Raw genomic sequence first — 57,671 nt, forward strand, 5'->3', positions numbered from 1 at the left:
TGAGCTTTTTTTCCATAGCTTGCCTATATTTTTGTTGTTGCAAACTAATTTTATAGCTCTTATGTGTTAAAGAGCAATCTTATCGCATACACTTCTTAGCATTTACGCAACAACGCCACAAATTATATAACGGTAAAAACAGACCCCTGTTTTTAAAAAATTTTAAATAAGAACATTTGTCATTAACTGGCATTTAACTTAATCTTTTTTCTGATTAATATTTTTTATCAACACCTTCATTTATTGTTTTCCGCTTATATTGTTCAATAATCTTTTTATATTCATTGACTAAGTGAGAAGTCCTACCCACCGAAAAAGCTGCTTCTTCTGTAGGCATACCTTTTCGTTTGCATAGCAATATTTGCTTGAAAGTGGATATATACCTTTGTATCGCCGGTAAAAAGGGCTTTGTTTCTCTACTCACTTGCTGAACAGTTTTTTGCTCGATAAAGAGCTTTTCAATGATCATTTGTTTTGTGAGTTAAAGTAGGGCCTATATCATGGATAGATCCTCTTCTTGGAAGAACCTCGCGGTTTTCTAATTCCTACTCCTTGATATATTTGCCTACACTTTGTGGCGATATTTTTAAAAAAATAGCTAATTATGCATGGGTTAAGCAGCCTTCTTGATCAAAAGCTTGCTTGCACATCCGCGCCACAGCTTCTTTTTTTATAGCCTTTAATTTTTTCCCTTTGGCTCTTTCCATAGCATCTTGCAAGCTTACCAAGCAAAAATAAAAAAGAGATCTGCCTACTTATGTAAAAGTGATCGTTTTAAGGAAAGAAGTAGCTGCTTTATTTAATAGGTTGTATTTAATTAACTTGTTGCTTTCTTTTAAATTTAATAACATGATTGTGTTTAGTTGTTTTTAATTTAAGCTCGTTATTGAGGGATATTCAGTGGAAATAAATAAGTTATCTCAGGCTTGCAGTTATATAGATAAGGTGGCTGATTACATACCCATCGTCAGTACAGTAACTAACCTATTTGATATTTTTCAAAAACAGGTCATTTTACGCTCTAAACAAAAAGAAAATATAAATAAAAGCTCCTATTATCGGCATCTTAGTCAGAAAAGCTTTAAACGGTGTATCATCTTGCTAATTCCTATTCTAGGAAATATAGTTGTAGGCATTTGGGACTTTACTCATCAAAAATGCTACCCTAGCTCCCCCCCAGCGGTGCATCCTGCATCTCCACAGCTTAGCTTCCCTTCCAGTAATACAGCCGCTATGCTTACCGCTGTCCAGCAAAACGTTTGGACCCCTGAGCCTGCTGAGCTTAAGCTAAAAAGCAGGAAAAGTAAGGAAGCTGTTGCCGTTCAGAAGGAGCCGCGACATTTGGGGGAGTGGCTATCAGAAATAGAATTAAATAAAGAAAAGAGATGTCTGCTTGCTGCCGTTAGACGAGATGGCTTGAAACTTCAGTATGCAAGTGAAGTTCAAAAAAAAGATAAAAAAGTGGTGCTTGCTGCCGTTCAGCAAAATGGTAAGGCACTTGCATACGCCAACCAGGCATTAAAAGAAGATGAAGATGTTGTGCTTGCTGCTGTTCAGCAAAATGGCACGTCCTTTGAGTATGCGCATGAGAAACTTAAAAATGAGAGAAGTTTTGTGCTTGCTGCTGTTAAGCAAGATGGCCGGGCACTTCAGTACGTAAGCCAGAAGTTAAAAGAAGATAAAGAAGTGGTGCTTGCTGCTGTTGAGCAAAATGGCTCGGCACTTCAGTACGTAAGCCAGAAGTTAAAAGAAGATAAAGAAGTGGTGCTTGCTGCTGTTGAGCAAAATGGCTGGCTACTTCGGGAGGCAAGCCAGGAGTTAAAAAAAGATAAAGAAGTGGTGCTTGCTGCCGTTAAGCGAGATGGCTGGGCACTTCAGTACGCCAGCCAGGAATTAAAAAAAGATAAGGAAGTGGTGCTTGCTGCCGTTAAGCAACATGGCTTGGCACTTGAGTACGCCAGCCAGGCATTAAAAGAAGATAAAGAAGTAGTGCTTGCTGCCGTTAAGCAACATGGCTTTGCATCTTATTATGCCAGCCAAAAATTAAAAGAAAATAGAGAAGTGGTGCTTGCTGCCGTCCAGCAAAATGGCTCGACCTTTGAGTATGCGCCTGAAGAGCTTAAAAATGAGAGAAGTTTTGTACTTATTGCCGTTCAACAAAAAGGTTGGGCACTTAAGTTCGCAAGCCAGAAGTTAAAAGAAGATAAAGAAGTGGTGTTTGCGGCTATTGAGCAAGATGGCTCGGTACTTGAGTACGCAAGCCAGGATTTAAAAAAAGATAATGAAGTAGTCCTTGCTGCCGTTAAGCAACATGGCATGGCACTTAAGTTTGCAAGCCAGAAGTTAAAAGAAGATAAAGAAGTGGTGCTTGCTGCTATTAAGCAAAATGGCTTGGCACTTGAGTACGCCAGCCAGGAATTAAAAGAAGATAAAGAAGTGGTGCTTGCTGCTATTAAGCAAAATGGCTGCGCACTTCAGTACGCCAGCCAGGGTTTAAAGAAAGATAAAGAGGTGGTACTTGCTGCTGTTAAGCAAAATGGCCTGGCACTTCGGCATGCAGGCAAGAAATTAAAAAAAGATAGAGAAATTGTGCTTGCTGCTGTGCAGCAAGAGGGCCGATCACTTGGGTATGTAAGCAAAGAAGATAAAGAAGTGGTGCTTGCTGCCCTCAAGCAAGATGGCTGGGTACTTAAGTACGCAAGCCAGGTATTGAAAAGAGATAAAGAATTTGTACTTGCTGCTGTTAAGCAAAATGGCTGGGCACTTGAGTACGCCAGCCAGGCATTAAAAGAAGATAAAGAAGTAGTGCTTGTTGCCGTTGAGCAAAATGGCTGGGCACTTGAGTACGCCAGCCAGGAGCTAAAGGAAGATAAAGAAATTGTGCTTGCTGCCATTAAGCAAGATGGCAGGGTATTGCAGTGGATGCTGGAATCACTTAAGAATGATAAAGAGATTGTGCTTGCTGCAGTTAAGCAAGATGGCTTGGCACTTAAGTTTGCAAGCCAGGAGTTAAAAGAAGATAAAGAAGTGGTGCTCGCTGCCGTTAAGCAAAATGGCTGTGCACTTCAGTACACCAGCCTGGCATTAAAGAATGATAAAGAAGTGGTACTTGCTGCCGTTAAGCAAAATGGCTTAGCCTTTTATTACGCAAGCCAGATGCTAAACAAAGATAAAGAAGTGGTGCTTGCTGCCGTTAAGCAAAATGATAGGGCACTTCAGTTCGCCAGCCAGGAGTTAAAAGAAGATGAAGAAGTAGTGCTTGCTGCCGTTAAGCAAAGAGACGCAGAACTTCAGTATGATAGAGAAGAGTTAAGGATTTGAAAAGGAAGAGCTAAAGATCACGATAGAGCTAGGTTAAAAAAGTTACTATAAGCTTAAAGCACGTATGGCCAACTTCACGTTTAAACTCAATCAAGAATAGATCTAAGTCGCTTTCTATAGAGTGCAAAGGTAACTGTTTATACGCTTTAAAAAAACTTACCCTCCATACCCAACCTTCTGAAAGATCCGCCTATGCTTAACAAAAGGGGCTTTATAAAGTACGTGAGTGCATAAAGAGTAGATGAAAAGCATATTGTTTTTACTTCGAGCAGAAAAAATGACTTTATTATCCTGAGCACCTATCAATTACTGTCGACTAATGAGATTACTTTCCATAAGGCGCGTTGTTTAAAATTTTATCCGCATTGCCGCTTCTACCATGCCTAGGATTGATAAGATTTATCCATAGCAGCAGATTGAGGTTTTTCTATCAAATTCTGAGTACATTCAATAGATTCTGTAACAAAGGGGGGCCTTGTTGCAATAGGGAAAGATGCTTAAAAACACGATGGAGCCTAAAAATTCTCCTCAAAATTGAGAAGAATATTTAGCAATCTGGGGGAGGCAGTTCCTTTCCAAAAACTCTTATCGACTTAGAAAAATAGATATGGCTTATTTAAATCTCGTTAAGCGTGCTTTAAGAATAGAGCTTAAGCCTTTTGCGTCTATACTTATTTAAGAGATTCTCTCTCCTAAGGTATGGAAGTTATAGGTCAATGTTATGTTTGGTAAGGAGTTCTTTTAACTTGGGAACCAAATTGCGTTTACGTTGGTGTTCCTCAAGAAGCTGCCGGATATTTTTAGTCCATTGAGCGATAGATTGTGCTTGTATAGCAGCAAGATAAGCTTTATCCAACCACTCTGCTGCTCGGCCATAATAAGATGCCCCTTGCTGAATGGCCTCTGTGGCAAGTTTTTGACAGTTTTTTAAAGCCCATTCAGGCCGCTGAGTTAAAGCTTCTTCAATAAGAAACTCCGGAATAGTCCTAAATTTTTCTGCAATCTTAATAGCTTCATCAATCATTTTCTCATATAAAAGAATTTTAATTGACTCCTCATAATGGTAGGGCCTGTCAATTTGAACAAATTTTAAAATGCCTGGTTTGATGATATCCCATTGGCTTTGCGCCCCCTTTTGTAAAGCTTTATAGTCTTCCAAAGAAGAGGCCATAGTAAGCAAATCTACTCCAGCTCTTATACCTATCTGGATTTGACCTGCTTCAAAAGCTAGATCTCTTGTCCATCTTAATAAATTTCTTGCTAGCCAACCTTCTTCATGGGGTCTTTTATAGCAAAGAGCTGTTTTTAAAGCCAATTGGAGCTCTTTACATCCATAAAATTGCTGAGAAAGCTCTAAAAGTAGATTAGGGTCTCGAATATGGCTACTAATGAAATTTTCTGCTTCAACATATCTTTTAAGCTCAATGAGTAATTTCGCATATTCTTCGTCCATGCGCGCTAGATGAGCTAAAAGTAGACAGGTATCAAGCTTTTTTCGTCGTTTTAAAACACGAAAAGCAACGCTGGCAATTTTTTTGCTGACCTCTTCATCTAGCTCAGTAGCAAAAACTGCTTGATTAGTAAGAGCTGCTTTCAGTAAGGGATAGTCCCAGCCAGCCTTCATCAATTCAAGAGCAGCATCAAAAGCGCCATCCGATTCTTCGTTCCAATCATAAAAAATTTCAATCCAGACTGCTTTTTCTTGCGAAGAAAAATGACTGATAAGAATGGCTTCTATCCAAAGCGACGCTAAAGCATCTAAAAGTTCTTCGTAAAGGTCATCTCCGCCAAAGTCGGTAAAGGTTTCTTTTCTTTCTATTAACGGCTTAGTGATCGCCTTTAGAATAGCAAAAGCATTAACCCCATCTTCAGCTTTTAAGAAAGGAATAACTTGTTCCATTAGTTCTTCAATTCTTAAAGCTATCTGGCTTAAACCCTCTCCTTCATCGTCCCAAAAATCATAATCCTGATAAAGGATATCTTCCATTTCACTAACAATGACTTGAGTATCCAGAAGAGATGTTGGTTCCCCGGTTGCTACAGGGCGGATAAGAAAGATTCGAATATCCTTCACCAGATAAGGATGTTGCTCGATCAGCCTTAATAATAATGATCTAAGCGTGCTCAGATCTAAGGTTCTTAGTATCTCTTCTAAAGGAGGTTCCAAGAATTCAATACCTTGACGAGCCATTTTAAGTAAGACTGCTACAAGGTGCTTGCAAGGATAAAAATCACACGGGCAGGAGCAGTAGCCTTTTTGCCAATCTTGATTTTTTAGAGAAACTTTTACTTGGTAAGGCTCGGGTGAGCTACCTTGAACTGTAGCATATAAAGTATCCGTGGCTATGGTTAAAAAAGTAACTTTTTCAATGTAATTTTCACCCTTAAGGAAAGTGTTTGGAAAACACCATTCTTTAATCATAGCTTCATTAAAATAAAAAGGATTTTTTCTCATAATTTTTGGCTCTGTTATCAAAATCCTCAATCAAATTAAATACATATTTTGCTGTTTTAAAGCCTTTTATTCCAAGTATTTATCGGCCCAAGCAAAAATAAAGCATGAGTATTTTCTTTAGGTTCTCGCTGCGTTAAGTCCAATTTTAAAAAAATTTGAACAATCCTCTAGGCGTTCATCAATAATCTTTCGTTTTTTCTTGTCGCCCATCATATTTTGAGGCAGAAAAGGAATATTTTCTGGCCGCTGATTAGGAAGCTCATTGGGGTGCTGAGCCTTCCAGTGATACAATTCTTTACGTTCATACATTGACTTTCCCAAGCCATGCGCAAGTAGCTGGAGGTTGCGCATGATAAGAATAGTAACCAGCTGAGGTTGGAGGCAGACTCTGAGGAAAAGGCATAGGAAAGGGTAGAGGAGATGGTGCACGGTAAGGATGGTGACTATTTGGAACAGGGGGTAGGCTTGGAGCCGCTGGCAAGGTAGGGGAGTAGGGCGATTTGGCGGTGGTGGTGCTGAGGGGGATATGCGCTGTCGTTTAGCAGATTGATCCTGCTGTAGTGGAAGCACGCGAGAAGCAGAAGAAGTAGATTGCCCTTCTTCTCTCTGAGATTGCTGCTCCTCTATTTGAGATGTTTCACCTTTACGCTTTTTAGCTAAGCTTAATAAGCGGCTGTATTAGGCAGATTGATTCAAATTCACCTGTTGGATGCGCTCTAATTGAGAAGCAGAAGGAGGCAAAGAGGTGGATTGTCCTTCCTCTCTCTGAGGTTGCTGTTCTTCTGTTTGAGAAATTTCAGTTGTACGTGTTTTAAAGGAAGAAACAACTGGCATATTTTCAAGAGGTGGGGAGGGGGGAGTTGATCCTGCGCCTCGCATAAATTTTTTCCTAGATGACATTATTGGTGACATTAATAGAGTGTATGATAAATATGAACATATCACTAAATAAAAAAATGTAAAATAAAAAGGAGGGTTGAAATGATTAGTAACATTTTTGATAATTATTTGACCAAAGTAGATAAATTTACCCGAAAATCATTTAATCAGCTAATTGAAAACAATTTAGCAAAAATCTCAATTATATTATCGCAGTAGTAGAAGATGCAAAAAATCAGGTATCTTTATATGATGGCTGCACATTTGCAAAAATACAATTAGAATTAGGAGCCGAAGCGAAATACAATCCTGAAACCGCCGAAAAAATGGCTAAGATCTATTATTGTTGCGTTAACCAATATGGTGGCACTAATCAAATACAGCTATATTATCCTAATTATGTAGGCCGCCAAGAAGATCTAAAAGAAATAGCTTGTAAGGCTTATATTTTTGCTAATGATTCTTCTCTAAATCCTTCCAAAAGAGCTGAATATCAATTTGACTTAGGTCATTGCTTTTATCAGGGAAAGGGAACGGAACAAAATTTTGCTCAAGCTTTTAATTGCTATCAAAAAGCGGGGTTAGAAGGAAACTATCCTCCAGCGTTATTCATGGTGGGGCATTGTCTCGAAAGAGGCGAGGGTGTTCCCAAAGATGAAGAAACCGCGCTTCAATGGTATTTAAAAGCCGCAAGCTATTCAGACGATGTAGACATCGTACGCCATGTTGCTCAAAAGTTTGAAGAAAAAGGACGGATAGAAATAGCCCATCTTTTATATCAAAAAGCTGCTCAAAATCACGATCCTGTAGCCATTGATTATTTGATAAAATTTTATGAGCAAAAAGGAGTGGAACAGTACCAAGAAGCGATTAATAAATTGAAATCTCAGCTGGCTAAGGTCGTTCAACAACTTAACCCTGATTCTCTTCTTAAAAAACCCTATTCTTTGCCTCCTATTTCTTATTCTGGGGAAGGAACCATCCGCGGTTGATAAATTTTGGCATCGATTTGGCGAATTGCCAAGTTGATGGAATTTTAACCAGTTTTTAGCTCATCTAAAAGCATCGCTTATTCGATAAAAATACCTGTTTTTTGAGAGTTGGAGAGAGTCGATTAATCTTTAGCATGCTTTATTTTCGAGTGCTGGGATAGCGTGCATCTAGAATGAAGAGCAACTTTCCGAACTATATTTTGCACTCCCGTTTTATCGTTTGGAGAAGGGGTTAATATTTCCTTAGTTCACCTTTTGACAAAAAATTCTATGGAAAGCTGTTATAGCTGGATTGAGGGATCACTACTGTGTCTGGGAAATCATTTTTTTGTTTATCTTTTCTGTGCAGGGCAAAGAAGCTATCAAATATATACGCAATCGTTATTTTGGATGGTTTAAATGTATCGCTTGCCATTCGAAAATGATGTTTCGCATTTCATCTCAATTCTAAAAAGCAGTGTCTCCAAAATTATCATTTTGAAGGAAGTTTAAAGAGCCAAATGAATTGTAGAATCCTTTTTGGATTCTATAATTCATAGTAAAATTAGGCACTCCAAGAGAAGATACTTGCTTCTTGGCCTGGCATTTTCATTAATGTCTAAGCGAGCTGATCGGATTGTTGTACAGCCTCTTGCTGCATTTGGATGACAGAATCTAACGCTATTCCTTAATCGCTAATTTGGCAGCTGTGCCATCCGTCATGGTTAGCGACCCAGGGTCGGCAGTTTTAGTGACCCACCCTAGCTACCAAAATTTTTTTCTTTATTTCTCTTAAACTGCATACACGATGATATACTTTTTTATTCTTGACAGCTAGGCAACTTTTCTTGATAACTCAAAAGTTACATTTTCTTGTACTGCATTTAAATGTTCACAAGAAGGCCTTAAAACAAAGATTGCATCTAGCGTCTTTTCGAAATTACGGAAGAGTTCTTTTGAATTTTCATTTTCAATAATTTCTCTTCCAACTTGGCACAAAGCATCCACTCTAGACTTTTCTACTGGGCTCCCCAAGGTTGCTAAAGGGAGTTTGTTCTTAATGAAATTTGTTTGAGACAAATGAAAAAGAAAGCAGTGGTAAACAGCAGGCTTAGAATCAAAGGTCGTTCTGATCCCTCAACGCCGCGCTGTTGGCCAAACTGCAAAACCCACAATGACTACTCCAATCTTCAATAAAAAACCTCTAATAATCATCTCAAAATATATCCTTGCACCACATCTTTCATCTTCCATGAAAGATTTGCAGCCATAAGATAGCGATACTCATTTTCTTCCTCATATATGAGGACTATTGCCCATCGTTTTCTATGATGAGAAGGAACATATAACCTTGCTCCCTCGGCTTGGACTCCATTTTTTTTTATCACCGCGAATGAGGATTTCCTGCTTCCAGCCTTGGTAGGCTTTAAAGAATTCTTGGCACGAGAGAGACTTTTTACTTCGCATGACTTTTTGATTCTTTCTTAAGTTGAGTAATGATTTGCACTCCAGGCCAAATAGCTTCTACTCCATCTACAAACAAGCTATTGCCGTAAAAAGTATTAGTGAGTACGCAAGCGACTTTAAAAGCAGGAAATTCACAGGCAAAATTTTTAAGTAATTGCAAAGCTAGTGTATACTTTTTTGGATATTCTATTGACCTTTTAGGCTCTTTGGGACGGGCTTTTTTAGAAATTCCCCACCTTTTTAGCTTCCTCACTTCCTGTCACCATCTTGTGAGTACGGGATCGGGAGAATAAAAGGCAAAGGAGACGGGAATGCAAAATTTTTTAGTCACTAGCTGAAGAAATACTATATTTTGATCACAAAAATAACCACTTGTTTTTTTATCCCGGATTTTATGCAAATGATGCAATTTCTCAGCATTTTTTGATCGCCTGTGATCTTTATCATCGATAATAAGAACCCCTTCTGTGATGCTATGTTTACGCAGGACCGCACGAACACTACAGATTAGCAGCCTGTTCTAAGCAATCTTAGCCCATCTAAACATGGCCGATAAAGCCATCTTTTTATAGCTTTTAAGTCCAGCCCTTTCAAATTTTGCCCAACAGATTGAATTTGTAATTAATATGCCCATCAAGAAAAAGCCAGCGAACACCATTGAATTTTGAATAAGCTATTGGGGAATTTTCTTGTTTGAGAGCCACTTCACGTTGATTTAGATATTCTTTAATAAAAGGAAAGGGGAAGGAGGGGATATAGACAAAAAATTATTTTTAACGAGTTGATAAGCTACAACATTATTTTATTAAAAATTAGTCAACAAGAAATAAGTACATCATAAAGTATAGAGGCTTATGAAGTTTAAATTTAAAGGTGTAGGATAAGCAATTTAGAGGTAAGAGTATAAATTATTGAAAGGCTTATAACGTTAAGTTAATCATTTGAATCCATTTCAGTCGCATAAGTCTTTTTAAACTCTTCTTTAATAAGCTTTAATTCTCGATCTAGCTTTTCATGGATAGCTTCTAAGATCCACTGTTTTTTTGAATAGCTGGAGTATACTTTTTTGAAGATTTGAATACGTTTTTCAATCTCATTGGAGATAGTGTCATCTAAAAAAACTTGAATTCTTCTTTGTTTGGATAAATCACCCACGTTTTCCAATTTAAGCTTTTCAGCGATAGCTTCATAAACCCATTTTCCCTTAGAGCATTTTTTATTGATCGCTTTCAGCGAAAAAAGATGCTTTTCAAGTTTATCATGCAAATTGGAACCTATCGTAAAAGTGTAACTTTTCTCTTTAATAGATAGCAATTTATTTAGTTGTTCGTCGATATCAGCATTACTCATAGTATCCTTTTTTACGAATTTAACAACATCGCTTCATTAGTATTAGGAAAAGTTTTGTTAAATGGGGTCTTTACTACTTAAAAAGCACCAAGGCTTAAAGGCAGCTTTGTACTTCCTTTGCTTTAAGTGAGCAGCCAAAAAACTACTTCTATTCCTTCTTAATAGGCTTTTCATTCTCAGCTTTAAGATAATCTCTTAGGATTTATCATATTACGTTTAAGGATAAGGATATAGCAAATTTAAAGGAAGAAGATTTTTAAAAATTTCTTATACATTTTCGGTGCGAAGAGAGTTATTTAGTTTATATAAATTAAAAAATCTTATTGAGTAAGAAATATGCATTATAATATAAAACTTGCTCAAGGATTTAGGTTTTGTAGCTAAGACTTTATATAATGGAAGAGGGACCCTCTTTTTTGTCCTTCTTTAAAAGTAATAATGTAGCTATATGAGTGAGGAATCTAAATAGCTGACAAAAGGCCCGCAGAAAAGAAGCTGTATGCCTTTAAGTTTAAATCAGTTTTTTCCTTTTCTTTGCATAAGTAAGAATCTAGCTAAAAAGCTTCAGTCTTCGTTGCTGATTTAAGCATGCATCTTCTCAGATAAAAAAGGCTTTGTAATTCTTAGGAGAAACCCTCTCAGAGTCCTTAAGAGAAAGATAGAAGGGGAACCACTTAAGCGGGAAGAGTTACTATCTTTTAAGAAGTATTTAAAATATTTTTAATTAGTTGGCTGTTTTAAAAAATAGAGTATGTACCAATTGTCTATAGAATATATGACTGACAGCAAGGCTAAGAAAAGGAGTAAAATTTAACTGCCCGGCTTTACTAGCGCTCATTTATCATCAAGCGGTCTACTTAAGGGATTAGAGTTAGGCTCGATAATCTTTGTAGGATAAACATACTTTTAAAGGAAGTTTTTAAGAGGGGTTTCAAAACAATATAGAAAAGAATATTAAACTCATTTTCCTAGATGAAAGTGGTAGCAAAAGGTAAAAGTATATTTATTGTAGGGTAGACAAAGAGGTCACTACAAGGTTATTAAGAAAAAATGTTTAAGGCTTAAAGCTTTTTTAAGTACCTTAAGCCTTTGTAAAGGGCTTAAGGTACTTTAAAAATGCTTTCTTGTAAGAGATGGGCTATATTATTTACCTAATTTTTATCCTTAGTTTATCTGGATAGAGGTTGTTTTTTGTAAGGTATCCTGTAGGCCTTTAAGGAGGTTGTCATGCATACCTTTGACACTAAGTAAATCTTCCCCTAAACCACTAAGGCTATCTAAAAGGTCATCTAAAACCTTCTGCAGCTGTTTAATCATGGCTTGTAACTCTTCAATGATAGCATCATATTTACCTCTAACCGACGCAATAATAGCTTGAGAAACATTCATTCCTCCTTGAATTCCACTTTTAACTGCCGTTAGTGTAGATTGAGTGATACTTACTCCTGCCATAATACGATTAAAAGTATTGGGATTCTTTAAAGCTTTGGTCAGGAGCTTTTCAATTAGCTCCATAGCTTTAGAACCTTTGACGGACTTAAGAATTTTGCTTAATACATTTCCTAATACGCGGAAAGTTGTATCGGCAATTCGTTTGGCAGCGCTTCCTATTACATTTACAACCTCGGATAATTCTTCTACGGCTTTTTTCACTATCTTTCCAGTAACACTAATAGCCTTAGATAAAATCTTTACGCTGTTCACTAAATCCACAACCTTTTGTATGACGGTCATTACCTGCTTTAGGATTTTCGCAGTCGAAGCAGCGGCTCTTGCTGTGGCTTGAGTAACCGCAGGGACAGCAGCAGCGGGATTAATACAGCTTAAGATCCCAATTGTTATGGTAATAGCCATTCCCACTGCCATTGCAATGTATTGAGCATGTTCTCTACTAATTCCGCACATCTGACAAAAATCAGGAATAATATCAGACTCTGTTAGCATGGTGGTAAACATAGTAGTCACTAGTTGCGGACCTAGCATGCCCACCGCCATTATAGCCATAGTGGCCATCACGAATAATTGAGTAACAGCTCTTAACCCCGCCTTTAACCCATCTAAAAATCCATTGCCACTAGGGATAATTTTATCTATTAATTTAGAGACTATGTCTACGATAGCTTCAATGAGTTTACCCGTTAAGTTGAGTGTGGCATCTAATAAAGCAAAGACAAGGCCTAATAGACCTCCTGTTGCTACAGCCATCAATACAGTTATAACCTTTATTATCGGTTCGATGATCTTCATAAGAACGCCTAGAAAGCCTGATTTTCCTTGCTGCTTTTGCATCTCTTTTTCTTTTTCTTGCTGCTCACGAACTTGCTGCAATTGCATACCTAATTTTGCAGTTGCTTGCTGCTTAGCCTGTTGGGAGCGAGAAGTTTGTATCTCATAAATTGTATTTTGAGCTTCAACAATCGCTTTACTAATCGTCATAAGTAAATCGATGGTTTTCTGCTTGCCCGGACCATTAGGCATTAGCAATTGTAACTGCGCCATCGAAGTATTTAGCATTTCGCGTGCTTGTACAAGAGAGGTTGTTGCTAGGTTAGAGGAGATATCTTTAAAAACATTCTTCATTTGCTCAGCCGAGGGCTGCCAATTTACCGGTAATTGATTTTGAACTTTAGTTTCACTGATGGTTTTATTTATGATCTGTTGAGCAATAGCTTTAAGAGCGTTAGAAATACTAGGATCTTTGATGTTTTCTATAGCTTTTTTAAGAGCCGCAAGGTCAGCAGCGCTCAAGTTGTTTTGACCAGCATATTCATCCAGGTTAAGCTTAAGGTTAACTTGAAAGCTTCCCTTTAGAGCTCCATTATACATCGCACTATTAAGAGGGGGTGTCCATCCTGAGGGGGTGCTAAATTTTTGGCTAGTTTTTTTAAGAGCTGCGTTTTGCAATTGCTTAAGTTTTGTCTGGTTCACTCCTTTGAGTGCAGGGGAAGGGTTATAATGTTGATAAATAAGGGCAGCTTTTTCTTCCGAGGTAAGGGAAGGGTCACGATTTACAGCATCTTCAAAAGCAGCATTGTAAGTATCTGAAAGAGAAAGGTTGTAAGAGGAGTTGTCTACAGCTGGCTTTAATTTAGATACATCCACTCCTGCTTTCAAAGCTTCTTGCTGCGCTTGCCCTGTAAGCGTTTGTAGAATTTGATTAAGGTCGGCGCCAGAACTTAGCTTGGTACCCTCGGTGGTAGCTGTAGAATTATAAAAAGCAAAGGTAAGTTTTGCTACATCGCTCGAAGATAGATTGTTAGCTTTTGCATAAGATGTTAAGGCGGCATTAAAGTTATTGGCATATAAGTTGCGTTGCCCCTCATCCGTTAAGGGTTGCGTATTGCTATTTTGATTATTAGCATTCGTTTGGGCTTGGGTTTGTAGATGAGTAAGGAGGGCTTGAGGTTGAAAGAGTCCTTTAGCTAATAGAGTGGAATCTGTTTGTGCTGCTTCAGAAGGAGCAGGAAGTTGAGGACTCCCAGGAGCAGTAAAAGAGTTAGGCTTGGCAGTTTGCGTGGATTTGTTAGCCGTATCCGTTGAGCGTGGATCTTCCCCTAAAGTAGGGGGAATGGTATTGACTTCCCCAGGTTCCCCCACTTGAAAATTGCTGAAATTAGGATTGTAATTGATATTAAGTGGCATGTAGTCCTCCTCAAAAACTTGGTAGAATAAACATAGGAAAATGGAAGTTTCTTATATTATTACAAATGTTTTTTTTTAATTATTGATAGTTGAATTAACGTTAAAAAGTTTTCTTTAATTAGATGTATAAAATTTTTTAAGCTTTTTAGTCCCTTGTAGGCTAGCTTGCTCCCGATAAATTCGTTTAAATTTAAACCCTTAGGATTTTTTGCTTCCCTGCTTTTAAGCGATCAGCGTCACTGACTAGCAAAAAGACCCGTAAAAGGCCTTTTTGCTTGTTTATGCTTATCTGGCTTAGCCTGTAGATTGAACTCCAACAGAGCTTCCCAGCTTCCTTTCATCCTCAGAAAATTTACGTAGTTGTTGCATAAGATCGGCAATTAATTTTGAATTTTCGCTTTTAGCGTTATTCATTAAGTCCACTGTTTTAAAGGCATTTTGGATGTAAGCATCCATCATCGCTTTTAAAGCCTCTGCTTGAGCTTTTTCTACTACTAGTTCTGATTTCCATAAGTTCATCAGTCCCTCGGTAGACTTATTTAGCATGGTGGAAGTCATGTTGAAGATCATCATTTTGTTAGACACGCTATTGGCATGGGTCATGAAATAGCTAGTATTAAATTTTTCCAGTTCATAATTTGCTGTCTCAGATTCATGGTTGGCCCTATTTAAATCTCTTTTAGCAGACAAAGACTCCTCAGAGCTTCTTAAGCTCTCAGCTTCCGCTTCCTTCAACTTTGCTGCTCTTTGATCTACTTTTAGTTGACCGCCATAAGCTATGTCTCTTTGAGCTTCAGCGTCTTTCAACTTTTGCTCAGAGGCTGTAATTCCTTCTCTAGAGCCACCTTGCTTAGCATCTTTTAGATTTTTTCTAGCATCGGCTACATTTTTATCCGCATCTCTCATTTGTTTGACTTTCATTTCGCTGGCTGTGTGTTGGCCTGACACCTCATCGTAGTACTGTTTAGCACTTGCTTTATGGCCTTTAAGGCGTGTAGCTTCGTCTTTATAAGTTTTTTTTTGTAATTCCATTTCCTTATCAGTATTACGATTGACCCTAAATTGCATGGCGGCTTGTCCTAATGAAACCCCTGCTTCCATAAAGCAGGCGATTGCACTAGCCATATACATCTTAGACTCTTTTTCAGCTGCTTGTAGAATTTGCTGGGCTTGGCCTTTGGCCAGCTCATTAATCATACTCATTTGAGATAAAGTAATTTTTTCTTGAGCCATGGTCATTTGACGTAAGACATTAGAGATTTCGGTGAAATTCATAAAAAAGGCCACCAGGGGATTGGGCCGTAAAAAGGGATTGCCTGTGCCTGAGGATTCTGATACTCCAGCAGCCTGGGCATTAGGAGGAGGAATATGAGCGAGTAGATTGCGTGTGTGTTTAGCAGATACAGCCTCTTTTCCCGTGGAGGTGCTATCTGTGTAATAGGCCTGGTTGGGCTGAGCTACTGCTTTGGCAGCTGGATTCGCTCCCGCAGCGGGAACGGCTCCAGAATCAGAAGGGGGTAGATAAACTCCGCCTCCCTGGCTTTGTCCTGTGATATTTCCAGATGTCATAATTTCCTCCTTCTCTATTGTTGAAGAGAATTGTTGTTAAATTTTTTATATTAACTGTGAGACGGTAGTATGGCTAAATTCTTTAGAACCGCTCTTAAATGCCGCGTAAATAGTTTCAGCAAAATAAATAATTTCTTCGATCTCTTTGTTGAGCTGACTAGGGGTGGCATCAATGCTTTCAAGGACCCCTGTATAAGCCTGATATAAATGCTCAAAATCCTCTTCCTTCAAGCTAACCGTAGCCTGCTGAATATATAAACCTATAATAGACTCAGGCTCGCCAGCCAAAGAGGGTAAAAAAGTTTGAAGATTTTCTAAACCTTCCACTAACTCAGCCTTTAAATGTAGAAAAAGCTCTTCTAAAAGTTTCTTATTTCCTCTAGACACTGTTAATAAAGAGAGAATGAATAGAAGAGGAAGTATTAATGCTGCCAGGGCTTGCTGTTGCTTGGCAGTTGCTCCACATGCACTTACAAAGCTTCCCACAATTTTTTGGCAAATACCTGTTTTCAAGGTAAGGATTAGAGCTAACTCAATTCCAAAAGATTGCTTTCTTTGTTGTTCCTTTTCATCTTTTTCTTTAAGAGGCGAGGTGTAGGTAAAGCTAAAATGAGTTAAAGCCCAGCTTAAAGCTATGGTGGTGAGCACAAGGCCGCGGGAAATCATTAGCAGTAGTTGCTTATTTCCTTGATCTTCTGAGAGCAGATGGATTCTTATGAAAAAATCTACCAATCGTTGCGTGGATAAGGTTAAAGCTTTTCCTATAATTCCTGCCGAGCTTTCCTCTTTTTCGATCCCTTGCAAAGCAATTTTAAAGCTCAATAAAAGTGCGGGGGCAGCTTCCTTAACCGTTTGGGCCATAGTCACCGCACTTAAAGAGCTAATCAGCGGACCCAAAATAGTTAAAAATTCTCCATGGTTTTTTCTATTATAACTCTCTTTAACGGCCTCTAAAGCATGGGCTAGATTTTTTCTAGCTTTTTGTATTTCACTATTCTTTTCTTTCATAGGTGGTCTTCAGCAGCCTTTTTATTATGAAGGTGGGCAAGAGTGGAGTAAGCCATGCCTAATTGGTTGGCTGCTCCCATTAGCTCATCAAAAAATGGATCATTAGGCCCTAAGCTTGCTAAGCTATTTTTTATCGCTTCAAAAGTTGGAAAGCTGTCTTTAAGGATGCCTTGTAAGGCTTTTTCGGCTAGCTCTAAATTCATCTGCCGGCGAAGATCTAACGGGGAGCCAGCGGCTGCGATAGGATTTTGAGAATCTAAAGCATTTACAGAATTTTTAATTCCATGGAATACTTTTGCTGCTCCTTCTAATAACTTTCCTAGTGCAATTAAGGAGGGGTTGCGTTCTTCTATAGGGGCCTGTAAGCTTTGCTCGTAAGCTGCTCGTACATTGGGGGGTAGCCTCTCCGTGATTTCTGCTAGCATTTGTTTCCAGCTGTCATCAGCTCGTGGAGGTGTTACTTCTACACGCATATGTTCTAAAGGATGTAAAGTAGGCTTACTTGAGGAGGTGTCATATTTCCATAAGGCTTGCTTGTCAATTTCAGTAAATGAAATAGAATCTAAATTATTTGCAATGCCCATCGAAAGGCGTAAAGCATAGCTAGCGGCATTCTGCTCATTAAGGAGAGAAAATTCTGGAATGCCGCCGGGGGCACCTGTCCCACTTCCTGAGATGCTCATCGCCTACCTCTCGGAGTTTTTTGCATGAATAATAGATTCATTTTCTGCTTTAACTTTTTCTATAATGGCAGGATCAATCTCTAATTGGGAAAGAAGATAGTCGTAAGTCATCAACCATTTTTCTTTATCAAGCATATATTCTTGCTTATCTGCTGCTCTTTTTATAGCCTGCTCTATAGCCATCAGAGCACTAGCATAGTCTTTAGCCTCAATCAAGCAATCACACATCTTTTCAAAAGGCAATGGATCTTCAGAATTTAGCACCCCTAATTCCATAAGCATGGCCACAGCGGCAAGCCAATTTTTTTGCTGAATATAGCAATGAGTCAAGGCGATGGTATATTTTTGATCAATAGGTACCATAACTTTTAGCCAACGATAAAGCTGGCTGGCTTCTTCAATTTCATTTTTTTGGTAAAGGGTATAAGCAAATTTATAGACGTAATCCATAAAATTGGCATCAAAGCCTAAGGCTTGAGCAGGTAACATGCCATTTTCAAAAATATCGATCAGCGCTTGCTCTTGTAGCTTTACCTCTTCTTCACTTAATTTTCCTTTATGAGCATGCACTGTCTTTTTAATAGCTTTTCTGAATTCTTCCTGTTTAAAGTCTTGCGTGTCTTCTGCCATGGATAAGTTCTCCTTCATTAGATTTTATGGCGTGAGATGTTTTTTTTGAGGTCTTTCTTGCAGTTTTATGGGTTCAAATGATCGTGGGGCTCCTTTAAGATAAGGTAAATTACCGTGTCGATTATGCTGTGTAAATGCTTGGTGAGTAAAAGGAACCCTTATTTTTCTGCTTTAATAGTATCTTTAATTTCCTCTTGTAAATGCTTTATAGTCAGCAAGGCACGATCTTTTAGCATTTGAAATTCAGGTTTATTGCCAGCTTTTTTAATCGCCATTTCCAAGGCAATGATCGTGGAATAAGGATCTTTCATGGCTACAAAGCAATCTGACATGTGATAGTAAGGGATAGGGTTTTCAGGATCTAGCACACAGCAAATGGTGTAGGTATCCACGGCGTTTTTATACTCTTTCATCATGTGAAAACAGGAAGCAAGTCCAAGAATATATTTGGCTTCATTAGCATTTAACATGATAAGTAGGCGAAAAACTTGCACGGCATCTTTATAGCGGCCTGTTTGATAAAAATTGTAACCTTGCGCATAAAGTCCTTCCACTTGCTGATCACTAAGATTCAATAGATCTTTTGGCATATGTCCATTTTTAAAAAACTCGTCAGCTAATTGAGTCACATTCTTTTCTTGGCTTGCATCATTCTTCAGTTGTTCCCCTAAGCTTTCTACAGCCTTTTTTATTTGTTCTTCGTCACTTTTCATGAAGTTTCCCTTTTTTATATTGAAAATTCTGGATTATTTAAAAATTGCAGATAAAATTGTGCTTAATTGTTGCAAAATGCTGTCGGCCACACTGCCCTGCTGGCTTGCCGCATCATTACTTTGATTAACATTAGCTTGTAAGGATTTGGCTTGATCAGAAAGGGTTTGTTGGCTGGCCTGTAATTTACTAATGTAGTTTTGGTTGACGTTATTAAGCGCGTTACGGGTGGCTTGGGCTGCATCTTTGTTCCAGCTATTGGTACCTCCTAGAACCGTGCCATCCCCTTGAGTAAAGGTACGCATTTGCCTCAGCTTATCACTATAAGCAGCTTGCCACTGCGATAAGAAGCTCAAAGCTTGGGACTGGGCGGCCGCTACATTTTGTATGGTCCCGAGCATGCTGATAAGAGCTAGTAAAACTTCATTTAAGATAAAGGTGCTATTGGAATCCCTAGTTAACGCATTGGGGCTAAATTGAGGATTGTAGTAAAGGTTTTGGGTATAAGTGTACCAATCCCCCAAGTCTTGGCTTGCTTCGAAAGAGCCAGAAGGTTGGCTGCTAGTAGCGGTTTTAGCTAGCTCGCTGGTATAAAAAGCAGAAAGGCGTTGCACAAAAACTCTCTGCGCGACAGTCCAGTTAGCAGAGTTTTGGGATAAAGTTCCTACCGGACCATTAAAAGATTCATAGATAGCTTGATAGGATTGTACATAAGTAACGCCGGTGCTATTTTGGCTATTCAATAAATTTAACACACTAGATTTGTTAGAGGTTTGAATTACTGTCGTGGTGCTTAAATAGTTGAGGAAAGCTTTAGTAAAATTTCCATAATTATTGCTAAGGGTAGCTGTATAGGTAGTGCCGTTAAGAGTGAGAGTTTCAGCGCTACTGCTACTAGATAAGATAGAGAAATTAAAATTTTTAATGAAATCAGAGAAGGCTGCTTTAAATTGTCCAGGCAGATTGGAAACATTGATAATGCTACTAAGATCTGTATTTCCTATATCCGGATTGGCACCCACTGAGGCGGTATAAATATTATATAATCCATTCAAAGGGCTAGCTGCATTGGAAGGATCATAAGCTGCAGAAGGGATAGAGCTGGTGCTAGGATAGCCTAAGACTTTAGTATAAAATTGGTTGATAAAACTTGTAATGTCGGTCGTATCTATGGAATTAAAATTAGTGGGAGTTAAATGGCTATTAATGGTCGCTGCACTCGTGGTAGAAGTATTATATAATTTTTGAGTCGGCATCACAGCTATTTGGCCACTCACATAGGAAAGATTTGTATCTAGCACATATGAGCCAGCAATACTGCTAAGATCTTCTAAGAAATTTTGTGAATTAGTACTTGAGGTCATAGGGCTCCTCCTGAAAATGCCGAAGTTATTTATTAAGACCTTAAAGTCATATGTAGAAATAAAAGAGGTTATCTTTAAGATCCACTAAAGGCTTCGCGTTTATATTGTAAATTTTTTTATTTATCTTTTACTGTTAATAAGTTTATCTAGCGATATTCTGGGCCATTTTTTGGATAATTTGTGAAATCGCTTGTAGAGCTGCAGAAGCGGATTTATAATATTCTTCAAAGATATAAAGATAATTTCTTACCGTCTCTTTTTGAGTATCGTTTAAGTTTTCACTAGCTGTAATAGCAAAGGTAATATTTTGTTGAAACTTTCCTGCTGCATTGGCATCGCTACTATTGAAAGCACTATAATTATCCAACATCCATTTCCTAAAGCCTGCTGAAGCTAGCCCTGGTGGAGTGGTAGAGAGAACAGGTTGGCCACTTACACTGAATGTGGCATTTAAATCCGTTAAAACTTGTTTAAGCCTTGAATATAAGCTAGTGACATTGCTCCTATCGCTTGCAGAAGTAATCGCTGAAAGTGTTTTTAGCTGTTCGGTTAATTGAGTACGGATGTTTACTAGTCTCTTATAGGCCGAGACAAATCCTGAAGATCCAGGAGCAATAGAAGGAAGAATAACGGGGGTAATAGGCTTGTTATAGAAGGCACTTGCCGCTTGTTGATAACCAGGGCTCCAAGCAGAAGGCCCATCTTTACCTCTACCATCCCCATAGTTAAAGTTAAAAGCACTAGATTTGGTAGTAACCTGGTTATGCAAGTTTTGAAGTTCGGCCAAATTATCTAAGATTTGTTGGGTCATGTTTAAAGCACTTTTTAGCTGAGCCATATTTTTGGAAATGATCTGGTTACCTGTCTGAACGTAGTCAATTTCAATAATGCTTTGTAAGCCGCGTGCTCCTCCATAGCCCTCTAACTGTGCTGCCTGGACAGCATTAGCGACTGCGGAGACTTGAATAGCTAGGTCTAACCATTGTTTTAGCTGGTTAGCATTTAGCTGAGGAATATTGCTGCCAGCAGCATTGGTATTCACGCCAATAGCTGCTAGAGAGCGTAAAATGGCATCATAATCTTGGGCCATACTCATCGTCATGAGATGTTGATTATAAGAAGACTTACCTGCTGAGGGAGGGACTTTAGAGGATAAGCCATGGGCAGCCAAAAAGCCAGCGCTTACGATTGAGCTAGGGTAGATGATCTGCCCTGAGCTTGTTACAATGACTCCATATTTGGCCAGATTAGTCAGTTGATTAAGAGCTGCATTGACTTCTGAAACGTTTAGGGCAGAAATAAGTGATGCCGGGTAGGGATTGGCTGAGGTCGTAGAGCCTTGAAGTTGCAACACTCTTACAAATGCCAGAATAGCATTATAGTAAGCGGAGGCTACTTTAGCATTAGTATATTCTAGCCGTGTAGGAATAGCACTAGGTATTCCACTTATATTTACATATGGTGTTGTAAAGGTCATAACCTACCCCTTCTTATAGCCAATGAAGGACTTAATGTTTAATATTAGACATTCTTACTTAGTTTTTTAATAAGCTTTTGAGATTAAGTAAGTTAAATTTTCTCTTCTCAACTGCTCTTTTCTTTATAAAATATAAATCTTTATTTTAAAAATTATTTTTAATATTTTTATACGGCCACTTCTAAAGCTGGATTGGTTCCTCCCATTTTGATGGTACCCGTATTGACAGCAGGAGCAAGCATTAAATCGTTGGCATAGACTAGCTTATTGGCAGGGTCCATCAATCGCTGGGTGAAGGTATATAGATCTAAAGAAGGCTTAATGTAGTCTTTAAAACTTTCTACGGTTGCTGCAAAAAGAGCCTCATTTTCTGTCTTTTTTATGCTGTCTAAATGGTCAGCAATGCTTCTGACTAAGGAATAAGGTTGTGCGGCATCATGAATATCTTTAGCATTAGCATTTGCCGGTCCCACCAGGAGATCGGCGAGTTGCTGAGCTTGCTCTTGAGCTTTCTTTAAGCCTAATACGGGTAGATATACAGCAGTAATACTGCTTAAAAGCTCTTGGTGTAGGTTAGCTTGGGAAAGAGGATTGTGCTCAAGGGTGGCAGAGAAAGAAATGCCAGTAGCTACTCGGCGAGCTTCGTCTTTAGCCAACCCTTGTAGTCCCAGCTGATATTGCAAGTGGTCTCTTAAAGTAGCTTGAGAGATTTGTTCGGTGTTTGCTAATAAAGCAGAGGCAACTTTGTTGGCAATTTCAGAAGGTGTAGAGATTCCAGCAAGCGTTAAATTGCTGGCTAAATTACTAATGAACCGATTGGTATCTAAATCATTAGGAGTAAAGAAAGGATCGCTTGTAGCAGTAGGAGCAACACCTGCTATTGAACTGGCTATTTGTAAGGCGTCATTCGAAGAAAAACCTTGAGATTCCAAAGATTTTTTTAAGCCATCTCTAAAATCAACCTGAGAGGTAAAAAGCGGATCATAAAAGGCGGTAGAAGCAGCAGAAAGTGCATCAGCGGCCTGCTGACCTGTAATTCCGTTTTTAGTTAAGTTTTGGGCTAGGTTATTAAAAAATTGATTAGAAGCTGCTACAGAAGAAGTTTGCTGAAAAGAGGCTAAAACAGCATTTTGAAGCATTTGTTGAAGAGCACCTACGCCACTTGAGGGTAAACCTGCTTGTAATCCTAGAGCATTAGCAATTTGAGTAGATAACTGCTGGGCGGCATAGGCCTGGACAAAAGGATTAGAAGCAAAATCATTGATGCCTACTCCTTGTCCAGTTAAGCTAGCAATGGTGGATGAGCTGAGACCAGCCAAGCCTAATAATTGGGCGCCTAAACCAGATTGTCCTAAGGAAGAGGATAGTAAACTTAAAGCTACTCCTGCCGATGAGAGATTGATGAGCGCGCTTAAAGTGTTTAAAGCCTGGCTAGCGGCAGGGTTATCATTAAGGTCTTGTAAAGCAGAGGATAGGCTATTTTGAGCGATAAGATGCGTAACATTGCTAATAAAGCCTAAGGCTAAAGCTTTGCTTATATTGACACCATCAATAGTACGGCCAGCTGCATCATTTTTTAGTAGATCAATCATCTGCTGGCCACTCACCAGGGAAGCACTGGCCAATATATTGGCAGTGGCTACTAAGGATACATCAATCGTTCCTGGTTTTAGCACAGCACTAAATTTTTGATAATAAGCATTTTGATTTCCTTGGTTATGAAGCCTTGCGACGATGGAAGGCTCTAGAGAGGCTGCAATAGAAGCTAAGCCTGCAGAGTTGCTGTTGCCTGCTGCTGAATTGTTATTTGTCATCATTTGAGAAGCAAAGGAAGCAGGAAGAGCCATTAAAGATGTTTTAACGGGTAAGTAATAATCAAGAAATTCTCGCATATCTAGATTTAACTTTAAGCCCTTGTTGATTTGCCCTACGATAGCAAAGGTGAGCTGAAAAAGAGGTAAATAGATCGATTCAATTAAATCGGTAGGAGTGGCAGTGGGATAAGGAGTAAGCAACGGGATGGGCGAGGCATTAATGACGGCAGGGACATCTACGGGAGCTGGGGGTGCTGAAGAGGCTACAGGTAAAAGAGGAGCATAGGTAGAGAGTAATTCTTGTGGGGGAAGAGGCTCTAACCCATATCTTGCTCTTTTTTCGTTAATCTCGGCTAGCTTTTGATTGTTTGCGGTTGCTTGATTGTTATAAGCGTTGACAGCGTCATTGTAAGCATTAATTGTCTGATTACGGGAAGTGACATAGTTATTATAAGTATTAACAGCCTGATTATATGCCGCTTGTGCAGCATTGTAAGTAGCAGTGTTTTGGGCATATTCTTCAGCAGAAATATTACCGGCTAGAAAAGCTTGCGTTTGAGCTTGATAAAGGGTGTAGGCATTATTAAAGTTAATAGCTGCGTTATGGATACTCGTGGTGCTGCTATTATCTTGGGAAACGCCACTATTGTAGTCAGAAATTGGTATGTTTACTGAATTAATCCCATCATTAGCTGCTTGATTGAATTTTTGAGTTTCAGCTTGTAGAGCTAGAAGTTCGTTAAGGATTTGCAAGAGATTATTCGCATTATCGATAGAATTTTTGTAAAAATTGGATCGAAGCAGATTAATGAGGGCACTTTCGTCGTATGAGCTTTGCTTATTCATGCGCGTGGCAAGAGAAATTACTTGCAGATAAGAGAGAAGGGAGGGTTTGGGAATTTGAGGATTATTGGGATTAAAAATAACCAATCCTGGGTCAGCTAAAGCTCTACTAGCTAAGGTATCACCGGAAACTTGCGTAGAGGATGGGGAGGAAACCGAGGGGGAAGCATTGGAATTGGCTTTCAGCCCAGCGTCAGCGGCTGAGATGTTTTCAGTCGAAGGGTCTTGCTGGCTATTATTTGATACAGGGCTAACCATATTAACATCTCCTGTCTTTAAGGCTTGGGTATTAGAAACGAAAAATTCTTAAGCATTATTTTCTTTGTAGGGAATGTAAATGCAATGTGTATGCCTAATAGATTTTTTAGAAAGAAATTTTCTAAACCTTATAGTTTAATTATATTAAAAAATAAATTTACCATCAATTGTTTTTAAAAAAAATATTTATATTTTCTTTTTTTATGAGTAAATTAAGGTTTAAGAGGCTTACTTCATAAGTTTTAAGCTCGGCATTAATAAAAAAGATCACTTTATAATTTTTATTAAGCTTATGTGGCCGATCCACTGGCTTGCTATTCAGCGTAGCTTTTTTTCACTTTTTGAGTCCCTTTATGCCAAATAGGGCAGCACAAACCATCCTTTAAAAAGGAGGGTGTAAAAGGTAAAGTCTTCGCAGAAATCAGGCCAATAAATTTACATTTAAGCTACAAAAGTTTTTTAGAAAAGCTGTTTTTTATTGGAAAGTCTATTTAAGCTGTCCCTGCTGATGCAGATACTTAATGAAAAACATTTTAGAAATTTGTCTGTCATCAATTTTTTTTTATTCTTTATCTTTGAAGCCTAGCAGGATGATCAAATGGCTGGGTTAGCAAAGCTTATTTTTTTGATATAAGCCAATAGAGAAGAGGGAGGAGCGAGCTAATGATTATTAAAATCTTTCCAAAAAGAGTGGTGATGGAAAATTTGGCTAGCTTGAGGAAATAGCCTTCTTTCAATAAATTTACGCCAGGACCTAGAAATCTGGTCTAGGTTAATTTCCAAAGCTCCATAATGGGCATTGGGCATGGTGTTATGGATGTTTAAAGCGTCTATAAGCAATTTAAGCCAATATCTAGTATGCGAGAAATCATCTTCCAAATACAAGGCCGAATAGCGTATGACTTCAGGAGCCGTACGGTGGGTAATCATCCATCCTATGATGCGTTGTTTATAACGTAACGCTAAGCTATTTTCATATTCTATTAAGTTTTTTTCTCTTCCTAAAGGAAAAATGTAGTCGGGAATGCTCATCTGTTCCTGACGATGCATAAGATCTTGTCGTTCTTTATGAGTGATCTTCTTAAAAAGAAGTTCTTCAAAGCCAGCTTCTAAGGTAATATTTTTGTTCTGCCACCAGTGGAGATTAAAATCAGAGCGTTTAAAAAGACATTCGACAATTAAAGGCCTAGGGCCTTGCCACTTTTGCTCTAAAAACACCTTTTCCCATATAGAAGCCATAGGGCTTTCTTGAATGTAAGAAAAGGTTACTAAGGTGATAGAGAGCGAAGCTAGAAGTCGGGACATTTCCTCTAGAAGAAGCCGTGCCAGACGAGGATTAACATGGTGCTTGTCCAAATTTAAAGCATGGATGTGAGCAGTATGCAACTGCAGGTGTGCTGTCGCTAAGATAATCCCTACCGGTTGCTCTTGCTCAACCAAGCCAATCCCATAGACAGGCGATTGGATTTCATAAGGATCTTGGCCCTTTAAGCAGCTATGCAGGGAGGAAGGTAGAAGTTGAGCGTAGCTTTCGCGAAGGCTTGCCTCTTGCAAGGGAAAGGTAAGAGGCGTAGCTTTCATGATAAATCCTGTAGGACAAGCCAACCAACGCGGCGGCTTTTAAAAAATTGAAAAGACTTTAATCCTCCTCCTTGCCAAGGAGTTGCGCCTGAGTAAAAGATTTGCCTTCTAACCCATTAGTTGCCTAAGGAGTGTTTTAACAGTTATTATGCATTTTCAAACACTCTTCAAGCAATCTTTTCAGTGTTTCTCTTAATCAGAGGCGCCTTTAAATCGGTAATGGTTTCTTTATCGATGATAATTTCTTCGATGCTGCTGTCAGAGGGAACTTCATACATTAGCTCTTTCATGCTACTTTCCAAAATCATCCGTAAAGCCCTTGCGCCTGTGCCAGCTTCCATTGCTTTATGAGCAATAGCATGGAGAGCTTCGTCTGTAAAGGTAAGCTTTACTCCCTCAAGTTCAAACATAGCCGCAAATTGCTTGGCAACAGCGTTTTTAGGCTTAATTAAAATATCTTTTAGATCTTCTAGTTTAAGTTCATTACAGTTGGCGATACTATTGAAGCGACCAATAAACTCAGGAATCATCCCAAATTGAACAAAATCTTCAGGCTCAGCTTTCGATAAGAGCATGCTCTTTTGGTTAGGATCGATACTTTCTTTAGATTCATTAGTAAATCCGATCGTGCTTCTTCCCAAACGCTTAGCTACCATTTTTTCAAGGTTTACGAAAGCTCCTCCTACAATAAATAGAATATTTTCTGTGTTAACTTTTATATATTCTTGGTTAGGATGCTTACGTCCTCCTTTGGGAGGTACATTAGCTATTGTGCCTTCAACTATTTTTAGAAGAGCTTGTTGCACGCCTTCACCAGAAACATCGCGGGTGATAGAAACATTCGCGGTGGTGCGGTTAATCTTATCAATTTCATCCACATAGATAATTCCCTGCTCAGCTTTAGCTACATCATAGTCAGCCGCTTGTAATAGACGCAGGATGATATTTTCAACATCCTCTCCCACATAACCAGCCTCGGTAAGTGTCGTAGCATCAGCAATAGTAAAAGGGACATCGAGTATAGTTGCTAGTGTTTTAGCTATTAACGTTTTTCCTGAACCGGTAGGACCAAAAAGAAGAACGTTAGATTTGCTAAAATCAATTTTATTTTCCGCATCTTCTTTATTTTTATTTAGCGCTTGTAAACGCTTGTAATGATTATAGACTGCCACAGAAATTGTTCGCTTGGCACTTTCCTGGCCAATAATATATTCATCCAACCGCTCTTTAATTTCTTTAGGTTTTAATAGCTTTAGCTCATGATTGGGTGTCTTTTTTTTATCTAAAATTCCTGCACAAAGGCGAACACATTTATCACAAATATAGACGTTGGGTCCTGAAATAAGCTTTTCCACAGCTTCTTCTGAACGGCCACAGAAAGAGCAGGAAACTACTTCTTTAAGAGGCGTAGGTTTTTTTGACATCTTGACCTTTAAATAAATTATTTTTTAGGTGTAACAACTTCATCAATTAAGCCATACTCTTTTGCTTCAAGAGGACTCATATAAAAATCTCTTTCCGAATCTTGAGCAATTCTTTCTACTTTTTGTCCTGTAGCTTCAGCCATAATTTCATGAATGCGCTTTTTTAAATAAAGAATCTCTTTAGCTTGCAAGGCAATATCAGCAGAAGATCCGCCGACACCTCCAATTGGCTGGTGAATCATAATTCGGCTATTAGGTAAGGCGTAGCGGTGGCCTTTTGTGCCTGCGGCTAGTAAAAGAGCTCCCATGGAAGATGCTTGGCCTATACAGTAAGTATTGATGCGGCAGCCCATCCATTGTAGGACATCGTAGATAGCTAAACCAGCAGTAATGTAACCCCCCATAGAGTTGATGTAAAGATTGACATCTTTTTTAGGATCTTCCATCTTTAAAAATAGAAGTTGAGCTACAACTACATTGGCTACATGATCAGTGATATCGGTTCCAATAAAAACGATGCGGTCTTTAAGTAAGCGGGAAAAAATATCCATCGATCGCTCGCCGCGCCCAGTATCTTCAATCACATAAGGGGTCAATGAGCTTTTTGGTCTTTCTTCATTCATAACAATCCTTCTTTCTTGTAGCTTCTTCAAACTTATAAGATGAAATATTCAGCAAGTCAAGTATTAATCTATATGCTGGGCTTGTTGGACAAGAAGGTCCTTAGTTTTTTGAGTGATTAAAAAACTATGCAGTCTTGCTCGCATATCTTCTGGTTTCATCGATTCGTTAATAAGAGAAGTCTCTTGGCTGAGCATTTGTTTCATAAACTCTTGCATGATTTCTTCTTGGGAAACCTCTATTTGATGATCGTCGGCTACCTCGCGTAGAAGATAGAATAGGCGATAAGTATTTTCAATGTTTTGAGTGATCTGCTGTCTGGCTTCTTCAGATTTTTTTTCAAGCTCCTCGGGGCTTAAGTTTGCTGCCCGAATATTTTTAAGCGCTTGCATGATTTGCAATTCTTTATCTTCTTTTGTCAACGAATAGGGAATATCAAACGGATATTTTTCTGCTAGCTGTTTTTCAATTTGGCGTCGTTGCTCCATCTGGGCATACTCATCTGCACGCTTCTCTAAGTTTTTTTCAATACGGGCCTTTAATTCTTCTACGGTAGGAGCTCCGACTTTGGCAGCTAGCTCATCATTGAGCTCAGGAAGAAGGGCTTGTTGATGAGCTGTGATGGTAATTTTGCAGCGGGTAGGCTTGAAATTTGTAGGCTCAGAATGATCATGCGTAGGATCTTCACAAGTCTGTGCATGGGTAGAGTCTTGCTCACTCATGCCCTCTACGACGTCGTTAACATTTTTGCCAATAAGAAGATTGTATAACCATGCTCCTATCTTGCTCTTTTCTACCTGAAAGCGGGAGTCTTTACAGATTTCAAAGCCTTCATCCATATTTTCAATAGTTAAGTTAACGTAATCCCCTTCAATAATAGGATGATCTGCCTTATCTTCCCAAGTCGCATGCGAAAGTTGAATTTGCTGCAAAATTTCTTGGATCTGAGCAGGGCTAACAGGTTCCTTTTGGACTTTTTTAACGGTCAGTTCATCTGGCTTGACTTTTGGCACCCGTGGCTCTGCTTCATATTCGATGACTAAGTGGGCCCCTTTTTCAAGAGAAATTTCTTTAATTTGTGGGCGTTGGATGGCATCCCTACTAAAAGGGTAAGCGTGGGTAAGTTCAAGAGCTTCCTGGAAAGCAGTGTTGACAAGAAGATCGTTCCATTCTTGGTCGACAGGAGCTTTATAATTTTGCACGATGAAATTTTCAGGAGCCTTTCCTTTACGGAAGCCAGGCAAGGTCACTTCTTTATTAACATTTTTAATAGCTTTCTTGTAGGCCGCCTGAGTTGCTAGAGGAGAGACAGTAATCTCGAGTTTTATTTTACATCCTGGTGCACGTGAAAAAATAACATGAAGGTTATCATTTTTATATTCGTTTTGTTGAGCTGACACAAAAATACCTCATAATAAAAGATGGGGAGGAAAATAGAAAAAACTACTTATTTCAAAGGAGCAAAATTTTAAATTATCATAATCGGAAATTAAGAAGATATTGCTAAAGTAGCGGGTGATGAGATTTGAACTCACGACACTCACGTTGGCAACGTGATGCTCTACCCCTGAGCTACACCCGCAGTCTATTTCCTATGCATAAAAAGTTTGTCAATAGCGGGTGATGAGATTTGAACTCACGACACTCACGTTGGCAACGTGATGCTCTACCCCTGAGCTACACCCGCACGATTTTTAAGCGCAGAAGTGGAAGTATAAAAATATAAAGCTTTTCTAACAAGAAAAAAAGAGAGGTGACTAAAGGCTGTACGAAGAGGGCCTTTTTAAAATTTAAAGGCCCCTTAAGAAAAAAGTTTGGATGGAGACGCTTTAAGGATTATTTAGCTTCCACAAAAGTTGTATAATTTAAAAGATTAACAGGAGATTTTTCGTGTTGCATTCATACTGAATGTTTTTGGCTGCCAGAAAATAAGATTTCTTTGTTTTCATAAAAATAAAAAGAAAAAAAGTAGAGGTGCTCTATGAAGTTTAAGGCAAAAAGGCTAAGAAATAGAGCGATTCATGGTAAGCTTAGAGCCGATTATTTAGGGGGATTTTAAGCTTTAAGGAACATTAGATAAAAAAAGCTAAAGAATTTTTAAAAAGAGAGGTGGCAAAGGCAAAAAATGCTAGCCAAATCTACAAAATGGGCAACTAAATCTTTAAGGAGTAAAGAGGAAAAGACTTTAAATAGTTAAAAAATACCATGAGTGAGGATTTAAGCTATACAGGGATAAATATAAATTACAAGGAAGGTAAGGCAAAAGATAGGGAATGGGGGCCTTTTTTAGCTCTACTTTTTCTTAAAAATGTAGAGGGTAGGGCAAAAAAAAATATAATAATACTTGAATTTATTTACGAATTTTAGTTTGTTTTGACAACATGATCTTAACTTTATATACTGCGCCGATGTGGACAGTAGCTCTTACCCTTCATTAAATATAAATTTTTAAGAATATAACATGCTAAACTTTCGAAAGCTTAAGCAAGATTACTCGTCTGCTTTATTAAAAGATGGAAAAGCTCTCTATGAAAAGGGGACAGTTTCGTCGGCAAAAATCGTCACTTTAGACGCTCAGCGTGTCCGTTTGAGTTGTAAAGTACAAGGGGCCTTTGAAAAAACTTACAATTGTGAAATAGAAATCGATCGGCGTGAATCAACTACCATAGATTCAGATTGCGATTGCCCTCATCAATATGACTGTCAGCATTTATCTGCTGTTTTGTTTTATTTAGAAGCGCATCTAGATGAAACTATTGTAAAATACTCTAAAGAGACCGATCTAGGCAAAAATCCAGCTATTGATGAATCTGAAAAGGAGACCTTACGTGAAACCTTTAAAGAAGCGGAAAATAAAGAAACGGTTCGCCGCAACAAAAAGCAGCAAAAAGAGCTGCTTATAGAATATGTAGGTGCTTCGGATGTCTTAGGAAAATCTCCTTTTTTTCTTCCCGAAGAAGAGCTAATACAAGATAAAGCAGAATTGGCTATCATCTTTTCCAATATAGCCCCTACCTCCACGCAATCTTATGTGGAAGTGCAGCTAGCTTTAAGGTTGCCCTTTCGTTCTAAGCCTTTAAATATCGCCAATGCTCGAGAGTTTTTGGATTCTTTGTGTTATCAAGAGCCTTTTTACATTGGAAATAAACGTTATTATTTCACTCTGCAATCTTTTGATGAAGATAGTGCCCAAACTCTTAAAATGCTGATGGATTTTGCGCGTTTCCCTGAAATAAAAGAAGATCGCAATTTACGCCTTATATACATTGATTTAGAAGCTTTTGGAAACCTTCTTGCTCAGGCTTATGAGGGAGCTATTGCTCGTCCTAAAGCTTTAAATACCTCCTATGAAGCAGAGGCTGAACATCCCTTGCTGCCTTGCTTTTATTGTGGTACTATGGAAGAGCCTTTACGCTATTCAGGCCAGTTTGGGAAGCTGCGTTTTGAATTAGAATATATAAAAGCAGATAGCCCTAAAATCTTGGTTAATCCCACTTTAATGATTGATGATGATCAGCGAGTAACTTTACCTGAAGTGCGCCTCTTTGAATGTGCCAAGCCTGGCTTGTTGTATCAGAACAACTATTATAGATTTCAACCACGTATTCGACGCAAACATCTCCGTAATTTGCCAGCTATTCGTGATGTAACTATCCCTGAAGCTCTTTTTGGAACTTTTGTAGAAAATTCTTTACCTGAGCTTATGCGTTATGCAGATATTTATAATCGTGAGATTATCGATCGCTTTGTAACCCTGCCTTTTGTGGGTAAACTACGTGCTATTTGCGATATAAATTATTTAAATGGTGAGCTAGAAGCAGCTTTACAATTTATTTATGATGATATTGTTGTACCAGCGGCTCCCTCGCAAATTAATCCTAATCACATCTTACCCTTTGTCACCAAAGAAGGAATTTTAGCACGTAATTTGACTGAAGAGCAAAAAATCTTACGAGAACTCTTTCAAGATTTTATTTATGATCCCTCGACCGGTTTTTTTATTGCTAAAACAGATAAAAAAATTATTGAATTTATGACCGATACTATTCCTCATAATCAAGATCGTATTAAATTTAATTGCCCTGAAAATCTTTTAGATCAATTCATTTATGAAGAGACTCAATTCAAAATTCACCTTAAAGAAACCGAGCGTATTGATCAGTATGAAGTGCACATTAAGGTGAATGGGTATTTAAACGGCTTTACTTTAGATATGTTGTGGGAATGTTTATCGACAAAGCGTGCTTTTGTAGAGCTAGCACGAAAAAAGAGCACTAAAAAGAAAGATTCAGCTTCTAAATCGCATAAAATTCTCGTTTTAGAGCTTGATAAATTGGCGCCAATTATCCAATTACTAGATGATATAGGGGTTAAACAGCTAGCAGACCATGTACAGGTTTGCCCTTTGTGGAGCTTATCAAGTATCGATGTCAAGGCTTACCAAGGTTTACCGCTAGATATTACCATGAGTCCTAAGCTAAAACTCATTCAAGAGCAGATGTTAGGCATGGCTATTCCTTGCACAAGTGTTATTCCTAAAAATATTCAAGCCTCGCTTAGATCCTATCAAAATGAAGGGGTAAGCTGGCTTAATCGTTTACGTGACATGCATTTGAACGGTATCCTAGCTGACGATATGGGCCTAGGAAAAACTTTGCAATCGATTATTGCAATTACGCAGCATAAACTTGAGCATCCAAAAGCTATTTCTCTCGTTGTTTGCCCTACTTCTTTGGTTTATAATTGGAAAGAAGAGATTGGTAAGTTTAACCCTCAGCTTAAAGTATTAGCTGTAGATGGCACTCCTACGCAACGTAAAAAATTATTAACCTCTATTCGAGACTTCGATGTCATTATTACCTCTTATAGCCTTTTACAAAAGGATGTAGATTTCTATATTACTATTAAGTTCGGTTATTGCATTCTAGATGAGGCCCAGCATATTAAGAATCGTGGAACCCGCAATGCCAAATCAGTAAAAATGATACAGGCCGCTCATCGTCTAATCCTCACAGGTACACCTATAGAAAATTCATTAGATGAGCTATGGAGCTTGTTTGACTTTTTAATGCCTGGCTTGCTCAGCACTTATGAAAGGTTTGTGGAAAAATATATACGGCATCCTTCCCAGCCTGCCGGCTCCCAACTAGAAATTTTACGCCACAAAGTTTCTCCTTTCATTTTACGGCGCATGAAGCAAGACGTTCTTTCCGAGCTACCGCCTGTCTCTGAAATTGTCTATCATTGCCATCTTTCAGAGGCTCAGCGCGAGCTTTATCATTCTTATGCCGCCTCGGCAAGAGAAGAACTCTCTAAGCTAGTCAAGCGGGAGGGCTTTGAAAAAATTCAGATTCATGTGCTGGCTACCCTGACTCGTTTGAAACAGATTTGTTGCCATCCAGCAATCTTTGCTAAAGACAAAGCGGAAATGGGTGATTCTTCTAAATACGATATGTTGATGGAGTTGCTACAAACTCTTATAGAGGGAAAGCATAAAACTGTCATTTTCAGCCAATATACGCGCATGCTTAATATCATGCGTGAAGATTTACAAAGGCAAGGTATACCTTTTGAATATCTTGATGGAGCGAGTAAGAATCGTTTAAATATTGTAAAAAAATTTAACGAAGATCAAAATATCCCTGTTTTTCTAGTATCTTTAAAGGCCGGAGGTACTGGACTAAATCTTGTCGGAGCTGATACAGTCATTCATTATGATATGTGGTGGAATCCGGCCGTAGAAAATCAGGCAACAGATCGTGTGCATAGGATTGGACAAAAAAATGCCGTTTCAGCATATAAATTGGTGACACTCAATACCATCGAAGAAAAAATCATGGAGCTGCAGAATCGTAAAAAAGGTCTTGTGAAAAAAGTCGTAAGCTCCGATGACGAAGCTATCTCGAAATTGACTTGGGAAGAGGTGTTGGAGTTGTTGCAAACATAAAAGGTACAATAGAGGCCACATGAGTAAGAAAAATCAATTAGGAATCAAAGATAACTTCAGTAAAATGGCCCGTTCTGCTTTTGGGCAGCTTACTAAGTTCCGTGGCGTCTTCTCAAATGATATTGGTATCGATCTTGGAACAGCTAACACCTTAGTTTTTGTTAGAGGAAAAGGCATCGTTTTAGCAGAGCCTTCCGTTGTGGCGGTTGATTCTACTACTAATGAAGTTCTGGCTGTCGGCCAAAAAGCAAAAGCGATGTTAGGCAAGACTCCTCGTAAGATACATGCCGTCAGGCCGATGAAAGACGGGGTTATTGCGGACTTTGAAATTGCCGAAGGTATGCTTAAAGCTTTAATTAAACGTGTGACACCTTCACGTAGCTTATTTCGACCTAAAATTCTTATCGCTGTTCCTTCAGGTATCACAGGAGTAGAAAAGCGTGCAGTAGAGGACTCTGCCCTGCATGCTGGTGCTCAAGAGGTCATCCTTATAGAGGAGCCTATGGCTGCAGCCATTGGGGTCGATTTGCCTGTCCATGAAGCTTCTGCTAATATGATTATTGACATTGGAGGAGGGACGACAGAAATTGCTATTATCTCTTTAGGGGGCATTGTAGAATCCCGTTCTTTAAGGATTGCAGGTGATGAGTTTGACGAGTGCATTGTCAATTATATGCGCCGCACTTACAATTTGATGATCGGTCCTCGAACTGCGGAAGAAATTAAGATGACCATTGGGTCAGCTTATCCCTTGGGAGGCAACGAGCTAGAGATGGAGGTCCGCGGACGCGATCAAGTGGCAGGGCTGCCTGTAACCAAAAGAATTAATTCCGTAGAAATTAGAGAATGCTTAGCTGAACCTATTCAACAAATTATTGAGAGCGTTAAGCTGACATTAGAAAAGTGTCCTCCTGAATTAGCGGCCGATTTGGTGGAAAGAGGCATGGTTTTAGCGGGAGGGGGGGCTTTAATTAAAGGAATTGACAAAGCCTTGATTAAAGAGACTGGCTTACCAGTCATCATCGCTCAAAATCCTTTACTTGCCGTATGTTTGGGCACAGGAAAAGCCCTAGAATATTTGGATAAATTTAAAAGACGTAAACAACTGTAAATGATAGGTAAATAGGTAAGCATTAGCAGGCAAAGTTTAAAGCTAACCAAGCTAATCTCAAGATCTCAAGAGACCCAACATTTAAAAAAATCTTAGATGCTTTTAAGAGAATGCTAAAAATGAGATAAATGGTTATCAAGCAATCGTGTCGTGTTAGAATTCATATTTTTCATTTTCTCCTACCTTACTTATTAAGCTTGTTTAGATAAAAGATAAATCCATACTCATCCTTAGTGATACCTATTAAATTTGTTAGGCTTAGCTAGATGAGAATAAGGGTGCTTAAAGGGTGGGAATATGAAAATTCAAAATCCGCGTCTTAACGAATGGATTGAAGAGATGCGGCAATTAACGCAACCTGATCGCCTTATTTTATGCGACGGTTCTTTAGCTGAGTATGACCAGCTATGTGAGCAAATGTTAAAAGCTGGCTCTTTTCTTAAACTTAATCCTAGTAAGCGTCCCCATAGTTTTCTTTGCCGTTCCGATCCCCGCGATGTCGCGCGTGTAGAAGAAAGTACTTTTATTTGTTCAAAAAATAAGGAAGATGCTGGGCCTACCAATAATTGGCGCGATCCTCAGGACATGAAAAAAACTTTGAAAGCTCTTTTTAAAGGATGTATGCGAGGACGCTCCATGTATGTTATTCCTTATAGCATGGGTCCTTTAGAATCTGATATCTCCCATATAGGAGTAGAGCTTACAGACTCGCCCTATGTCGTCGTCAGTATGCACCTTATGACTCGTATGGGTCAAAAAGTGTTGGATGTGTTAGGGGAGAGTGGCTCTTTTATACCCTGTATCCATTCTGTAGGAAAGCCTTTGGTTAAGGGGGAGAAAGACACCCCTTGGCCTTGTAATCCTGATCATCGATATATTGTACATTTTCCTGAAGAGCGTACCATTTGGTCTTTCGGGAGTGGCTATGGAGGGAATGCTCTTTTAGGTAAAAAATGTTTTGCTTTACGTATTGCTTCAGTTATGGCAAGGGATGAAGGATGGCTAGCAGAACACATGCTTATCCTAGGGATTACTAACCCTCATGGAGAGAAAAAATATATAGCCGCAGCTTTTCCTAGTGCCTGTGGAAAAACAAATTTAGCCATGTTGACCTCTACCCTCCCCGGCTGGAAGGTGGAAGCCATTGGTGATGATATTGCCTGGATGAAATTTGACACCGATGGGCATTTATATGCTATTAATCCGGAAGCAGGCTTTTTTGGCGTGGCACCAGGCACCTCGATGAAATCTAATTCTCAGGCTATGCGGAGCATTGAACGCAATAGCATTTTTACCAACGTGGCCTTGACAGAGGAAGGCGATGTGTGGTGGGAAGGAATGACAGAACAGATACCTAAGCATTTAAAGGATTGGTTAGGCCAGGATTGGACTCCTACCTCTAAAGCTGCAGCTGCACATCCAAACTCTCGTTTTACCGTGCCAGCTTCTCAGTGCCCAGCTATGGACCCAGCTTGGCAAGATCCAAAAGGGGTGCCCATTTCCGCCATTGTATTTGGTGGTAGACGTTCCTCTCTGCAACCTCTGTGTTTGGAATCATTTAGCTGGCAGCATGGTGTTTTTTTTGGTGCGACTGTCTCATCAGAGATGACTGCCGCTGCTACAGGAACGGTAGGTAAGTTACGGCGCGATCCCTTTGCTATGCTGCCATTTTGCGGATATAATATGGGAGACTATTTTGCTCATTGGCTTTCTATGGAAAAACAGACTCATTCTGGAAAATTACCCAAAATTTTTTACGTTAATTGGTTTAGAAAAGGAGAGAAGGGTGAGTGGCTTTGGCCAGGCTATGGTGAAAATATTCGTGTGTTAAAATGGATTTTTGAACGTTGCGCTGGCGTAAACCATGCAATTGAATCACCTTTAGGCTATGTTCCTAGCCCTGGAGCTCTTGACTTAAGTAATTTGCCTATCACAGAAGATGCCCTGGCAAACCTTTTTCATATAGATAAAGAACAATGGAAAAAAGAGGTGCAGGAAACTAAAGCTTACTTCAAAATGTTGGGTGACCGATTACCCAAAAGTCTGCTGCAAGAAATTCTTTCCCTTGAGTCACGATTGCAATGAATCTCGATAATCTTCATTTAAAGTATATACGCAGGCTTATCCTAGTTTTAACCGCTAGTGGAGCTTTAAATATTATTCTCCTTTCCCTCTGCTTTTATTGGTTTATTAAAGATGCTCCGCCTCCCCTTTATTTTGAGCAAAAGCCTGCCTTAAAACAAGAACAACAAGCTCCTTTAGCTAGCACAAAAGGAAATATTGAATTAATCCATTATTTTCGTTCTTTGTCTTTCGATCAATTGATAACTAGGCTTTCAAATCATCAGCTGATAGAAAATGGTTATACTCAAAGGGATATTGCGCTAGCTTGCTTGGTTGCATTTCATCATTTCGATTTATCGCGTGCTTTATTGGGCCATCAACCTTTGGCTCAGCAACGTTCGATTATCTATGGCCAGCTTAGAAGTGGGCAACCAGCTATCATTACTGTATATCCAGGATTATCGGACGAAAATTTTCAAGCGGTTATCCAATTTGCTAACACTGAAAGATGGCCTTTAACCAGCAAAGGGCTATTTTTGCAGCTTAAAAAATTTAAAGATCGGGAGGATGCTAGTTTATCCGATGCTTTTTTTATGACTTCAGAGTTTCTTGCTGTAGAATGGCTTTTTAATCGAGCTGAAGTGCCAATAAGTAAAATAGAGCTGCAAAATATGCTATTGGATGGTACATGGGGCATGCTGTCAGGCTTTGCCGAGCAGCAAAAAATTGTCCAAGATCTTTCAGCTGCTAGAAGGCAACGTTTTTTATTAGAATATATAGATTGTCAGTCCAAACATGCGGCTTATCTACTATTGAAAGTAGATGGAGAGTTTGCTTTGAATAAACTGGATGATTATCATGTAGTGGCTTTATTAGCACTATTAGAAGATAAAACTTCTGAGAGTGAAAAGTATGCTTTAGACCTGCTGGACAGGCCACGCAGTGATAACGTATGGAAAGCTGCAGGAGCTAAGTTATACCAGTATGCAGGCGATCTGATTCCTGAAAACAATTTACCTCATGGCGCCATGAAGCGCTTTGTCTTAGGGCCTTCTCCCGCCGAAACGCCTCTTAAGCGGCCTATAATCCGAGAAAATCCCTCTAAGCCTCTTGCCCCTCTATCATCTCCTAGTCCAACCCCATTTAATTCTTCTCCTAAAAAGCCTGCTAGCCAAACGTTAGCACCTAAAGCCTCTAAGTCACCTACTTCTTCTCCTTCAGATCGTTTATATATTGTTCAAGAAGGAGATTCTCTATGGAAAATTTCTCGGCGCTTTAAGGTCGATATTGAGGTTTTGCGCAACTACAATAAACTTAAAACAGATGATCTGAAACCCGGCACACCTTTAAGAATTCCTTCTTAAGGTGTAAAAATTTTAGAAATTTAGCCCTTTTTCATTCAACTGAACGCTTTTTTTCGATTTTTAAAACTTAATTAAGCGCTTTCTTTGCCTATAGCGTTTTTTTTAGCCTTTAATTTATCATCCTTAAAATAGGCCCGACTATCGATAATTACTTCGTTAGCAAGACCTGCAATGCCTATCAGATTAACAACTAGCATACAAGTAATGCATAGATCAGCAAGATCCCATACTAAATTTATCTGAATTAAAGTTCCTAGGGGAATCAGTAAAATATAAAGATAGGTAAAGGGGCGTGCAAAACGATGCCCTCCTAGATAGGTGATCGCTTGTGTGGCACAGTAAGCCCAGGCAAGAATGGTAGTGAACCCAAACATAATTAGGGCTATGATGACCACATATTCACCGATTTGATGTCCCAGGCCTATACGAAAAGCATAAGTGACCATATTGGTGCTTTGTAGATCACCGTGCTGCCAAGCACCCGTAGTCAATAAAACAAGGCCTGTCATCGTGCATACAATCAAAACCATACAAGGAGCCACAAGAGATACAAGCCCATCGATTACAGGATGTTCTGTACGTGCACTTGCTTGTAAAATGGGTACAATTCCGGTACCTGCATCTGTAGCAAAAATTGCTCGGTTAAAGCCAGTAGTAATGGCTTTTAAGGTGCTAATTCCTATGATACCCCCCGCTGCTGCTTGAAAGTTGAAAGCAGAGGTGAACATTAATTGCAAAGCAGGCCAGACTTTCTCACGATTTAAGTAGAGGATAATCAAAGTAAAAGTAAGATATAAAAAAGCTTTTAAGGGCACAATGATGGAGGCAAAGCGCGCGATTCTTTGAATGCCGCCTAATAAGACGAGTCCAATAAAGAAAGCAAATATAAAGCCGCACAATAAAGGGGGAAAGCCCATCTTTTGGATAGGAAGCGTCATGGAATTGATCTGAGCAAAATTACCTACAGCTAGGGCAGCAAATAGGGTGAAAACGCAAAATATTTTAGCTAGACTGTTTAAGCCAAGCCCTTTACTTAGATAGTACATAGGGCCGCTTACATACTCTCCACCTTCATCTTTCTGGCGATATTTGACGCCCAAAATACAGCTCGAATATTGGATAGCTGAGCCAAAAAAAGCAATGATCCACATCCATATCAAAGCCCCTGGCCCACCTGTTGAGAGGGCTATAGCCATACCGGAGATATTGCCGGTGCCAAAATTTCCTGCCAATACGGTAGAAATGGCTTCAAAATAGCTAATATTTCCTTGTGCGTTTTTTTGTTGTTTAAGTAAATAACCAAAGCTGTTTTTGAGCCTAGCAATTTGAAAGCCACGAAGTTTTATAGTGAAATAGAGGCCTAAAAGTATGATAAAGGGAAATACAACATACAAGGTGAAAATTTGATTGGTCCTTTCTAAACTTGGCATGATGTAAAGGTCCATTAAATTCTCAATTTTATTAGTTAATAGTTCTTTAGAAAAAAATAGTAAAAAATGAAAGAATTCCTTTAGAGATAGGGAAAAGGGTAAAAAGTTAGCAGAAAAATTAATTTCTGCATGCAGGTAAAATATCACAAAATAAGCTGGCTTTCAAGAAGATTATTTGAAAGCTAGTAGCTGCTTTCTTGATTTAAAGCTTGGCATATTGTATTATTTTTTAGTAATTTACAATTTTTTTATCTATGGATTTTATACATCAACCTTATGTACCTGGCGAGACAATTGCTGCTATAGCCACCCCCCCGGGAGAAGGAGGAGTGGCGATTGTCCGGATATCGGGCAATCAAGCTTTTGACGTAGCAAAGAAAGTTTTTTCCGGTCCTGTGCATAGCTATAAGTCCCATACGGCTCATTATGGTCAAATACGCGACTTGAATAATCAGTTTATCGATGATGTGTTGCTCTTGGTCATGCGTGGACCCCGCTCTTATACAGGAGAAGATACTGTGGAAGTGCAATGCCATGGGGGTAGCTTGATTACTCGCCATGTATTAGAAGTTATATTAAAAGCAGGTGCAAGAGCCGCTCGTCCGGGCGAATTTACTTTTAAAGCATTTATGAATGGTAAGCTAGATCTGGCGCAAGCTGAGGCAGTACAATCTTTGATTGGTGCTAAGAATGAATATGCCCTTCAGGCAGCAGAAAGTCAGCTAAAAGGCTCCCTATCCGCGAAAGTGCTAGGCTTTCAAGAACGTCTCACCTTGATCGCCGCTATTTTAGAGGCCTGGGTTGATTTTCCCGAAGAAGGGCTTGAATTTACTACACTAGAAGAGATTTACCAGGATTTGGAGGCTGTTGTTGTAGATATGCAATCTCTTTTTAACACATTTCGCGACGGAAAAATATTACAGGAAGGAATTTCACTTTGTTTGGTAGGTTGTCCCAATGTAGGCAAATCTTCTTTAATGAATGCACTCCTCGATAAAGAGCGGGCGATTGTCTCTCATTTTCCTGGAACAACACGCGATATTGTCGAAGATGAAATACGTTTAAATGGGCTTAATTTGCGCTTGCTAGATACAGCAGGGATTCGGGTGACAGATGAGCTGGTTGAGCAAGAGGGCATTCGCCGCTCCAAAGAAGCTATGGGGCAAGCTGACCTTATTCTTCTTGTGTTAGATGCTACAAAAGGGATCGAGGAACAGGATCACTTTTTGCTTAAGGAAGTCCCTGCTGCTAAGACGATTGTGATATGGAATAAGATCGATTTGCCACATGTATCTTTACCTGTTATCGCTCATCTACCCTATGTAGTGCCCTTATCGGCAAAACAAAAAACGGGACTCGATAGATTACGGCAGGTGATCGACTCTGTCATCTGGAAAGAAGGACCTCCTTCTAAAGAGGAGGTGTTGATTACTAATGTCCGCCATCGAGAAGCCCTACACCTCTCTATTCAAGCAGGCCAAAATGTCCTATCAGGTTTAAAGGAGAATATCTCTCCAGAATTTTTATCGCTGGACATGCGGCAATGCTTAGCTGAACTGGGGAAAATTATTGGAACAAACATTTCGGAAGATATATTATCCGCCATATTTTCGACATTTTGCATCGGTAAATGATTAGATGGATAGAAAAGAAAAAGCAGCCAAAATTTTTACAATATTAAACAAGCTTTATCCTAATCCTCCTATTCCTCTTATACATAAAGATCCTTATACCCTCCTCATAGCTGTGCTATTGTCTGCTCAATGTACCGATAAATGCGTTAATCAAGTGACCCCTAAGCTTTTTGCTAAAGCCGATACGCCCGAGAAGATGGCACAGTTAGACATAGAAGATATTCAAAAGATTGTCCGTCCTTGTGGGCTTTCTGCACGTAAGGCTGCTGCTATCCATCGTCTTTCAGCAATCCTTGCAGAGAAATATCAAGGCAAGGTGCCTGATACTTTTGAGGAATTAGAAGCCTTGCCAGGCATTGGCCATAAGTCTGCCTCTGTGGTCTTAAGTCAATCTTTTGGCAAACCTGCTTTCCCAGTAGATACTCATATCTATCGATGCGCCCTACGTTGGGGGCTAAGCAAGGGAAAAACAATTGCAGCAGTAGAAAAAGATCTTAAGCTCCTTTTCCCTCCAAAAACTTGGAATAAATTACATCTCCAAATCATTTATTTTGCGCGTGAATACTGTTCTGCTCGTCATCCTCATGCGGATAAATGTCCTATCTGCAGGATGATAACCCCAACTTAAGGGGAGATTATAGGCTATATGCTTGGGGCGAATAATTGGAGTGCTGCTTATTTCCTTGCTTTTGAAGGAGCTTAAACACTTTAAAAAACTACCTCCTTACTTTGAAGGCCAATTCAATTTCTTATTAACTGCTTTTGTAGTTGAGAGCACCGTTTCTTTAAAGTGTATCCTTGCATGAAGAGTTGTTTGAAAGCGTATAATTATCTCTTTTAATAAAAATCTTTGCTGTGTGTCTAGGTTGTCCCTTGAGGCATCAATACACTGAACGTTAATTTATAAGTAAGAAAGATTTTAAAAAAGATTACTACGAAATTATCATGAGAAAGTGCCTTTGTTTTCAGTTTCAAACATTATATCTCTTCTTGGAGATGTTGCAGTTGAAGTAATGTTTGATAAGCATAAAGACGAGCACGTTTTTCTATTTTAGCATCAAATCCTAAACGGTTACAATGCATGTGCAACATACTGTTGTAAATCTCTAATCGTGTATCATAAGAGATACTTTCAGCTTCTAAGCAAAAAGATTCTATAGCATGAACACGTAACGTAGAAGCTTTTTTAATGATTGCAATTTCCGAGGGCAATTGATTTTCAAAATTCGTCTTTAAAGCTTTAGCCAATTCAACTAGCTGTTTCTTGTGCTCGCGAAAACCTTTAAGTTCACTCCGATCTTCTTCCGGATAATTGATAAGAGAGCAAATTTCTCGTTGAGTTAAACCAAAATCTTTAAGAAAATTGATGACGATAAGAGCCTGAACAATAAAAGGGTGACAGGTGAATTTCTTATTCATAAAAGAATTTAAAAGATCTATTGTAGAAAGCGTATCCGCGCAAAACACAGCCTCTGCAGCGTCCATTAATTTTAGCCCTCCATATCGCTCAATTTCCCTTTCATAAGTATCTAAAGCTACATTTTTGATTAACCCCATTTTCATCCAAGCCTTAGATACTTGTTCTAAGCGAGATAAAGTATAAGAGAGCAACTCCCAGGATTTAATTTGTAAGCGAAAACGTAGATGTTTTCCGGGATCTCCATATCGAATGAAGAACCATCCAACACATTCAATTTCTTGTTGCACACACTTAGCAAAGCCTGACAGATGTTGTATAAGAAAACGATCTGTTTCTTCATCCTCTAAATAAAATTTAATAAATAACCATTCACTTCCAGGAAGTTTCCACCGGCTTTCAAATGGTACGGAAAAATAGGGGAGAGGTACAAGAGATTTCTTTTCTGTGGCACAGAGGGGATTCTTTAAAAAAGGAATAACAATTTCTGAGAGATGATGCCCTTGCTCACTTTTTACCCATGAATAACCTATATTTTCGATAAATTGCAGCGATTTCCCTTTTTTTAGCTGTTTGGCAATTTCGCTAAGATGGGCTGGATGCTGCCGATCGAGCAAAAGGTGTTGATCGCCGTGAACAATAAAGAAGCGGCGGGGGAGATTCCATTGATCAGCCCATGAATTAAACATGAAAATAATGTTTTCAATTTGCTCTTTAATCATAGGAGCGGCATCTAAATTCCATTGAGCTGGAGATAAAATGGTCTTTTGAAAGCGTACTCGAGGCAAAAAAACAGCATTTTTTATCAACTTATCAAAAGCAAAGGGATGTATCAATTGATATCTATCCAAATGTACTTCTCGTATAAATCGTAGAGGAGAAGGGGCTTGAATAGGATTGAGAAGGTTTCCTACACGAGGAATAATCTCACATTTCCCCTCCTTAGTGGTTAAGTAAAATCTTTTATGTGTACTGCCGACGTAGATATCATCCAATGAAAGAGAGCCTGCCTCCTGAGTTTTTGCGTCAATATCTAATCGATGAGATCTAAGACATGGCTGAATAGCTACGTTGGCGCTACGTATACTTGATGGCCAATAGGAAAGTTCGGCAAAGAGGGAGTTAGGCTCCAATTGCTCTTCTTCATGAAGAAATTTCTGGAGCTTTGCTTCTACATTATTTCCCAGAAGGTCTAAAAATCGACCTAACGTACTTCCTCCTTCCCACATAGTTTGGGAAATGAGGAGGAGAAAATTTCCTTTGTCTATTTGCTCGGTAGAATCAGCGAAAATTTTACAAAAAACATCCAAAGAAAGAAGAGCCTCACTGGGATTAGGGGTGAGTTCTTGCGCAAGATCAAAGAGGCCATCAATCAAGTGTTCAGTTATAACAATTTCCTGTTTTTTTTCATGCAAACATTTCTGCCATTCTTTATTAAGCCATTTATCCCATTGCTGAGAGAACTTTGATTGCAATCCAGAAGATCCTAGCATTTGATGCTTCTCAAGGGGACCCAAGCCTCTTTCTTCACTTATTAATTCCATAAGAGGAACTGTTCTATGAAATCCATATTTTTCAATAAATTTTTCTCGGTATTTCTTTAGAGGAGAAAGATGAGCTTCTCGAGCAGAAATTTTCCATAGTACTCCAATAGCTTTTTCTATTTCTTCCAGAACATTTTTAGAGATCTGTGGTTCTTGACCTTTAGAAGCCAAATCAACTTGTAAAAAAGTCTTGGCTGGAGCCATTACGGACATTTCTTTTTGCAATTGTTGAAGTACCGCTTCTCCTTTTCCTGGTTGGAGGCTATTATAATCTTGAATGTTTTTAGAAATATTTTCGATCTGAATGGAAGGTGGAAGATGAGATATCAGATCCTCAAAGGGAGAGTGGCTTAATAGAGAAGGTAGAATGCCTGGTAGTAGGAACTGTTGATTTAAGAGTTCTTGAATGACTTTTAGTGTTTTTGATCGATCAAGTAAGGCTGTGGAAGTCTGGAGGATTTTCCATAAATCATCGATTTTTATAGGTTCCTGGGCAAGATTTAGAATGCTTCTAACAAGAGAGGTTGCACGAACTGAAATCGTTTTCGACGAGCTGCTTAATGTGTTTTCCGTTTGACGTATATAATTGAGAAAATATCTATCACCATTTAACCATGCTAATCGGTTAGCTTGTATCGATAAAGATGCAAAAAGGTTCTCATCTTTATAGTATTGTTGGATTAAAGAAAAGACCCATTCCATGTCAGGCCTTACTCTTTTATAAATTTGTTTCAAATTAAAAGAAACTTCAGTTGTATTAGTCCAAGAGCCGCTCATCACGAAGGAGAAAAGCCCGAAAGGCGTGGCTCTTGTAGCCATACGCATAACATAATTTAGAAGACTGGTTGCGACTTGCTGAGGATTTTTAAGGGGCTTTTGTTTCAACGAACTATAAAGTGAAGGAGAAGCAATAGCTATGGCTTCACGCAATAATTCATGCGTATTATAAAGATCCAGCAAGACCTTACTCCAATTTTCTTTAGCAAGAATCCGTTCGTAATCTTCCACTGGCCACAAAGGTGTGCGAATGAGAAAAAATGGGGCAGGAATAAAGGGATTTTTATTCATGAATCAATAAAGGTAAATGCCATTTAGATGTCGGGTAAGAAAGAGAAAGAAGAGTTAATAAAACTCCTGTGGTACCTTCAAGAAAGCCAGCTTTACTTACTTCAGCTTGTCCTCCTTGGCTGCAAAATTCTATATCTTTAAAGCCGAAAGGCGCTTCAGGATCATAAGAGGAAAAGAGAATTTGCTTTAATTCATTTACTTTAGAAAAAAGGTCTCCACATCCCTCCTCCTGAGCCATTGTATGAGTAATCAATAAAAGTCCAGAAATCCCATGGCAAAGCATTGGCCCTAACAGTTGCCATTCTTCACGTTTACGTTGAAAAATACCACGAAAGGCTGTAGCAGCAAATGACTTTAATTCCTCATCTTTTAATGCTTTACCGGCAAGAAATAGAGCTCGGGCGATTCCTGGAACGCCATAACACCACGCATCTTTGGAAGGTTTATTGAACCCTATCTTTTCTTGTATTTCGTCCTCAAAAGAAATCGAATGAGACCACTGAATCATCTCTTGCCGAATAAAAGATTTCTTGCGAAGCCACAAAGCAATCTGCCTCATTGCATCTGCTTGGCCTTCTATGTTAATGCCTCGCAAGGAAGCAATAGCAAAAAATGACAAAACTCCAGGGATACCATGAGCCAAACCTAAATTAAAATTTCCTTTTTTACAAAAATCGTTGTGTGCATTAAGAATGTCTGTAGAAGAAAGATGCCATCCGGGCACATGGTGGCCTTCCACTGATAAAGGGTGAGTAAGACTGATGAAAACTTTAGTAATACTTTGAGCAAGCTCATAAAAATGAGGGAGGGAAAGATTCTCAAGAACATAGCGACCCACGCCAGCAAGACCTTGAACGACATCGTAGAGATGCGAAGGGACCGATTGATTATGAGCTAACTTTGTTTTTAAAGGCTCCAAATAGAATTTTTCGATTCTTTCTAGCATAAAGTTATTGAGGCTATGCAACATGCGTTGATAGCGATTGCCTTCCAAAGTAGCTTGTTGCAGAGCAAAACAAATTCCACTAGCTCCACTGAATAAGGAAAGATCGGAAATGCCTTTTGTTTCGATAGACTCTTTGATTTTTAAGACATATGGGTGGACAATGTCTTCTTTTACTAAGCCTTTAGATTGCATAGCAGAAAATAGTAAAACTAAGCTCGGATATCCTCCTGCAAGGCTTAGGTCATCCCAAGAAGCATGATGAGGAATAATCGGGTCAGGATTAGCATTAACTTGCATGAAAGCTTTAATGGCAGAAGGATCTTTCATCCTTTGTATTATATTTATCATCAAGGAATTATCCATAGCTAAAAAATCCTATCTTTGCAAATCTTTTGCAATTAGTTTAGTAAACTTCTATCCGTAGGCATAATTTGCTATGCTTTGCATTTATCGCCAGAAAATAGTAGTTTCATATATACATAAAGAGATAGATTCATAGATAGAATCTATCTATGAATCTATCCCATCAAAAAAAACTATTGAGGGGATGTTTTAGGGGTTACGTATATGCCAGTAGCTTTAAGCTATAGGCATATTGATAAAACTAGTGACAGCCGCCGCCACATGTACGGTGACATGAACAAGTTGCCGAGTAAACACAGGGATTGCCAGAAGGTACTGGATTTTCAAGAGGGTTTAGGTTTTCTTCGGCAGGATGTTCTTTTATGTCCAAGCCAAGGTCATAAGGATCATTCTCATTTGATTCACTATCCATTTTTCTTTTTTCTTCGATAAGATTAGTTAAATTAGCGTAATCATTTAAAGAACGAGGAGGAATACCAGAAATCATAAAATCTCCATTTTTTAACAAATATTTAAAAAATCACCTTTGTAAGGCGATGGAATGAATTTTCCTGATCAGCTTATTTTATTACAAGCAAAAATATAAATGATAATTTAAAATCTATAACTTTTGCACGGAGGGAGCTAAAGAAATTACTGGCAGCAATTAAACCATCAGATTAAATAACCCATATTCTCCACTAATTTTTTATAATTTTCTGAATATGAGTAAGTTGTAAAATTTAAGTTTAAGGATTAAATTTTATAAGGCCTTAACAACCAGCAAATTAAATTTTAGTTGAGGAATGTGAGAAATAAGTAGTTTTTCCTTTATTTTTATTATATTCATCTTTCGCTTGGGAGATAGATAGGTATGAATATGTTCTAAAGAGCGGGTGGCTTTTATGGCTTGTACAAGATTGAATTAATCTCTCACCTATACCTTGCTTTGAGCTTCATTGGCATGTGAGCGTTAATCTATTCCCAATTTGAAAGTGTGTTTAAAATTTCTCTTAAGCTGTTTTAATCAGGAAGAATATCATAAATTCTAAAGGCGTTCTTTTTTCCAATTCTTGTTCTGTGCAAAAAATTGTCTTAAGAACGGTTTGCGTAGTTGGTGTCTATCCATTTTAAATAAGCGCCCGATTGAACATTTTCAATCCAAAGAGGATGATTGATGTACCATAGGATAGTTTCCTTAATGCCTTGGAAGAAGTTATGATCAGGATGCCAGCCGATTTCTTTCTTAATTTTGGAGCAATCAATGGCATAGCGGAAGTCATGCCCTGGGCGATCTTGCACGTATTCAATGAGTTCAATATAAGGCTCTTTATTAATCTGCTTAATCTGAGCAAAGATTTTGATGATTTCATGAATGAGATCGATGTTGCGCCACTCCTCTTCCCCTCCGATATTGTAAGTTTCTCCTGAATTCCCTTTCTCCAGTAACATCCAAAGCGCCTTGGCATGATCTTCCACATACAACCAGTCACGTACATTAGTACCTTGCCCATAAACAGGTATTGTTTTTTTTCTTAGACAATTAATGATAGTCAAAGGAATAAGCTTTTCAGGGAAATGATAAGGACCGTAATTATTGCTGCAGTTGGAGATGCAAGTAGAGAGGTGGTAAGTTTTTCCATAAGCTCGTACGAGATGATCAGAGGAAGCTTTTGAAGCAGAATAAGGGGAATTGGGTGCATAGGGGGTTGATTCTGTAAAAAAGCCTGTACTTCCTAAGCATCCATAGACCTCGTCGGTAGAAACATGATGGAAATGGATGTGAGGGAGCTTGCGGATCACTTCTAAAAGATGAAAGGTACCTAGTACATTGGTCTCAATAAACTCTTTAGGTCCATGAATACTACGATCGACATGACTTTCGGCTGCAAAATGAATGATAGTATTAATCGCATATTTACGGCACAGATGTTCGATAAACACTTCGTCCTTTATGTCACCTTGATAGAAAAGATAGCGTGGATCGTTTTCTACTTCTTTTAGGTTTTGAGGATTGCCAGCATAGGTTAATAGATCAAGATTAAGACATACGCCTTTAAAGTGAGGGACATTTTTAAGAAGATAGCGGATAAAGGCTGAGCCAATAAAACCTGAACCTCCTGTAACAAGAATATTGCTAATCTCTCTTTTTATCTTCATACATGACCCTTTAAAATATTATTTTCTTTTTCAGCAATGTCTAACAGATATTGGCCATATCCACTTTTACCTAATTTTTCTCCCAAAGCATAAAGTTGTTCTAGGGAAATAAATTTTTGATGGTAAGCAATTTCCTCAAGTGCCGCAATACAGTAGCCCTGCCGCTCTTCGATCACTTGTACAAATTGGCTTGCTTGCATCAAGCTTTCATAAGTTCCTGCATCTAACCAAGCGAAGCCTCTGCCCATGATATTTAGGGAAACTTGACCTTTTTCCATGTAGATGCGATTAATATCGGTAATTTCTAATTCGCCTCTTGCCGAGGGTTTTAAACTTTGAGCAATTTCTACTACTTGATTGTCATAAAAATAGAGGCCGGTGACAGCAATATTGGATTTTGGCTGGGCAGGTTTTTCTTCTAATGAGATCACTAGGCCTTTTTCATTTACTTCCGCGACACCATAACGTTCGGGCGATTTGACTTCATACCCAAAGAGAGTAGCGCCAATTGCTTTTGAAAGAGCTTTCTCTAGCAAAGGCTCTAGCTGGTTGCCGTAGAAGATATTATCCCCTAAGATTAAGCAAACAGCATCGTTGCCAATGAAATCTTGGCCAATAATAAATGCTTCAGCAAGGCCGTTTGGTTTAGCTTGTACGGCGTAACTTAGCGATAAGCCATATTGCGAGCCATCACCCAAGAGTCTTTTAAATAAAAATTGTTCTTCAGCCGTCGTGATGATAAGAATATCTTGGATATGAGCTAACATCAGAATAGAGAGGGGATAATAGATCATGGGTTTGTTATAGACAGGAAGTAGCTGTTTAGAAACTCCTATGGTTAGGGGATGCAAACGCGTGCCGCTGCCACCTGCTAAAATAATACCTTTCATTGTTTTATGCCTTGTAAGGTAAGAATTTATGAAAATATCTTAAGATTTTAAAGGATGTTATGAATGTTGCAGGAATTTGTCAATTTTTTTGAACAGCGGTTATTTTCAGGATTTAAACATCAAGAGGGGTAGCCAAAAATGCTGCCGCTTATCAGTTGATAAACGATTTTACATTTAAATTATTAAAGGTTAACCTATTGCTAATTAATTATAGTGGTTTTTCCAGGTTAATCTTGCAAGAGAATTCGGTTTGCACAATAATTTTGCCATCCAGCAAAATCTATTCATGGGTAAAGTATGTTATTAGATGACTATGAAGAATTCTCAGAAAGCCAACGTAAAATTTTGGAACGTTATGTGACCAACACAAGTGGTCATATTTTCGTTCTTCGTAATCTTCCTGAGGTTATCAAGGGAGCTTTGTTTTCACGCTACTCGCGTTCTACTTTAGGCCTGCGTTCGCTGTTACTTAAAGAATTTATCTCCAATGAAGAAGAATCGGGATTTTTAACTATTGCCGGGGCAGATAAGGAGCACTCAGAGCAGGATAACGACCAGTCTTTAGCTATCAAAAAAGCACAAAATTTCTATGATCGCATTTTGGATGGATATGGAGATGACTCTATAGGAGAGCTAGGAGGAGCTCACATAGCCATTGAAAATGTTTCTATGCTATCGGCTAAGTTTATTGAAGACTGTCGCATAGGAGGCTCGCCTTTGGAGAAGTCTACACGCTATATTTATTTTGATCAAAAAGTTAAGGGAGAGTACCTTTTTTATCGCGAGCCCATCTTAATGACTTCTGCTTATCGAGATATCTATGTAAACACTTGCAATATGCTTTTTGAAACTTACTCTAAGCTTATCCCGCCTTTAACTCAATTGTTTGAAGAAAAGTTTCCTTATCATCCTACTGCTTCAAAGACGGCCTATACAGCGGCTTTAAGAGCGAAGGTATTAGATTGCTTGAGAGGCTTGTTGCCTGCAGGAACCTTGACTAATATGGGGATTTTCGGCAATGGACGTTTTTATGAGCAGATGATCCATAAGCTCCATTGTAACAATTTAGCGGAAATGCAAGGTATTGGAAAAAGAATGTGCGATGAATTATCTAAAGTAATTCCTTCTTTTGTGCGTAGGGCTGAACCTACCCACAAGACCCATGAAAACTTTTGTAGGTTTTTTGAAGCTATGCAAACAGATCTTCAGGTGGTTGCTAATCTTAACGTAGGATATCCTGAAAAAAGTAGTGAGCCAGGTGTTCGTTTAATAGGCGATGATCAGGATGCCGTAATTAAAGTAGCTGCTGCCTTATTATTTTCACATAGCAATAAAAGTTTAGTGGATCTGTGGCAGCATTGCCTGGGATTACCAGAAGAAGAGTTAATTCGCATCCTAGATGCTGGCTGTAACGCGCGCGAAAATCGGCGACATAAATCTCCCCGTGCTCTTGAACATGCTAATTTTACTTTCGAATTTATTACCGATTTTGGTGCTTATCGTGACCTCCATCGTCATCGTCTACTTACGCAAGAACGCCAGTTGCTAGGCTGTGATTATGGCTACTACATCCCTCCCGAAATTTCGGGTACTTCTTTGGAAGAAGATTACACAATGGCCATGCATAAAGCTAAAGAGGCTTACCAGGCAATCGCGACGGAATTTCCTGAAGAAGCCCAGTATGTAGTTCCTATGGCTTATAATGTAAGATGGTATTTTCAGATTAACTTGCGCGCCCTCCAGTGGATGTGTGAGTTGCGTTCTGCTGCTGCAGGCCATCCTACCTATCGTTTTATTGCCCAAAGCATGGCTCGCCAAGTTTGTGAAAAATTTCCTGCTTTTGAGCGTTTCTTTAAGTTTGTCGATTTTGAAGGATATGACATGGGAAGAATGGGCCAGGAACAACGGCGGGTGGAAAAGCATCATTTCAAGCAAAGAGTTTAGAAAAATTTTCTGAGCATCTGAAAACCAGATAATTAAGTGAAAGCGATTTCCACTTTAGAGCTTGTTTTTAGGTTAAAGCGTTTCCCTTACCTGCTTTTATTATTAATAAGCATTTGCATAAAATGTAAATAACAAGGGGGCTATCTTTACGCTATACTTTATCATTTTGAAGAGGTTGTTAAAATCCTCTATAGCCTCTTACTTATTAAAAACTTTTTTATAAGAATTCTAAGCTTTTTAATTTCAAGGGAGTGCTATATTTTCTTAAGCTGGAGCTTCATTTTTATCTTCTCAATAATAAAACTAGAGTGGTAGCATACTAAAAATTTATTACGCTAAGCCTTATGAGTACTCGATTTTATTTTTCTAGATTTTTACCCTTCTTTTGGTGACAATAAATCACCTACATAATTTTTTTCTAACTATTTGTCTTTTTATTAATCACCAAGCTTTTAATTTGTTTTCTGGAAAAAACATGGATAATCAAACGTTTGCTTCTCAAGGGAGTATTTTAGGTGCTATTTTATTAGTGGCCGGTTGTTGTATTGGTGCTGGGATGTTAGGCTTGCCTGTCTTATCCGCGCAAGCGGGTTTTAAGCCCTCAGTCATCATGTTTATCATCTGTTGGATCTTTATGCTGTCTACAGGGTTATTGCTGTTAGAGGCTAATCTTTGGTTTGAAGAAGATATTAATGTGGTATCTTTAGCTGATCGAACGCTAGGAAAGATGGGTAAAGCGGTGGGTTGGATAGTTTTTCTTTTTCTTTTTTACTCTCTGATGGTAGCTTATGTAACAGGCAGTGGCGCACTATTTGCCGATTTTTTTGATCTGTTTTTTGCCATTCATCTTCCAAGGTGGGTAGGGGGGCTCCTAATGAGCGCTCTATTCGGTCTTATGATTTACAATGGAACAGGGACAGTAGACAAATTTAATCGTTTGCTTATGATCGGACTGATTCTTACCTATCTTTTAATCGTCTTTATGGGCAGTTCCCATGTAGATCAAAAGCTTTTAAAACACTGTGATTGGTCAGCAGCTTTTTTCGTTATCCCTGCTATGATTGTCTCTTTTGGATTTCATAATCTGGTACCCAGTTTAACTCAGTATTTAGGAAGGGATAGCCGACGCTTGTGCATAGCATTGGCAATCGGTAGCTTTATTCCTTTGATTATTTATCTAGCATGGCAGAGGCTTATTTTAGGTATTGTACCTTTAGAAGGTAGAGATAGCTTAAGAGTAGCCTGCAACGAAGGGCAGATGGCGACTCAAGCTTTAAAACTAGTAATAGGGGCTTCATGGGTGGGAGATATTGCTCAATTTTTTGCTTTCTTTGCTATTGTTACTTCGTTTCTGGGAGTGGCGTTAAGCTTTGTCGATTTTTTAGCGGATGGTTTTAAAATTCCAAAAAAAAGGGGCGGGAAAATCACTTTGTGTAGTCTAGCACTGCTGCCACCTTATCTTTTCTCGCTTATTCATCCTGGCGTATTTTTAACAGCCCTCAACTATGCAGGTGGATTTGGGGCTGTCATTATCTTTGGCATCTTACCAGCGTTGATGGTGTGGTCAGGACGTTATCATAAAAACTTTAGAGGACCTCAATTCATCGCTGGCGGCAAACCTATGCTTTTGCTGATCATTTTGTGTTCGGTAAGCATTATTATTTTACAATTATATCAGACGATAACCTCTTAACGATGGAAAAGTAGGATGCTTAAAAGCCAGTATAAGCTTATGGGAGGAATACTTCTCGTAGCGGGAACAACTATAGGAGCAGGGATGTTAGCTCTTCCTGTAATTACAGGTTTTGCAGGCTTTTTTCCCTCAATTTTTCTCCTAGCGCTTTTTTGGATTTACATGACCTATACAGCTCTTTTGCTACTCGAAGTTAACCTGGCGATGGGGAGCCAGGTAAATATCATTTCTATGGCAAAGCAAACTTTAGGACGGCCAGGAGAATGGATTGGATGGGTGACTTACCTGTTTTTGCTCTATTCTTTAACTACAGCTTATCTTGCAGGAAGCGGCCCTATCATTATTGATTGCATAAAACTGCTAACAGGTTATTCTTTACCTGCCTGGCTAGGAGCGGTCTGCTTATTGATCATTTTTAGCTGCTTTTTACATCAAGGCACCCGTTCGGTAGATTATCTTAATCGCTTATTGATGGCAGGGCTAGCCATGGCGTATGTGATAATGGTTCTATTTCTCGCTCCCTGTGTAGATATCAGCTTATTAAAACATGTGGATCCCAAGTACTTACTAATTTCGGTAGCTATCGTGGCTACCTCTTTTGGTTTTCACATTATTATTCCTAGTCTTATCCACTATTTGGAAAGGAATATTACGCACGTAAAAATGGCTATTTGGGTAGGAGGGTTGATTCCTTTTATTGTTTATCTTCTATGGGAACTGCTAACATTAGGGATCATTCCTTTAAAAGGAGTTCATGGGCTAAAAGATGGCTATGAAAATGGCTCTAACGGGGCCTATCTGCTATCGATAGTTTTAGGAAACACTCACCTTGCCTTAGTGGCACGTTGTTTTTCTTTCTTTGCCATACTCACCAGCTTCTTAGGGGTTTCTTTAAGCCTCTTTGATTGCCTTAAAGATGCTTTAAAGATAGAAAAAACACATAAAGGGCAGGCAGCTTTATTTGCCTGTACATTTATTCCGCCGTTAGTTTTTGCTTTATCTGGTCCTCGTATCTTTTTAGTCGCTTTAGAGTATGCCGGTGCTTTTGGGGTTGTGATTTTATTAGGATTATTTCCGCCCCTGATGGCATGGTCTAAGCGCTATAGGCTGTTTTGGCCTTCTTCTTATCAAGTGGGTGGAGGAAAAGAAGGGTTAATAGGGGCCATAATTTTTTCTTTGCTAGTCATTTTAGTAGAGCTTGCTAATCAAATAGGATTAATAAAAATCGAAATGAATTTTTAAAGGATAATAGATATGTCTCAAAACGCTAAGAAAAGAATCCTTACTGGCGATCGTCCGACAGGTCTTCTACATTTAGGCCATTATGTAGGTTCATTAAAAAACCGAGTAGCTTATCAAGAGCACTATGAGTGTTACCTGATTATCGCCGATCTCCATATGTTAACGACTAAGCCAACCAAAGAAGATATTCTAAAGATGCGTGAGCATCTTAAAGAGATGGTCTTAGATTACTTAGCTTGTGGTATCGATCCTGCTAAAACCACTATTTATCTTCAATCAGCTACACCGGCCGTTTATGAAATGAATCTTATTTTTGAAATGATGATTTCTTTAAATCGCCTAACAGGCTTACCTAGCTTGAAGGAAATGGCCCGCAATGCCCATATGGATCCTGAGAGTGTGCCCTTTGGTTTGGTAGGATATCCTGTTCTGCAAACGGCCGATATTCTCATGCCCCGTGCCCATGTAGTGCCCGTGGGGAAAGATAATGAAGCCCATGTTGAGCTGGCAAGAGACATAGCTCGTAGATTTAATCAATTGTATGGTGAAGTTTTTCCTATGCCTGAAGCCTCTATCAGTGAGGTACCCACCTTAGTAGGCATTGATAATAAAGGAAAGATGAGCAAATCTGCAGGCAACTGTATCTTTTTGTCAGATGATAAAAAGGCCGTAGAAAAAAAGGTAAAAAGCATGTATACCGATCCTAATAGAATTCATGCTCATCAACCCGGGACAGTGGAAGGAAATCCTGTGTTTACTTTTCATGCAATTTTCAATCAGGATAAAAGCGAAGTTGAAGATTTAAAAAAACGCTATCGTGAGGGCAAGGTGGGGGACGTAGAAGTAAAAGAAAAATTAGCTGTAGCTTTAAATCTTTTCTTAGAGCCTCTACGGGAGCGACGCCAATATTTTGCTGAAGAGAAGGGCTTGGTCGAAGAGATTATTTATGAAGGGACTCAGAAAATGATCGAGGTTTCTAATGCCACTGTAAAAGAAATGCGCAGTGCGATGGGATTAATGGGCAATTGGAATAAAATTTCTCGGATAGCTCGCGAACGTCGTGAAAAAATTGCCTCTCAATCATTATATTCTTAAAATCTTCTGTTTTTGCAGGTTTTAAAAGCTAAATCTGTAATTTCAAGAAGAAATTTATGTCTCTCTCAGCTGTCTCTCTTACTGAAGGGCCTGGTTTTTTAAGAGTATGATTGCCTAAAGGGCGCCTTAAAAGCTTATTATCAGTTTTTTACTTTGCCGAATCAGGTAATAAAGCCACAAGCTTTTGCAGTAAGAGCCTAAAATGCTTTTCAGCCTATTTTTCTTTAACTTAAGATTTAATCTGATTAGATAGCCATCATTTTGCTGAAGGAAGGCTACTGAGCTGCTGATTATCGAGGTTCGTAGTTTGATAAGCTATGCTCTAACTCTATAGATAGAGGGGGCTGATTTCTACTAAATATAAGTTCGTAATATAATATCTTTACCGTTTAATATCTTTAATGCCTATGAAGTGACTCTCTTGAGCAAAAGTGCTTTTTTCAAATACAGAGGGAGGAGGGGTTATTATCTTTTACCAACCCTTTAAAGCTTAAAATAAGGCTTCAAAGCAAATTCAGCCAGAAATGAAAATATGCTTTGTGGCATTCAGAAAAAATGTTATACTTAATTTTTCCTTAAACTTTCTACCTACAATTATTTATGTTTAAGTTAGTAACTGATTATAAGCCTTGTGGAGATCAACCTCAAGCTATAGAAAAGCTTAGTGAAGGCGTTCTGCAGGATCGTAAAACGCAAGTTTTATTAGGCATCACCGGATCGGGTAAAACCTTTACGATTGCTAATGTAATTGCTAGGACCCAGCGACCTGCTTTAATTATTGCTCATAATAAAACTTTAGCAGCGCAGCTTTATCAAGAGTTTAAGACATTTTTCCCTCATAATGCTGTAGAATATTTTGTCTCCTACTATGATTACTATCAGCCTGAGGCTTACATCGCTCGTACAGATACTTATATTGAAAAAGATATGGCTATTAACGATCGCATAGATAAATTGCGGTTAAGTGCTACACGTTCTCTTTTAGAAAGGCGCGATGTTATCATTGTTGCCTCTGTTTCTTGCATTTATGGCTTAGGGTCTCCTGAGTATTATCGCGAAATGAATCTTACCTTAGAAACAGGTCAGACGCGGCGTCGTGATGAGATTCTTCTACATCTGGTAGAAATGCAATATAAACGCAATGACATGGACTTTTCGCGGGCGACTTTTCGTGTTAGAGGAGATGTATTGGATATTTTTCCTGCCTACGAAGAGGAGCGGGCAGTACGTATAGAGTTTTTTGGGGATGAGATCGAACAGATTAGCGAAATAGATCCTTTATTAGGTAAAGTACGGCATCGTCTAGAAAATATCACTATTTATCCTAGTTCCCACCACGTCACTCCCGAAGAAGTTCGTTTGCATGCTCTTGAAACGATTAAGGCCGAATTAGAAGAACGTGCCAGCTATTATGAAAAAGAAAAAAGATATATTGAGCATCAAAGGATTGTAGAGCGTACACGTTATGATCTAGAAATGATTAAAGAAATAGGCTTTTGTAAGGGTATCGAAAATTATTCACGCCATTTTAGTAAGCGTAATCCTGGTGATCCGCCTCCATGTCTCATCGATTATTTTCCAGGTGATTATCTAATGATCATTGATGAATCCCATCAAACGGTGCCGCAGCTACGTGCCATGTGTAATGGAGATCGTGCGCGTAAAGAAACACTGGTTAACTTTGGCTTTCGACTTCCTTCTGCTTTTGACAA

At 38.8% G+C, this 57,671-nt stretch carries 39 protein-coding genes and 2 tRNA genes (1 of these 41 running past the window's edge); 13 read left to right on the forward strand and 28 right to left on the reverse strand.

The window, feature by feature from the left end; all coding sequences use genetic code 11:
* Positions 1–214: 214 nt before the first annotated feature.
* Complete coding sequence (locus NEOC84_RS09805; protein WP_207391849.1) at positions 215–469, reverse strand: DUF1670 domain-containing protein; 255 nt, start codon at positions 467–469, stop codon at positions 215–217.
* A gap of 431 nt (positions 470–900) precedes the next feature.
* Here NEOC84_RS09805 and NEOC84_RS08950 point away from each other — a divergent pair, with 431 nt between their 5' ends.
* Positions 901–3,321: a DUF4116 domain-containing protein gene (locus NEOC84_RS08950; protein ID WP_166158332.1), complete on the forward strand. Its 2,421-nt coding sequence runs from the start codon at positions 901–903 to the stop codon at positions 3,319–3,321.
* Between the two features lie 706 nt (positions 3,322–4,027).
* On the opposite strand, the gene NEOC84_RS08955 is transcribed toward NEOC84_RS08950, so the two are convergent.
* From NEOC84_RS08955 to NEOC84_RS08965, 3 genes are all read right to left on the reverse strand, one after another.
* Entirely contained in the window at positions 4,028–5,776 is a 1,749-nt protein-coding gene (locus tag NEOC84_RS08955; RefSeq protein WP_166158335.1) for an SWIM zinc finger family protein, read from the reverse strand.
* Positions 5,777–5,893: 117 nt separating this feature from the next.
* Positions 5,894–6,346 (reverse strand): hypothetical protein, encoded by a 453-nt coding sequence (locus NEOC84_RS08960; protein ID WP_166158338.1) that lies wholly within the window; start codon positions 6,344–6,346, stop codon positions 5,894–5,896.
* Positions 6,347–6,454: 108 nt separating this feature from the next.
* A complete protein-coding gene (locus NEOC84_RS08965; protein ID WP_166158341.1) occupies positions 6,455–6,655 on the reverse strand; it encodes a hypothetical protein in 201 nt (66 codons plus the stop codon).
* Between the two features lie 326 nt (positions 6,656–6,981).
* Here NEOC84_RS08965 and NEOC84_RS08970 point away from each other — a divergent pair, with 326 nt between their 5' ends.
* Positions 6,982–7,647: a tetratricopeptide repeat protein gene (locus tag NEOC84_RS08970; protein ID WP_166158344.1), complete on the forward strand. Its 666-nt coding sequence runs from the start codon at positions 6,982–6,984 to the stop codon at positions 7,645–7,647.
* A 1,190-nt stretch (positions 7,648–8,837) separates the two neighbouring features.
* Here the strand turns inward: NEOC84_RS08970 and NEOC84_RS08975 are convergent.
* From NEOC84_RS08975 to NEOC84_RS09060, 18 genes are all read right to left on the reverse strand, one after another.
* Positions 8,838–9,014 (reverse strand): hypothetical protein, encoded by a 177-nt coding sequence (locus NEOC84_RS08975; protein ID WP_166158347.1) that lies wholly within the window; start codon positions 9,012–9,014, stop codon positions 8,838–8,840.
* Between the two features lie 68 nt (positions 9,015–9,082).
* Complete coding sequence (locus NEOC84_RS08980; RefSeq protein WP_166158350.1) at positions 9,083–9,346, reverse strand: hypothetical protein; 264 nt, start codon at positions 9,344–9,346, stop codon at positions 9,083–9,085.
* 680 nt (positions 9,347–10,026) lie between these two features.
* Entirely contained in the window at positions 10,027–10,443 is a 417-nt protein-coding gene (locus NEOC84_RS08985; RefSeq protein ID WP_042242503.1) for a hypothetical protein, read from the reverse strand.
* A 1,164-nt stretch (positions 10,444–11,607) separates the two neighbouring features.
* The gene (locus NEOC84_RS08990) at positions 11,608–14,085 is read right to left on the reverse strand and encodes a hypothetical protein (protein ID WP_166158353.1); all 2,478 of its coding nucleotides are present in this window, start codon (positions 14,083–14,085) and stop codon (positions 11,608–11,610) included.
* 294 nt (positions 14,086–14,379) lie between these two features.
* Complete coding sequence (locus tag NEOC84_RS08995; protein ID WP_166158356.1) at positions 14,380–15,654, reverse strand: hypothetical protein; 1,275 nt, start codon at positions 15,652–15,654, stop codon at positions 14,380–14,382.
* A 45-nt stretch (positions 15,655–15,699) separates the two neighbouring features.
* Entirely contained in the window at positions 15,700–16,662 is a 963-nt protein-coding gene (locus NEOC84_RS09000; protein ID WP_166158359.1) for a hypothetical protein, read from the reverse strand.
* Positions 16,659–17,345, reverse strand: coding sequence for a hypothetical protein (locus NEOC84_RS09005; protein WP_166158362.1), 687 nt, complete (start codon positions 17,343–17,345; stop codon positions 16,659–16,661). The genes NEOC84_RS09000 and NEOC84_RS09005 overlap by 4 nt, the downstream gene beginning before the upstream one ends.
* Before the next feature lie 3 nt (positions 17,346–17,348).
* Positions 17,349–17,975 carry a tetratricopeptide repeat protein gene (locus NEOC84_RS09010; protein ID WP_166158365.1) on the reverse strand — a complete coding sequence of 209 codons (627 nt, stop codon included), beginning with the start codon at positions 17,973–17,975 and terminating at the stop codon, positions 17,349–17,351.
* A gap of 158 nt (positions 17,976–18,133) precedes the next feature.
* Positions 18,134–18,688, reverse strand: coding sequence for a SycD/LcrH family type III secretion system chaperone (locus tag NEOC84_RS09015; protein WP_166158368.1), 555 nt, complete (start codon positions 18,686–18,688; stop codon positions 18,134–18,136).
* A gap of 33 nt (positions 18,689–18,721) precedes the next feature.
* On the reverse strand, positions 18,722–20,050 hold the full coding sequence (locus NEOC84_RS09020) for a hypothetical protein (protein ID WP_166158371.1): 1,329 nt from the start codon (positions 20,048–20,050) through the stop codon (positions 18,722–18,724).
* A gap of 142 nt (positions 20,051–20,192) precedes the next feature.
* On the reverse strand, positions 20,193–21,527 hold the full coding sequence (locus NEOC84_RS09025; RefSeq protein WP_166158374.1) for a hypothetical protein: 1,335 nt from the start codon (positions 21,525–21,527) through the stop codon (positions 20,193–20,195).
* 167 nt (positions 21,528–21,694) lie between these two features.
* Positions 21,695–24,442 (reverse strand): hypothetical protein, encoded by a 2,748-nt coding sequence (locus tag NEOC84_RS09030; protein ID WP_166158377.1) that lies wholly within the window; start codon positions 24,440–24,442, stop codon positions 21,695–21,697.
* Between the two features lie 660 nt (positions 24,443–25,102).
* Entirely contained in the window at positions 25,103–26,023 is a 921-nt protein-coding gene (locus NEOC84_RS09035) for a hypothetical protein (protein ID WP_166158380.1), read from the reverse strand.
* A 167-nt stretch (positions 26,024–26,190) separates the two neighbouring features.
* Entirely contained in the window at positions 26,191–27,447 is a 1,257-nt protein-coding gene (gene clpX / locus NEOC84_RS09040; protein ID WP_166158384.1) for an ATP-dependent Clp protease ATP-binding subunit ClpX, read from the reverse strand.
* Between the two features lie 17 nt (positions 27,448–27,464).
* Positions 27,465–28,070 carry an ATP-dependent Clp protease proteolytic subunit gene (locus NEOC84_RS09045; protein WP_166158387.1) on the reverse strand — a complete coding sequence of 202 codons (606 nt, stop codon included), beginning with the start codon at positions 28,068–28,070 and terminating at the stop codon, positions 27,465–27,467.
* Positions 28,071–28,133: 63 nt separating this feature from the next.
* The gene (gene tig, locus NEOC84_RS09050; RefSeq protein ID WP_166158390.1) at positions 28,134–29,468 is read right to left on the reverse strand and encodes a trigger factor; all 1,335 of its coding nucleotides are present in this window, start codon (positions 29,466–29,468) and stop codon (positions 28,134–28,136) included.
* Positions 29,469–29,578: 110 nt separating this feature from the next.
* A tRNA-Gly gene (locus NEOC84_RS09055) sits at positions 29,579–29,650 on the reverse strand.
* Positions 29,651–29,683: 33 nt separating this feature from the next.
* Positions 29,684–29,755, reverse strand: a tRNA-Gly gene (locus tag NEOC84_RS09060).
* 774 nt (positions 29,756–30,529) lie between these two features.
* On the opposite strand from NEOC84_RS09060, the gene NEOC84_RS09065 reads away from it, so the two are divergent.
* From NEOC84_RS09065 to NEOC84_RS09080, 4 genes are all read left to right on the forward strand, one after another.
* Positions 30,530–34,015, forward strand: coding sequence for a DEAD/DEAH box helicase (locus NEOC84_RS09065; RefSeq protein ID WP_166158393.1), 3,486 nt, complete (start codon positions 30,530–30,532; stop codon positions 34,013–34,015).
* A 64-nt stretch (positions 34,016–34,079) separates the two neighbouring features.
* Positions 34,080–35,126, forward strand: coding sequence for a rod shape-determining protein (locus tag NEOC84_RS09070; RefSeq protein ID WP_174232801.1), 1,047 nt, complete (start codon positions 34,080–34,082; stop codon positions 35,124–35,126).
* Positions 35,127–35,423: 297 nt separating this feature from the next.
* Positions 35,424–37,211, forward strand: a complete 1,788-nt coding sequence (locus NEOC84_RS09075; protein WP_166158396.1) for a phosphoenolpyruvate carboxykinase (GTP) — start codon at positions 35,424–35,426, stop codon at positions 37,209–37,211.
* Entirely contained in the window at positions 37,208–38,554 is a 1,347-nt protein-coding gene (locus NEOC84_RS09080) for a LysM peptidoglycan-binding domain-containing protein (protein WP_166158399.1), read from the forward strand. Before NEOC84_RS09075 ends, NEOC84_RS09080 begins: the two co-directional genes overlap by 4 nt.
* A 71-nt stretch (positions 38,555–38,625) precedes the next feature.
* Here NEOC84_RS09080 and NEOC84_RS09085 read toward each other — a convergent pair whose 3' ends face one another.
* Positions 38,626–39,984: an amino acid carrier protein gene (locus NEOC84_RS09085; protein ID WP_242678248.1), complete on the reverse strand. Its 1,359-nt coding sequence runs from the start codon at positions 39,982–39,984 to the stop codon at positions 38,626–38,628.
* Between the two features lie 254 nt (positions 39,985–40,238).
* Between NEOC84_RS09085 and mnmE the strand changes: the two genes are divergently transcribed.
* Positions 40,239–41,618 carry a tRNA uridine-5-carboxymethylaminomethyl(34) synthesis GTPase MnmE gene (gene mnmE / locus NEOC84_RS09090; protein ID WP_166158405.1) on the forward strand — a complete coding sequence of 460 codons (1,380 nt, stop codon included), beginning with the start codon at positions 40,239–40,241 and terminating at the stop codon, positions 41,616–41,618.
* 4 nt (positions 41,619–41,622) lie between these two features.
* Positions 41,623–42,246 carry an endonuclease III gene (nth, locus tag NEOC84_RS09095; RefSeq protein ID WP_166158408.1) on the forward strand — a complete coding sequence of 208 codons (624 nt, stop codon included), beginning with the start codon at positions 41,623–41,625 and terminating at the stop codon, positions 42,244–42,246.
* Between the two features lie 350 nt (positions 42,247–42,596).
* On the opposite strand, the gene NEOC84_RS09100 is transcribed toward nth, so the two are convergent.
* From NEOC84_RS09100 to rfbA, 5 genes are all read right to left on the reverse strand, one after another.
* The gene (locus tag NEOC84_RS09100; protein ID WP_166158411.1) at positions 42,597–45,647 is read right to left on the reverse strand and encodes a lantibiotic dehydratase; all 3,051 of its coding nucleotides are present in this window, start codon (positions 45,645–45,647) and stop codon (positions 42,597–42,599) included.
* Positions 45,640–46,941 (reverse strand): lanthionine synthetase C family protein, encoded by a 1,302-nt coding sequence (locus NEOC84_RS09105; protein ID WP_242678249.1) that lies wholly within the window; start codon positions 46,939–46,941, stop codon positions 45,640–45,642. Before NEOC84_RS09105 ends, NEOC84_RS09100 begins: the two co-directional genes overlap by 8 nt.
* Before the next feature lie 256 nt (positions 46,942–47,197).
* Positions 47,198–47,443, reverse strand: coding sequence for a hypothetical protein (locus NEOC84_RS09110; protein WP_166158417.1), 246 nt, complete (start codon positions 47,441–47,443; stop codon positions 47,198–47,200).
* A gap of 587 nt (positions 47,444–48,030) precedes the next feature.
* Positions 48,031–49,095 carry a dTDP-glucose 4,6-dehydratase gene (gene rfbB / locus NEOC84_RS09115; protein ID WP_166158420.1) on the reverse strand — a complete coding sequence of 355 codons (1,065 nt, stop codon included), beginning with the start codon at positions 49,093–49,095 and terminating at the stop codon, positions 48,031–48,033.
* Positions 49,092–49,985: a glucose-1-phosphate thymidylyltransferase RfbA gene (rfbA, locus tag NEOC84_RS09120; protein WP_166158423.1), complete on the reverse strand. Its 894-nt coding sequence runs from the start codon at positions 49,983–49,985 to the stop codon at positions 49,092–49,094. The genes rfbB and rfbA overlap by 4 nt, the downstream gene beginning before the upstream one ends.
* A 297-nt stretch (positions 49,986–50,282) precedes the next feature.
* Here rfbA and NEOC84_RS09125 point away from each other — a divergent pair, with 297 nt between their 5' ends.
* From NEOC84_RS09125 to uvrB, 5 genes are all read left to right on the forward strand, one after another.
* Positions 50,283–51,929, forward strand: coding sequence for an FAD-dependent thymidylate synthase (locus NEOC84_RS09125; protein WP_166158426.1), 1,647 nt, complete (start codon positions 50,283–50,285; stop codon positions 51,927–51,929).
* Positions 51,930–52,404: 475 nt separating this feature from the next.
* On the forward strand, positions 52,405–53,622 hold the full coding sequence (locus NEOC84_RS09130; protein ID WP_166158429.1) for an aromatic amino acid transport family protein: 1,218 nt from the start codon (positions 52,405–52,407) through the stop codon (positions 53,620–53,622).
* Between the two features lie 15 nt (positions 53,623–53,637).
* Positions 53,638–54,864, forward strand: a complete 1,227-nt coding sequence (locus tag NEOC84_RS09135) for an aromatic amino acid transport family protein (protein ID WP_166158432.1) — start codon at positions 53,638–53,640, stop codon at positions 54,862–54,864.
* Between the two features lie 12 nt (positions 54,865–54,876).
* The gene (gene trpS, locus NEOC84_RS09140) at positions 54,877–55,959 is read left to right on the forward strand and encodes a tryptophan--tRNA ligase (RefSeq protein ID WP_166158435.1); all 1,083 of its coding nucleotides are present in this window, start codon (positions 54,877–54,879) and stop codon (positions 55,957–55,959) included.
* Positions 55,960–56,559: 600 nt separating this feature from the next.
* A protein-coding gene (gene uvrB, locus NEOC84_RS09145; RefSeq protein ID WP_166158438.1) for an excinuclease ABC subunit UvrB crosses the window boundary here: on the forward strand, positions 56,560–57,671 show its 5' portion. 883 nt of this gene lie beyond the right edge of the window; the window shows 1,112 of its 1,995 coding nt (coding positions 1–1,112); its start codon is at positions 56,560–56,562; its stop codon lies off the right edge, out of view.

The organism is Neochlamydia sp. AcF84 (assembly GCF_011087585.1).
In the GTDB taxonomy this organism is placed as follows: Bacteria; Chlamydiota; Chlamydiia; order Chlamydiales; family Parachlamydiaceae; genus Neochlamydia.

Bases quoted from the DNA above. Each gene is read 5' to 3' on its own strand.
- rfbB (WP_166158420.1), bottom strand. From the start codon at position 49,095: ATGAAGATAAAAAGAGAGATTAGCAATATTCTTGTTACAGGAGGTTCA.
- NEOC84_RS08955 (WP_166158335.1), bottom strand. From the start codon at position 5,776: ATGAGAAAAAATCCTTTTTATTTTAATGAAGCTATGATTAAAGAATGG.
- NEOC84_RS09080 (WP_166158399.1), top strand. From the start codon at position 37,208: ATGAATCTCGATAATCTTCATTTAAAGTATATACGCAGGCTTATCCTA.
- NEOC84_RS09130 (WP_166158429.1), top strand. From the start codon at position 52,405: ATGGATAATCAAACGTTTGCTTCTCAAGGGAGTATTTTAGGTGCTATT.
- NEOC84_RS09125 (WP_166158426.1), top strand. From the start codon at position 50,283: ATGTTATTAGATGACTATGAAGAATTCTCAGAAAGCCAACGTAAAATT.
- NEOC84_RS09805 (WP_207391849.1), bottom strand. From the start codon at position 469: ATGATCATTGAAAAGCTCTTTATCGAGCAAAAAACTGTTCAGCAAGTG.
- NEOC84_RS08965 (WP_166158341.1), bottom strand. From the start codon at position 6,655: ATGCGAGGCGCAGGATCAACTCCCCCCTCCCCACCTCTTGAAAATATG.
- NEOC84_RS09035 (WP_166158380.1), bottom strand. From the start codon at position 26,023: ATGAAAGCTACGCCTCTTACCTTTCCCTTGCAAGAGGCAAGCCTTCGC.
- NEOC84_RS08995 (WP_166158356.1), bottom strand. From the start codon at position 15,654: ATGACATCTGGAAATATCACAGGACAAAGCCAGGGAGGCGGAGTTTAT.
- NEOC84_RS09070 (WP_174232801.1), top strand. From the start codon at position 34,080: ATGGCCCGTTCTGCTTTTGGGCAGCTTACTAAGTTCCGTGGCGTCTTC.
- NEOC84_RS09030 (WP_166158377.1), bottom strand. From the start codon at position 24,442: ATGGTTAGCCCTGTATCAAATAATAGCCAGCAAGACCCTTCGACTGAA.
- NEOC84_RS09075 (WP_166158396.1), top strand. From the start codon at position 35,424: ATGAAAATTCAAAATCCGCGTCTTAACGAATGGATTGAAGAGATGCGG.
- NEOC84_RS09010 (WP_166158365.1), bottom strand. From the start codon at position 17,975: ATGGCAGAAGACACGCAAGACTTTAAACAGGAAGAATTCAGAAAAGCT.
- NEOC84_RS09020 (WP_166158371.1), bottom strand. From the start codon at position 20,050: ATGACCTCAAGTACTAATTCACAAAATTTCTTAGAAGATCTTAGCAGT.
- NEOC84_RS09105 (WP_242678249.1), bottom strand. From the start codon at position 46,941: ATGATAAATATAATACAAAGGATGAAAGATCCTTCTGCCATTAAAGCT.
- NEOC84_RS08990 (WP_166158353.1), bottom strand. From the start codon at position 14,085: ATGCCACTTAATATCAATTACAATCCTAATTTCAGCAATTTTCAAGTG.
- NEOC84_RS09110 (WP_166158417.1), bottom strand. From the start codon at position 47,443: ATGATTTCTGGTATTCCTCCTCGTTCTTTAAATGATTACGCTAATTTA.
- nth (WP_166158408.1), top strand. From the start codon at position 41,623: ATGGATAGAAAAGAAAAAGCAGCCAAAATTTTTACAATATTAAACAAG.
- trpS (WP_166158435.1), top strand. From the start codon at position 54,877: ATGTCTCAAAACGCTAAGAAAAGAATCCTTACTGGCGATCGTCCGACA.
- NEOC84_RS09025 (WP_166158374.1), bottom strand. From the start codon at position 21,527: ATGACCTTTACAACACCATATGTAAATATAAGTGGAATACCTAGTGCT.
- NEOC84_RS09015 (WP_166158368.1), bottom strand. From the start codon at position 18,688: ATGAAAAGTGACGAAGAACAAATAAAAAAGGCTGTAGAAAGCTTAGGG.
- NEOC84_RS09085 (WP_242678248.1), bottom strand. From the start codon at position 39,984: ATGCCAAGTTTAGAAAGGACCAATCAAATTTTCACCTTGTATGTTGTA.
- NEOC84_RS09045 (WP_166158387.1), bottom strand. From the start codon at position 28,070: ATGAATGAAGAAAGACCAAAAAGCTCATTGACCCCTTATGTGATTGAA.
- NEOC84_RS09135 (WP_166158432.1), top strand. From the start codon at position 53,638: ATGCTTAAAAGCCAGTATAAGCTTATGGGAGGAATACTTCTCGTAGCG.
- mnmE (WP_166158405.1), top strand. From the start codon at position 40,239: ATGGATTTTATACATCAACCTTATGTACCTGGCGAGACAATTGCTGCT.
- clpX (WP_166158384.1), bottom strand. From the start codon at position 27,447: ATGTCAAAAAAACCTACGCCTCTTAAAGAAGTAGTTTCCTGCTCTTTC.
- NEOC84_RS08970 (WP_166158344.1), top strand. From the start codon at position 6,982: ATGGCTAAGATCTATTATTGTTGCGTTAACCAATATGGTGGCACTAAT.
- rfbA (WP_166158423.1), bottom strand. From the start codon at position 49,985: ATGAAAGGTATTATTTTAGCAGGTGGCAGCGGCACGCGTTTGCATCCC.
- NEOC84_RS08985 (WP_042242503.1), bottom strand. From the start codon at position 10,443: ATGAGTAATGCTGATATCGACGAACAACTAAATAAATTGCTATCTATT.
- NEOC84_RS09065 (WP_166158393.1), top strand. From the start codon at position 30,530: ATGCTAAACTTTCGAAAGCTTAAGCAAGATTACTCGTCTGCTTTATTA.
- NEOC84_RS09005 (WP_166158362.1), bottom strand. From the start codon at position 17,345: ATGAGCATCTCAGGAAGTGGGACAGGTGCCCCCGGCGGCATTCCAGAA.
- NEOC84_RS09100 (WP_166158411.1), bottom strand. From the start codon at position 45,647: ATGAATAAAAATCCCTTTATTCCTGCCCCATTTTTTCTCATTCGCACA.
- NEOC84_RS09000 (WP_166158359.1), bottom strand. From the start codon at position 16,662: ATGAAAGAAAAGAATAGTGAAATACAAAAAGCTAGAAAAAATCTAGCC.